The following is a 57,671-nucleotide window of genomic DNA, read 5'->3' as shown; positions in this document are numbered from 1 at the left end:
CCGCCTGCCAGCGACTGGTGATAGCTTGCCTGCAAATGCGAGTGCTGGGTTTGCGCAATCGTACCGTTCAACGCATTTCCCTTGGTTTGCGTGCTTTGCGAAACCTGATAGGAGAAAGTATCGGTTTGACTCAGGATCAACGGATTCGGTGACGTTGCATTGTCGGAAATAGATGCGGTGAAATCGGCCAGCCCCGTCAACATCGCGTGGTCCGATTGCGCGAGCCAGGGCGCGTAGGTAGTCCCCGGGAGTTGCTGCGACGAGGTCCCGTAGTCGCTATTCAATTGCGTGAATGCGTCTTTGAACATCGACATCAATGCCGCGTTGCCATGGCCCTTTGCGTTGGCATTGTCGAACTGCGCGAGATAGCTGGCAATGGCCTGATCGCGTTGTGCGCCCGAACCCCAGATGGCGGAGTCGCTCATGTCGACATCGAGCTTCATGGTGCCGTCCGAGTCCGTGACGCTCACGCTTTGGTCTGAGCTGTCCAGAGAGATGTTGGCCGACATATTGCTCGACCCGTCGTTCGTTACATTGAACTGCATATTGACCGACGACAATACCGATGAGTCGTATTGTGTCAGTCCACTCAGATCGAGTTGCGGAGGATAGGCGCCAAGACCGTCGATTGCTTTCTGAAAGCCGTCGGCCAGTTTGGCGAGCGCGCTACGCTCGGCGTCGCTCAAGGTTCCGCTGCTGTTCGTGCTGACCGACAGCGTACCGTTTTCGCTGTCCATTTCGATATCGACCTTGATACCGCTCGCGGTTTGAACCGTCAGCTTGACCTCGCCTTGCGGACCTGGTGCCGATAGCGCGGTCGCACTGGTTCCGCCTGCCGAGCTGACCGTAACCGACTGCGAAAAATTGCTACCTGTGGTCTTGAAACGATCGAGTAGCGCACTGCCGAGATTATAGAATTGCCCGGACATCGTGCCGGCCAGATAGTCGCCCGCCATCGTCATGGAAACGGCGTCGGTGGGACTGGACGCCCAGGTGGTGATCGGCTCCGCATTCGCCAGCGTTCCTTGCTGGCTGTACACAAGGAGCGATTCGACGCCCGCTGACGGAATGGCGACGACAGTGGACTCTGTATTGTTGGGTGATTCTCCCGCTGCCATCCTGACGGTCGAGGCAAGGCTATTCGTACTCGATGACGGCGTCACCGAGGTAAGAAGGGCTGCGTTCAATGACGATATGGAGGTCATGTGCGGTGCATCGCTATGTGGGTGGATGATTGCAGTCATCTGTCCACGGTGACCGCCGCCTCAGCCTCTATATCGACAGAAAGTCGAAATACTTTAGGAAGGGCGGCGGTTGAAATAGCGGTGCGACCGTTCAGCCCGAAACAGTACCTTGCTCGCGCAGTTTCACCGGCGTCATACGCGGCATCAGCAGATGAATAATGCCGAGCGCCACCAGATACGCCGATGCGCCAACCGCGAAAAGCGCCCAGTACTGACCGGTACGCTGCAACGTTTCACCGATCACGCCCGAGTACAGGAACGAGCCGACCATCCCCGCTACGCCGCCTATCCCGACAACTGTGCCGACCAGACGGCGCGGAAATACATCGCCCACCATCGTGACGAGATTCGCCGACCAGCCCTGATGAGCCGCGGCTGCAAGGCCGACGGCGAAAACTGCGAACCAGAGGCTCTGGAAATGCGAAAGCGTCGCGATTGGCAGCACGCATACCGCACAGATACCCATCGCCAGCTTGCGCGCGAAGTTTGGTTTATTGGTGCGTCCCATCAATCGGGACGACAGCCAGCCACCCGCCACGCTGCCAACGGACGCCATGGTGTAAATGACAATCAGCGGCAGACCGAGATTGCCGATGTCGATATGTCTCGATTCATTGAGCCACTTGGGCAGCCAGAACAGATAGAACCACCACACTGGATCGGTCAGCAGCTTGCCGAAAACAAACGCCCACGTTTCGCGGTATTTGAGCACCGACAGCCAACTGACCGATTGCTCGACGACTTCCTCGCGGTCCGAATTGATGTAATCCAGTTCGCCCTTCGATACCGACGGATGTTGCGCAGGCGGCCGATACACCAGCATCCACACGGCCAGCCAGATGAACCCTGCTGCGCCCCCAGCGACGAAGGTCGCGCGCCATCCCCACATCACGGCGGCGATCGGTACGAACGCGGGCGCGACGATGCCACCGATCGTGGCGCCCATGTTCCAGAAGCCCGTCGCCAACGCGCGTTCCTTTTTCGGAAACCAGATTGCGGTGGTGCGAATCGCGACCGGGAAGTTGGCCGCTTCGCCAAAGCCGAGCAAACCGCGCACGGCCGCGAAGCCTGGAACGGTGGCGGCCACCGCGTGCAGCATGGCGGCAATGCTCCACATCGCCATTGCACTGCCGTAGACCACTTTGGTGCTGACGCGATCCGCGATCCGGCCGAATGTCGCGAGACCGATTGCATAGGTCACCGTGAAGACCATCACGGTTTGCGCGTATTGCACCTGGTTCCAGCCGATGTCTTTTTGCAGCAGCGGCGCGAGCAAGCCGAGCATCTGACGATCCATATAGTTGATCGTCGTGGCAAAGAAAATCATCGCGCAAATGGTCCATCGATAGCGGCCGACGAGCGTTTTATCGGCGACCCTATTGGCTTCTACTACTTTCATCATGTCTCCAGAAATTTTTATTGCTGCGCAAGCGCAGGCCGTCCCTCATGCGGCGTCATTCGGGCAAAGAAGACTGCCCCGGCGGCCACCACCGACATCACGGCCAATCCCGTGAGGCCGCCTTCGATCGATCCGGTTTTCTGTTCGAGCAGGCCGAAGGCCGCGGGCGCAACGAAGCCGCCCAGATTGCCGATCGAATTGATCAGCGCCAGTACCGCAGCGGAAATTCGCGCGTCCAGATAGCCCTGTGGAATCGGCCAGAACAAAGCCGACGCCGCTTTGAAGCCAATCGCCGCAAAGCAGATTGCGACGAATGAAAAAACGGGACTGCCCTGGCCAGCCGCATACATGCCGAGGGCCGCAATCAGCAGCACGCATGCTACCCATGCTTGCTGGAACCTGAAGCGCGCCGCGAGCATCGCGAAAAAGTACATCGCTGCGATCGAGATCAGCCATGGAATCGAATTGAACAGGCCCACCTGAAAATCGTTGAAATGGCCCATCTTGCGGATGATGCTGGGCAGCCAGAAGGTCGCGCCGTAGATCGTCAGCGAGACCGAAAAATAGATCACGCAGAAGATCAGGATTTGGGGGTCGCGCAGGAGCTTCCACGCTGACGGTCTAACCCCATGCGCTGCCTCCCTTTGACGCTGTTCATCTGCTATCTCGCCGAGCACCGCATCCTGTTCCTCGCGGTTCAGCCACCTGGCATCGCGCGGTTTCGAGTCGAGCCAGAACCAGATGAAACCGGCCAGCACCACCGAGGCCATGCCTTCGATCACGAACATCCACTGCCAGCCGTGCAGACCCGCACCGTTGATCAGCATCAGGCCGCCCGAGATCGGGCCGGACACCACCGACGCAAGCGCCGAGCCGCTCAGGAAGATTGCGATGGCCTTACCTCGTTCGTCACGTGGCAGCCATTGCGTGAAGTAAAAGATCACGCCGGGGAAGAAGCCGGCTTCAGCGGCGCCGAGCAGCAAACGCATCACGTAGAACGATGTTTCGCCGCGCACGAATGCCATGCCGACCGCGGCCATACCCCACGTGACCATGATCCGCGTCAGCCATATTTTTGCGCCGAAGCGCTGCATCAGCATGTTCGACGGCACTTCGAAGACGGCATAGCTGACGAAGAACAGGCCCGCGCCGAGCCCGTAGGCGGCAGCGCCGATGCCCAGATCGGCGCTCAGGTGCTGACGCACGAAGCCAATGTTCACGCGGTCAATATAATTGACGATGAACATGGCGACGAAGAGCGGCAGCACGCGCCACTTGATCTTGCGTACCGCACTCGCCAGCGCGTCAGCCCGGTCCGGCCGGGCCGCGTCTGGAACAGATCTGCTCATGGGGTTGTCTCCTCGGATGTCTGGGCGAGTCGCGTGCTGGCTATTCACGCGGAGGCGGCACGCCAGTCAGACGGCGGTCGGCCTCCGCTTAGAAGCCGCTTAGAAGCCGCTCAGAGGCCGCTCAAAAGCGCGGATTCTTGCCGGTGAAGCTCGGGTCGTACTTCCGCATCTGCTTCAGGTCATCGCGATTGCGCACGCCGCACGACAGGTATTGATCGTGCAATTCGCGCAGCCGGTCGTGGTCGAGCTCAACGCCGAGGCCGGGCTTTGTCGGCACGCGCACCGCACCGTTGTCAAAGCTCACGCGGCCACCCTTGATGACTTCTTCCTCCTGCCACGGGTAATGCGTATCGCAGGCATAAGTCAGGTTGGGGATGCTCGCCGCGACGTGCGTCATTGCCATCAGGCTGATGCCGAGGTGTGAGTTCGAGTGCATGGACATGCCCAGATCCCACAGCTTGCACATACGCGCGAGTGTCTGGGTGGCGCGCAGACCGCCCCAGTAGTGATGATCCGAAAGCAGCACCTTGACGGAGCCCATTTCGGCGCCGCGACGGAAGTCTTCCATCGTCGTGATGACCATGTTGGTCGCGAGCGGGAGGCGTGTGTGCTTCGCCAACTCGGCCATGCCCGCGAGTCCCGGGCACGGGTCTTCGTAGTATTCGAGCAATTCGTCGAGTTGGGGCGCGGCCGCAATACTTGTTTCTAGTGTCCAGTTGGCGTTCGGGTCGAGACGTAGCGGTAGGCCGGGGAACGCCTCATACAGTGCGCGCATGCACGCGATTTCGTGCTCCGGTTCGAACACGCCGCCTTTGAGTTTGATGCTTTGAAAGCCGTACAGGTCGATCATGCGACGCGCCTGCGCGACGATCTGCTGCGCGCTCAAACCTTCGCCCCAGGCGTCGGGCGCGTATGGCTTGTCGACGTGCTCCGCGTACTTGAAGAAGAGGTAGGCGCTATAGGGCACGGCGTCGCGAACCTTGCCGCCGAGCAGATCGACAATCGGCGCACCGACGATCTGGCCTTGCAGGTCGAGCATCGCGACTTCGAGCGTGCTGATGACTTTCGGCGCGTTCTTCGCCGAGTGCGAACCGGGCGCCAGTTCGAATTCGACCGCGCCGGGGCTTGCCTTGATCGACGAGCGCACGCGATCTTCCATCTTGTTGAGGTCGAACGGCGACAGGCCGATTACCAGCGCCTTGGCCTGGTCCAGCACGCGCAGCATCGGTTCGTCGCCATAAGTCTCGGAAATGCCGACGCGGCCGTCGCTCGTTTCCAGTTCGACGATGGCGCGCAACGCCCATGGCTCATGGATGCCGGCGGCATTGAGCAGCGGGCCGTCGCGGAAGGCGATCGGAGTAATTCGGACCTGCGTGATAGTGATGTCGCGAGTCATGGTGGCAACCAGCAAAGAGAAAAGGGGAACGTGATGGACGCATTGTAAAGCACTAATGTATTAGTGTGTCAGTCGGGAAAATACTCATCCGCAATTAGCGGAAATCCGCGCGCAGCTTCGTGGGACGGTTCGGGCGTCGGCTATAGTACTAATATCTCAGCGGGCGGCGGCAGCACACGCCGCCCGCACCTACGCTTCCGTTTTAGCCATGAAAATCAACGCTTCCCGGTCGTCATCGACCCGGCTTGACCGGTCCCGCCATGCGGCGCCGCAAGTATTCGAACAATTGCGCGAAATGATCCTGTCGCTCGAACTGGCGCCTGGCACTGTACTTTCGCGCGCCGATCTGGCGACCCGCTACGGGCTCAGCCAGACGCCCGTGCGCGACGCGCTGATGAAGCTCGGCGAGGAGGGACTCGTCGACATCTTCCCGCAGCACGCCACCGTCGTCAGTCAGATCAACGTGACCTCCGCGTTGCAGGCGCACTTCCTGCGGCGCTCGATCGAACTGGAGGTCGTGCGCACGCTCACAGAACAGCGCGATGCCGCGTTGATCAACCGGTTGCGCGAAACGATTGTCGGGCAGGCGGAGCTCCTCGATCTGAAGAACTACGAGCAATTCTCACTGCTCGATCAGGCGTTTCATCGTCAGATGTACAAGGCGGCGGGCGTGCCGCAGCTCTGGGATCTGGTGCGGCGATTGAGCGGCCACATCGACCGGCTGCGCCGTTTGCATCTGCCGGTGGAGGGCAAGACGATGGACGTGGTGCGCGATCATACGAAGATCGTCGATGCGATCGAACAGGGCGATGTGGAGGCTGCGCAGGAGGCGCTGCGCAACCATCTTTCGGGCACACTGAACCAGATTGATCAGATTCGTACGAGTCATCCGAACTTTCTCGCAGACGATTGAAGAGGCGACCCAGCAAACAATCGCGTCGTTATCTGCACGGCGAGAACCTCTTGAACGACTATTCGCGTCTGCCTCTCAATGCGTTGCCATCACTGGATGGAAAGATGTCATGAAGACCTCTCTGAAGATCGGACCATCGCTTTCTGCACTGGTGCTCTCACTAGCCGGTTGCTCTGCAGCCGGCACATCACAAGGCGCGCCACATTTGAGCGCGACACAATGCGCCGACCTTACCGCGATCAGGAATGGCGCGCCTCCTACTCGCGGGCAAAACCTGAGCCAACTGGCGGCGCTCAGAGCCGCGGGCTACGATCCTTCAATACGATTCGATCCGCATTATCCGGAAGATCTGCATGCGGCCCAGCGTCAGGTCGATCTCTGGTATCAGGCGGAATGTCAGCCGGCGCGAGCCGAGTGATCTCAACAACCAAATTCGTCGTACTGCGGCAACTCGTCAGTGATGGAATGCCACGGCGCTTTAGACCCGACGAAAATATGTGCGCTGGGGCGAACGGTGGGTGTGTCGTCGAGCGTTCCCAACGTGACGTGCACAAACTCTCCATTGCGAACTACTGAAAATAGAAGACTCCCGCAAATCTTGCAAAGCACATTGTGCGAGTTCTTTTCGTCGCCGAAAATCAACAAGCTGTCTTTGCCTTGAGTCACGCATAACTTGTCACGCTCGATCACCGCGAATGGTTTGAACGCTGAGCCGGTTGCGCGTCGACAGTTTGAGCAGTGACAGTTTTGCGCATAGACAAATTCGTCACTCACCGTGTACTGGACGGCTCCGCAAAGACATTTGCCGGCAAGCAATGGTTTCATGGCTATTCTCGACGGGAGAGAGGCGGTTACAGGTTGTCTGGATGTTGCTATAGGCATCAATGGGCGTTCGGATTGACAGTGGCGAGATACCCACGCGCTATTCACGCTTAAAAATGACCTTCGTTGTATCGGGGGCGATCGGCGACGAAGTATGTTGGTGGGTAATCTTCCACTGATCGCCCTTCTGTCTAAGCGTTGCGGTCAGACGGTTGTCGAGTGAGCGCAGAGTCGCGCCATCGGCAGAAATGGCGGTATAGGTTACAAACGCATGAACCACGGCGAGATCCGCCGCGACGACGGTTTGCGCATTGCTGAAGTCCACGATAACGCGCTCGGTCCCCAGCGAGCCGAACCACCCGGCCGTCATTTTCCGCCAGGCCGCCATGCCGTTGTATGACCAGACACCCCACATATCGAAGGCGAGCACGTCCTGATCGTAGAGAGCGACGAATGAGTCGACGTCTTTTGCAAATACAGCAGCTTTGTAGGCGTCCAGAACCTGCAAGATCGGATTGTCGGGTTGGTTCATGGTGTTTTCTCCTGAATCGGCCTTCGATGGCGGCTGGGGCGTGGCGAAACAGCAAATCCTAGGCTCGTCGCCGGGTGGGTCTTCAAAGCGACGACGATCGGTGAGGCATTAGATCGACAACTGTTGGAGAAAAATTTTTGTCGGTATTCGCCGCGTATCCGAATCGGGAAGCATTGAGTGGAGCAGGGTGAACGGACGGGCTTGCCGTATTTGCTGAGGGATAGCAAAAGCTGCGACTCGCGCGCGAATCTTGGTCATCGATTGCGATGCTTGGGGCCTTACCGATAGATGCTGGAACTTCGCGTCAATTTGCGTCGACGCGAACCAGGGTGTCAAGCGCGAAAACCGCCAGGAGTCCCAGTCGCAGTGCGTAGCAACCGGCGTTTAACGAAGCGGTTAAGCGGTGTCGCCTAACCCCAGGTCGCCATTTCGACAACGGCGCCTGTGATAAGGCCGACTTTGCCGACGAGGCAGCTACCACTTTTGACCGTGCTAAATACCTGTGCGAAACACCGATGGACGGTATTTGGCGCAAAAAGCCGCTCGCAGTTATCCAACGCTGACAGCTACCTTTCGAACCTAAACAGGGCTGCGAGCAACATTCACCCCACCCACAGCCCGAGACCACCCGGACCCCTCCCAGGCAGTCTCAGCACAACCAGCCTAAATATCGGCGTAATCGATACCGGTCAATGGCCCCAGATGAGCCACAGTGGTGAAATGCGACTCGTGCATCGTGTCGATGTCCAGTTCGCGAACGTTGCCACCCAGATCGGTCACAAACGCGCGGCGTCCTTCAGGATCCAGAGACACGCCAATTCCCTCTTTCAGATCACGGGCAAGCACCTCCCGATCGACAAGTCCCGAGGCCGTGATTCTTGCGCGATTGAGTGTATTGCCGTCATGCGTATCGTCGCCACGGTCTGTCCAGTAAAGCACGCCGTCGCGGTGATCGAGATCGAGGTCGATGGGCTCGGGCAACCCGGCCAGCAAACACTCGACATCCGGCCGTCGATCCGGCGTCGCACCGGCAGGCAGATCGATTCCCGCCCTGAAGATACGACCCTCGCCAGCATCCGGCGGACCTTTTTGTGTCCAATAGACATGCCCATTGGCCTTATCCAACACGATGCCGACACAATGGCGGGTGGCGTCGGCCGTATCGTCGGGGAAATTGCCGGTGCGGACCAGTTCCGTTACCTCCGTTCCGTCCAGTCTCGCGCGCATGACCCGCATGCCTTCACGATCGCACCAATACAGATGGCCGCTTTCCTTATCCAGCGTCAGTTCCTTCGGCGTGCCCGCCATGCCGGAAGGCACCAGTACACGATGCTCGCTGCCATCGAGTTTCGCGCTTTCGATCGTGCCGTCGTTCGGAGGAATCGCGCCGGAAGCCGGGTCGGTGTCGATCAGGTGGATGCCGGTTCCCATGTTGGTCCAGTAGACCACCTGGGTTTCAGGATCGACTTTGATGCCATCGGGCGTGCGCGTCAGATTCGCGAGAACGACCTCGTGTGATCCGTCTGGTGACAGCGCGATGATCGCCGGTGGACGTGCCTGCAGGACATAAAGCGTGCCGCCAATATTCGTAGTCACAGTGAGTACCCTCCATCGGGTTATTAAACCGTTTGTCGTACCATCGAAATCCAGCCGTAGACTGCGTTTGCCGAGACTACCTCACATTCGTGAGGATCTTGTGAAATGGACAAGCAGATAGTTTTGCGCGACTGTCATGCGAAGCCGGGAATCGGTCCGTCACATGACAACCTTTCATATCGCCGTTCGCCCGCAAGCAGCGATGAGACTGTCCGCCTCGTGCGGCTACAACCCGATTCTGCCGACAGAACGTCACTCGGGCAGCGGCCACGCAATTTCCATTACTGACAAGCCGGACTCACGCCCCAATCGCGCAATAGTCATGTCACGTAAACTCAGCGCAAACTTCTCACGTCGTCTGGCGTAACACTTCCAGCAAACCGATTGCCGAAATGAGTTCTCGTATAGTTGACGACAGCAGCGACCTGATCGTCATTCATTGCGTCGCCAAACGAGGGCATTCCCTTTCGACCATGCAGTACGTTGATGATGACATAAGGGGCTGCTTCGACGGCGGGGTTATCAGCGAGTGCAGGGTAGTGACCCGCGCCCTGTGCGCCTTTTCCATCCGGCATATGGCATCCCGCGCAGGTAGCGTTGTAAAGCGCTTCGCCGCTTATTTCGGTGAAGCGGTAGTCCGGCGAAATCGTGAAAGTGTGCGATGTGTCCTGGGCGATGGCCAGTGCCGGCATCATCGCGGCTCCCATCGGGAAGACTAACAGCAGCACGCTGAAGATCTGCGTCGGCTTATCCATTGACGATTCTCCGATGCAATCGGGTGATCGCGTCGAGTGACGACAGCACTGCGCCCTCCTGCCATGCCGGAATATGGGAAGCGTGCTCTCCGGCGAGGACGATCCGTCCGTCGATCTGACAGAGATCGGCGTAATGCGCTTTTCTCAACTCGTCGGTCCATGCGGCGAAGCAACCATTCGTGAACGGTGATCGGCTCCAGCTCATCGCGAAGCCGTTCTGGTACTCCCGCGCATACTGCGAATGAATCTGGCCGCCCTGGCTCAACGCGACCGCGATTCGTTCTGGCGGGGGTAGCGCACCCATCTCATAGCAGGCGGGCCCCCACATGTACGCACCGAGCAGGACCGCTGGGCCGGTCGATCCGTAACCTGTTGCCGGATAGCCGATCGTCGAGATCGGCAGGTCGGTATGCGTGATGCCGCCGTAAATCTGCTCGTCTTCTTCCCAGAATCGGCGGCCGAATTGCAGCCCGATTTTCACCGATGTCTCGTAGGGCACCGCGTCGATCGCGGCGCGCATGGCCGGGCCGACCGTCATGTCGATCTGACTCAGAATCGAGAGCGGAATGGTGCACACCAGCCAATCCGCATGCGCGATCCGTTCGGCCCGAGTGGTCGTGTCGGTATAGCGCACTGCGACACCTTGTTCGTCCTGCGAGACGGCCGTCACTCTGGCGTTGAACACTACAGCGTCCGCGATCTGCGAATAAAGCGCATGGGCAATCCTGTCCATGCCGCCGACTGGCTGAAAGAGGGTGCTCTGGAAATCCAGTTCGTTTCCAGAGGAAAGCCATTGCCATAAACGCGATGCAAGCAAAGGGTCGCGCGGAAGCAGATCCGACGGCACGGCCGCGGGCATCAGCCCGCCACCGTGTGCGGTTGCGAACCCGCGACGCTCGCTGCTTCGGTGGCCCATCTGATAGCGACCATCCCGACCGAGCGCACCCCATTGACGCAGCGATTCAAGCAGCAGATGGGCATCTTCGGCTGACAACGCATCATCGAGTGCGTCTTTGTGGATTGCTTTGGAAAGCAACTCGGCGACATAGCCTTGATAGTCGGCCTGCACCGCCCGGAATCGTTGTGGCTTGCCGCCGAAAGCGTCCGTTGAATGCAGGTACGCGTTGTAATTGACCTGAATGAACGGTTCAAGCGGCACCTTCAGGCGCTTGGCATAGTCGAGCACGCCGTAGTGGTGATACGGAATGCGCCACGGCCCCGGGTTCAGATAAAGCCCGTCGGCGAAGTCGCAGTGCTGGGTGGCACCGCCGAGCTCGGTATAACGATCGCCGCCCCTGACAGTCCACGCCCGGCCCCCCGCCCGGTCGTTGTACTCGAGCACCTGCACGTGGTAGCCCGCATTGCGCAACTCAAAGGCCGCGACGAGGCCAGCCATGCCCGCGCCGAGCACGAGAATTCGCGCTCCTTTGGGTGCGCCATCGAGTCTGACTGGTCCGGCGTAGGTCGAGGTCGCGGCGAACCCAAGTGTACCCATGCCTTGCATCATGGCGGCCGCGCCGAGGTTCTTGCCGATCAGCGTTAGCAGGTGGCGGCGGCTCATTGCATTGGCGGTCATTCTCGACATAAGGACGTAGTGGCGCGACTGGAGAGAAGCAATGGCGAATGGACTGCAACGGGTGAGTTCATTTTAATCAATCACCCGTTGAGCATCGTGACGAATTAAAAGTATGAACCGTTTCTTGTCGCTGCGTTCGGCTTGACGCCGAAGCTTAGACCGCAATCCGTCGATTCATTGACCTCCGGTGCCAGTCGACCCACAAGGGATCGTCCGCCGCCATCCAAGCGGGCACCGGGCTCGAAATATTGACGAGTTATCCAGGTCCCGCCGTCTACAGTTCAGTCTTGCAGGAGCTGAGCGAAACCCGCTTGATTTGTGGAACGATCAGTCTTAATATCTGCACATCATGAGACGAGCTTCTACATCACCCCATCCATCATCCGCGTTATCTGAACGTGGGCGGCCTCGTGAGTTCGATATTGACGAGGTGACCCGAGCTGCGGGCCGGGTCTTTTGGGAGCAGGGCTACTACGCTACGTCTATTGAGGCTCTTTGCAAATCTACGGGCCTCTTTCGAGCGAGTCTCTACAGCGCGTTCGGCGACAAACATGGCTTGCTTGTTGCCGCTTTCGATCAGTACGCAGAAGGCGCTATCGCACGCCTGAAAGAGAGGCTGGAAAAGAAAAGGTCACCGTACGAGGGGCTGCGTCAGGCGTTGCTGCACTACACGAAAGTCTCGTCCAGTCTATCGCGACGTCACGGTTGCTTCATTACGAACGCTGCCATCGAACTGCTGCCAGCGGACGAAGCATTGCGTCCGCATATTGAAGCGGCCTTGCGGCGTATTGCGGCTTATCTCGCTGCTGCCGTCATTCGAGGCCAGCAAGCGGGCGAATTCAATTCGACACTCGATGAGCAGGCCGTCACAACCTTTCTGTTGTGCGTTATTCAAGGGTTCCGTGTTCTTGGCAAACTGAGTTTTGAAGAGAAGGATCTTGTCCCGGTCGTCGACATGACGATGCGGGCATTGATCTAAAATTTTTTCTCTATTTGTGGAACGATCAGTCATGAATTCACCGGTCGGACTTTCGTCAGGATCACCTGCTTGCGAACCTGCTCCAGATGCACAGAGCGTCCGTTCCAACCACGGTGCATATGGAAAGGGCGTGCTGTTCTGTGTGGCCGCAACGGTGCTGATGGGCATCATGTTCCCCGTCATGACAGATGCGCTCACACACATCGATCCATTCACGTTCACGTCACTGCGATACTTGATTGCGGGCACGGCATTTCTTTCTCTGCTTCTGCTCAAGGAAGGGCGGCGCGGTTTGCGGTCGACCGGAGAGTCGATTGCCCTTGCGTGGATTCTGGGCTCAGTCGGCTTCTGCGGTTTTGGCTCGTTCGTGTTTCTTGGTCAGCAACTGGCGGGACCAGAGGGTGCGCTTACCGCATCGATCATGATGGCGACCCAGCCGATGATGGGGTTACTTCTGAATTCGATCGTCCGCAAAAGCATACCGCCCGTCCTTTCGTTTCTATTCATTCTGATGTCGTTTGCAGGTGTCTCGCTTGTTGTCACGAAGGGAAACATGGCAGGCGTGCTGCGCGAGCCGCAACACTATTCAGCCAATGCTCTGATTCTTGTCGGCGCCTTCTGCTGGGTTATTTATACCTTCAGCGCATCACACTTCAAGAGCTGGTCCCCGCTGAAATACACGACGCTGACGACGTGGCTGGGACTCACGACAATCCTCGGTCTCAACGCGCTGCTGTTCGCGCTGCATGTGGTGCCCGTGCCTACGGCCGCGCAGCTATGGGCGATCGCGCCGCATCTGTCATATATGGGCCCGATTGCTGGCTTCGTTGCGATTCTGTTCTGGAATCTTGGCAATCGAATACTTACACCGCTCAACGGAGTGTTGTTCATGGACGTATTGCCGGTAACTACGTTCGCTGTATCTTCCTTTACTGGTGTTGTGCCTGGGCGCGCGCAAATAGTCGGCGCATGTATGACCGGCATGGCACTCGTGTTCAATAACCTTTATCTGCGACGCCGCGCCCGGAAATTGCCGGCCGCACGCTGACACTGGCAAGCGATGCCATCGCTTGATAGAGCAGTCATCCCCCCAAATACTGCTTCGCAGACAACACCGATGCGGCGATAACAACCGGCAGATTCGGCACGCTCGTGACGGTAACCGTCATCTGGCCTTGGGGGTTGAACTGCACTTTGGTCAAAGCGTTACTGATGCCGAGATAGTACGGCCACATCCCCTGGGTCACGGCCTCACTGATCAGGCGTTGATCGGCTTTACTGAATGCGGTGGTCGACGTGTATTGAATACTCAGGCCAGACGCAACGTAAAGACCGCCGACGAACGCCTGCATGTTTCCGTTCGGACCGAACGTCGTCTGCCAGTTGATCGGTGAGTCGGGATTCCACGGATGTCCTGTCTTCGTCGCATGCGCGAGCGAAAGCGCGGACGGTACGTACCAGTCCGACGGCGTCGGTGCAAACAACAGCGCGTTCTTGAACTTGAACTGGCCCGACACGTTGCCTTTGGCGAACGACGCACTCGGTCCAGATGCCGGTTCGCTATTGCCCCACAAGCCCCAGAATGCGGGGTCGGCGACTGCATCGCTGGAAAAGCCAAAACTGATCGACGATGCTGAATGGAGCTGGCGGATCAGACCGGCAAGCCCGACACTCCAGGTCGCAGGATTGTCTCCCCACGTACTCAGATGCTGCTTTGCAGCCTTGATCGGATCGAGCGGATTGGTCCCGGCGATCAACGAATTGATCAAAGCCGAGTACGCCTGAAAGAAAGTCTCGCCGCTTGCGCCTCCTGCGGGCGAGAAGATTGGTGGCGCTGCGGGAATAACGTCGAGGTACGACCACAAAACGCTATCGTCCCCAGTCAGTGGCGCGGTCGGCTGAAACACCTGCCCCGCACCGGAATCGATGCCAATCGCAGCAAACTCGGCTTTGGCAAATTGCTGTTGCAGATCGACAAACGACGTCATGATGGTTCCCCTTGCCTGATCGGAATGAGCGCAGAAAACACACAAGCATCCGCGCGGCGCGGTACGACATGCCTGCCATAGTTAACACGGCAAGCATGTCGAGACCGTGAGACGGCCAATAGCTACTGCTAGTTGTAGAACTGCCCGGTTAAAATCTTCGATGCCTGCACTTCATGTCCGAGGTACTGGCTAGCCGCCAGCACAATGCAGCCAATCACGACGGGAACGTTGGCTTTACTCGTAATGGTCACCGTCATGCGACCGTCCTTGTCGAATGCGGCATTCGTGCTGGAACCGCCAGAGTTGCCGGAGCAATAGAATGGCCACAGGCCGTTGCCCTGATTACTCTGTATCTGGGTTTGCTCATCCTGGCTATACTGCGCCGCCGAAACGACTGAGATGTTCATGTGGTTGGCAATCAGCAGGCTCGACGCAAACCGTTGCATGTTGCCGTTGTTGCCGAAGGTCGTGTCCCACGTGATCGGGTTCTTTGGCGTCCATGGCGCCTTGTCCGGATTGTTGAATGCCATGCCAAACGCGGCGGAACTGTACCAGTCGCCCGGCGTGGCGTTGAACGGCAGCACGTTGTCGAATGAGGCTTTGACTGACACGCCGCCCGACGCAAACTTTTCGCTGATCGAAGATGACGAACTGCTGCCGCCCCACAAGCCGAAAAAGCCTGTAGTAGAGCCTTGAGTCCACGTCTTCGAAACGTCGGTCTTCCAGTTGCTTGCGCTCACTTCAAACGAACGGCTTGGAGCCTTCTTTAGCAACGCGAGCATCTTCGCGTAGCCTGGCGAGAACGTGACGGCTTCCGTGCCCGCTGGCTTGTACGGCGTTACGTTCATCTGCGCTGCAAAAATCGGATCGAGCATGGCAGCGGCCAGCGCAGATGCGCCTGACGTTGCGACGGCGGAACACGGATCGCAGTAAAGCGCCCAGTTACGAAACGCGACGGCACCGGTTTTGACGTCCTTGTCTTTAAGCGCCGTCTGGTAGGCGTCCCAGCACGTTGGGCCGATGGTCGACTGGAAGTTATTCGGCGCGGACTGCAGCGCGGACATGACCCCTTGATAGTCGGCGAGATACTGATTCCCGCCGGTGAACTGGGTGTTCTGGGTCAATGACGCGACCGGCATATTGTTCAGATACGCCCAGAGCAGCGCGTCGGAGTCGTCGCCTCCTGTGAGCGGCGGCGACGGTTGAATAACCTGGAACGGATCCTGATTGCTATAGCCGAGCCCTTGAGCCAGCGCGTTATAGAAACCGGCTTGCAGATCGACAAAATTTGACGGGGTTGCCATGTATGCCTCTAGGATAAAGGGAACTGCACTTGACCAAGGAGTCCGTTCGGCTGACGACGGAATTGCACATGACGAAGAGGCTCGCTCGCCGAATAGGAAGAACTGCGCGTGACCGGGCGGCCCACTCGATGAATGACGGTCTCCTTTCGTTTGAGTCGCATTCAGGTGAATGGCGACATCAATTTTTTTATCAATTTAGCTGGAAGCCCGTTCGTTGGTAGCTGCCATCTTTAACAGGTCGACAGCAGAGTCATACCGGCATAGTCATGGTTATTTATTCGGGAACCGTATTAAACGCTGCATGAGTAACGTGCCGCAGAAAACGTCCTGAATGGGAGATCGTGATCTTCAGACCGCGGTACGAAACTGATCGGCGACGACCCGGGGGACGAGTTCGTCGATGGGGTTAATTGCATCGAAGGCAGCTCTTCGTCAAGGCGGCCGCCCGTGTCAATAACCGTGCAGCGAACCGCCATCAGCCAACGCGCGAGCTTGTGCGCCGGTGGCGAACGCGAGGCGTTTATTTATTGTGAAACGTTGATCTCAACGCGACGGTTCTTCGTTCGTCCTTCGGGTGTTTCGTTACCTGCGACAGGGTTTGCATCACCTTTCCCGACGATAGATACGCGCCCGGCCGGGACGCCCGCTGCGACAAGTATCTGCATCACCTGTTTCGCCCGCTCTTCAGAGAGTGCCGCGTTGGATGCCAGCGTGGACCTGCCAACAGGCAGACTGTCCGTGTAGCCCGTGACCTGCGCTTTCCCCGTCATACCTGCGATCTGCTGGCCGACGGCAGCAATCAACGGCTTCATCCACGCGTTGACCGCTGACTCGCCGGGCGGAAACATGTCGCTAAAGCGCAGCGTCAGCGCAGTGTGCTGAGCATTTTCGTCGAGGCTCAGCGCGCCGGCGGCGATTTCACTTCCCAGGTGTTCACTGAGGTCGTGCGCCAGCACGTCGATCGGCAGTGTGCTTTGTGCTGCGCGCCTGTCCGCGAGCAAGCGCTCGTACGCGGCATAGCCGGTCGCACCGAGAACCACGGCGCACAACAGCGCGACGGCGAGCCACGAGCGTCTCTCGCGCGGCGCCGCAGGCCTGACCCACGGGTCGACCTGCCACGGAGGCAGCGGGCCCGTGGCCGGCACGCTGGCAGGCTGTCCGAGGACATCGCCGCGCTCCTGTGAGGCGCGGTACGGAAGATGCCAGGGCTCGTTCGATCCGCCCGTCACGACGACGTGATGAACCCGCCGGCGAATACTCATCAGCTTGTTCTGTCCATCCGTTTCGAAGCGATAGCGTCCTTTGAAACCCAGATCGAGAATGTTCTGGATCACGCCGAACAGGTAGAGATTCTCGTACGGATTGCACATGGCCTCCTCAATGAAGCGATAGACGCGGTCGGCGCCCTGGCGATCCTGTCCAGAGGCGACGGCAAGACTCCGCGCTCCATTCGACACTGGTTGCCACTCCATTGCCCCACGCAGTCTGTATCGCGGCTTCATCGAGCGCCGAGCATAGGCAATACCGCGCGATCTGCACCTGGTCTGCCCGAAGCTGCAGTTCGGAACAGACGCTTGAGAACATCCGTACTTCGTATTCGAGCCAGTCATGCAGTTGCACGACCGCGTTGCCCTCCATTACCGCGGGCATGTCGGCCAACGCCTGCAACAGCGGACGCGCTGCCTCGAGCAATGGGTTATGCGCGTGCCTCGCTGCATCCACGCGCGCGTGAAGGCTCGGGAATGCCGGTATGCGAGCCTCGCGCGCCACGCTCGCGGTTGATGTCTCTGTCATCTGTGAGTCCTGCCTTTTCCGATCGTGTTCAATGGGAGGCGTGCGGAGCCGGGGGCGCGAGCGAACCGTCGGATGGCAATCCTGGCGGTGGTCCACTGTCGGTCAGGTTGAACATGGCCATCGAGCTTGGGCATTTGAACGTAGTCAGCACATCGCTTGTCAGCGGATTGGCAGTACTACCGGTGCTCGATATATCGAGCACGGCCTTGCGGTCGTCGAATTCGAAATCGACACGTGTGCGACCCGGCGTTGCGGTCTCCACGACGTGCCCCTTCTGCATCAGGCGCATGAATGCCCACGGACCGTCCGCGGCAAGCGTCGACGTTTCCGGCCGGATCCGCGGATTCGCGGCGATCTCGGCATGCACGCCTCCGCGCGGGCCCGGCCAGTTCACGGCAAACGGTGCGACCGGCCCGTGCTGGTAAAGCGTAGTCTGCCCGTCGATGTCGATCATCAGGCCGGTGATGGTTGGGTCGAGTTCCGGAATCTGGAGATTCGCTTTCCACGTGAGCTGCTTCTGGCCCGGGTCGCCGAAGAACACATCGCGGATGGCCTTCGCGTGCTGGAACGGTTCGAGGTCGGGGCCCTGAACCGCTTCAGTGGCGCCGGGCAGCGTCCGGTAGCGCCACGGTTTGGCCAGCGTGTCGACGAAGGGCGCGAGCGTCTTCATGAAGAAATCATCGATGACGCCACCCTGGGCGAACACTCTCGTAAAGTCGTCGACACTCACATCGCGCTTGCTGTCGGGGGCAAACGGATAGTTGCCCTCGATCGTGAGTCGGCAGGTGTCGCCGACCACTGCCTGCATCTGTCGGGACAGAAGCTGTCCGATACCTTGATTGACCTCTTGCGAACCCTGCTGGGAAAGCTGCAGCAACACCGCACGGAAGGGCGCCGGCATTGTGTTCGCAGTCATCTTGAGCTTCGCTGCGGTGTCGCTCGGCGGCGGCATGCTGTTGTTGGTGAGCGCGTTATCTGCGACGGTCAGTGACGTGTAGTACTCATTCAGCAGACTCGCAACGCCGTCGAGTCCGGTGGTCCCGGTCTGCTGTGGGACAGGCTGGGACGCGGTCTGTACATCGGCGTGGCCAGTGACGACTTCCCGCAACGGTGCAAAGTGGTTGTCGACGAGTTCGCGCTCGATGCGCTCCTCAGCCCGGATGCCGAGTGCGCTGTCGGCCTTCTGGGCAAGTTGTCCGGTCGCTTTCTGCAAGAACGACGGGTCGGATGCCGCCGCCGGCTGGGTCAGCGTCGTTTCGCGAACAGCCGCCCGCGCAAGCCGCGACAGCGGCGAATCAGGCGCCGCGAAGCTGCGCAGTACCTGCAGGTTGAACGCGAGACTCGTGCCGTTGATGGTCCGGATATCGCCGAGAAACGCATCCCATTGCTGCGCATACTCGTTGAGGTATTCCTGGCGAATTGCTTCAGTCAGTGGATCGTTCGCGCCGGTAGCCGAACTGACAATCTCAGCCGTTTTTTTTTGAGTATCGGCAACGAAAGAGCGTCCCATTACCCACGCGTCGTCATCGCGCGCGACCTGGACGAATTCGGGCAGCCGCTTGTCGAACAGGTTCCGATAGCCGTCAAAGGTGAAGATGCCGGCTACGCCGCGCGAGAGCGGGGCGCCGCTTGCCCGCGTGAATACCGTGCCGGCCTGGGGGCCGACCGCGCGCAGCAACGTGAACTCATCTGGCGCTTCCTTCTGCATCGCCACCTTGGCGCGCTCGTACAGCCGCTGGGTCGCGTTGCTGCTGTCGAGAAATGAGCGTGCCTGCTGGATCAATGCGTCATTGCGCACGAACGGCGACTGCACCACGCGAGCACCGGAAAACAGTTGCTGAACGTGGTCGATCATCGAGGCGCGGCCACCAAAAACCGAAGCGCTGTCGGTTTTCGCCCAGTCATTGAGTACCCATGCCTTGACGTCGTCGGCATTGAATTTCGCGTTGTCGTAGAGCATCAGATAGACGCGCAGCGCGTCGTAGACCGCCTTCGAATCCTGGCTGGCGATCGAGTCGGACAGCACGGATTCCATGCGTTTGACGAGTTGCGGCAGCAACAGGTTGTCTTCGAGCGCGTCGTAGGTGTGGCCGCTGCCGGCAGCCACATCCGGAGCGCTGTACAGGCCGAAGCGGTAGGCGCTGCCCGGGTCCGACAGATCGAGGCCCGGGTAGCTCGCCAGATAGCGCGCATCGGTCAGCGTATCGGGCACGGCGTCGAGCTTCGGTTCCTTGTACAACTGCGTTACCTTTGCCGAGAGCGTCTGGGTTTTCTGCGCAATAGCGTCGAGGTATTCGTGATTCGTGCCGAAGCTGATGCGCAGTCCGATGGCGAGCCACGCGAAGATCAGCAGAGCCAGCGCGTGCCCGGTGAGCCGCAGCAGTCGGAAACGGAATTCCCAGCGCAGGTTCGGGCGAACCAGATGCGCTTCGGTGAACACGATCTTCGTCAGCAGCTCATGCAGGAAATAGCTGTCGTTGCCGACGTGTTTCGCGGTACGCGTGGTCAAGGGAGTGAGGAGGGCGCGTGCGAGCCGTTGCGCAATGGTTCGCCGCTCGGCGACAACCTCGGTGCCTGCCTGGGTGGCGCTCGTGAAATACACTCCGCGCAGCGTGTTGTGCAACTGGGTGTCGTCGTAGCGCGAATCCAGAAATACGCGTTCGATCAACTCGCCCAGCGGCCGGCTCAGTGCAGCGAACTCTTCGCCCAGCGCCGCGAGCTTCTGACGCCGGCCGGTATCGTATTCGTCCTGCAGGCGGGTGTTGATGCCGTCGGACAGGCGCGCAACGAGCAGCGCCAGCTCGTGTGCGCAGCGCACAGCGACACCTTCTTTCGCGATGGTTTCCTTGCCGTAGGGCAGTGTGAAGCCCCACGTCTGCGCGCGGCCTTCGGCCGTCAACGACCCGAAATACTCGGCAAAGCCGCCAAGCTGGTCCATCTTCGTCACGATCAGATAGACCGGAAAGCGGATGCCCAACTGTTCCCGCAGATCCCCAAGACGGCCGCGCAGCGCTGCGGCTTCGGCAATCCGCGCGGTCTCATCCTGACTCGTCAGTTCGGCCAGATCGATCGTCAACAGCGCCCCGTTGATCGGCGCACGCGGGCGGTGACTGCGCAGGATGCCGAGGAAACCTTGCCATTCGGCCTCGTCCGTGCCGTGCCGCAACTTGTCGGGATCGACCGGGGTGGCTGCGTTCGCTGGCGCTTCGGCAGATTTCGCTGCGGCCGCAGAAGAGGCTTTCTTACCGTCGTTGGCGGCCTCGCCAGTTTTCGGGTTGCCTGCCACAGGCGGTATGACCGATGGCAATGAGCGCTGCGAGGTGCCGTGACGCGTGTAGTGTCCGGCCGTGTCGATCAGCACCGCGTCGTTGGTGAGCCACCAGTCGATGTTTTGGGTGTCTTGCGCGAAGCCGCTCGCAGCGCTTTGCATCTGGCCCGCAACGGGAAATGTCAGGCCCGCGCGCAGCAGCGCGGTGGTCTTGCCGGATGCCTTCGAACCGAGCGTGATGTACCACGGTAACTCGTACAGGTAACGCTTGCCCTGAAACAGCCGGGCCGGTCCGCGCGCGCCGGTGCGCATTGACTTCAGACGCGCAAGCGCAGCGTCAACCACCGCATTGACTTCCTTCAGCCGCTCGGCCGCCAGCGACGGCGCTTTCCTGCCGCCGAAATCAAGCACGCTATTAAGGAACTCCGGGTTGGCGCGCATGCTTCGCAGCAGCCTGAAGACCCAATAGACGACGAAGACCGCCAGCACGGCGGCGATCGCGATGATCCGCGCCGCTGCAGGCACAAACGGTTCAGTGCGCCCGAAGGTCAGAAGCGGCGACGCACACCAGATCAGCAGGCACAGCAGGGCCGCGAACACCACGCTGATCGGCCCCCCCGCCAGCCAGAGCAGCACCCCTGCAAGCAGAAGAGCGATCACCAGCACCCGCATGCCGACGTCCGCCAGCGGCCTCAAGCCGCCGAAGGCGACGAGCGGGCCGATGAACCAGATGATCAGCGCCACGATCAGCAGCGCGAGGAAGGCGAGAAACTGGCGCGACACCAGAAACGACAGGAACTTCTTCATTCTTCAATCCCGATATGACTGGATGGCGAGATCACCGCGCAACGGTGATCTCGACGCGGCGATTCTGTGCGCGACCCTGCGCTGTGCGGTTATCGCCGACAGGATCGGCGTCGCCCTTGCCAACCGCTTCCAGACGGCTTGCCTGCACGCCCGACGCCTGCAGCATCTGCATGACCTGGGTAGCACGTTCCTCGGACAGCGCATCATTCGACGCGAACTGACGGCTCCTGATCGGCACGTTGTCGGTGAAACCGAGTACCGTCACCTTGCCCGGCACCTTGACGACCTCGCCGGCGATTTTCGCGATCAGCGGGCTCATTGATGCATTCACCGATGCAGCGCCCGGTGGGAACATCGCATCCCCGCGGAAGGTGACCGAACTGTGGTGTGCGTCCTCGTCGACGCTGACCGTAGCGGCGGCAATCTCGTTCTTCAGCAATTGCTTGAGATGCAGCGCCGGCGGCGCGGGCGCGGGCGTCATGCGACCGATCTCGGCAATCTGCTTCTGTACTTCGGCGCTGCGGTTGAGCAGTTCGTATTTGAAATAGCCGAATATCCCGAGCAGGATCAGCGACAGCACAGTGACGGTGATCCATACCGGAAAATCGTAAAACGACCCACGCTTGCCCTTCGCGTCAGATTGCCAGTGCGGCGACAGCGCAACCGGCACCGATTCGCGCTGCGACATGATCTCGTCGTAGAGCCGCTGACGTACCGCTTCATGCTTGCGGTGTCCGCCCGTCTCATAGCGATACCGGCCTTCGAAACCACGACTCAGGATTTGGTAGATCACTTCGAGCAGATCAACGTGTTCGCGCGGCTCGGTCATCAGCCGGGCGATCAGCAGATAGATCTTGGAGCCACCATCGCGATCCTCGTGGAAGATCGTGGCGAGACCATGGGTATTCCACGCCACACCGTGGGTGCCGGCCTCGCCCCACGTGGTCTGCATCGCCGCTTCGTCGAGCGCCGTGCACAGGCAGTAGCGCGCGCCAAGCATGTGGTCGCGGCGAACGTTGGCCTGATCGCACAGTTTCTGGAACGCGCGCAGTTCCTGTTCGAGCACCGCCCGCAGTAGCTCGACGCCGTCGGGGTCGAGCTTGTCAGGCATCTCGCCCATCGCGCGCAGCAGCGGACGGGCCGCTTCGAGCAGAGGATTGGTGGCGCCTTTGATCGCCAGCAGCCGGGTGACGGGAGACTCGCCGGGCGGGACCTCCCGGCGCGAGGACGTTGGGGTCGGCGGCTGCGCTTGCTGGGCTGCGGCGTGTTCCGGTGTTTGCGGCGTGCGAGGCGTCGCATTCCGGCTTACCTGCCATTGTCCCTGTTCATCCGGACGGTTGACTGCCTCTGAACTCACTGCTTCCCCTTGTTTTCTATTGCGGGTCGACCAACTAGCCGATGGCGACAATGTTTTTTATCTGACTGGCGCGACTCAACGAACGCGAATGGCGGTCGTCGAGTGAAGTGGTGGCTGTTCAACCGGTGACCACTCGCCGGCCGCCTGCGGGCTAGCCGCGAATGCCCCACAGTTCGAGCTGCAGCGACGGGAAGTCGCCCGCCACATGAAGCGCCAGGCCGCCATGCCGCGCGACCTGGTCCCACAGCGTTCCCATGCGCGAGATCTCGTAGTAGATATAGCCGGCGTTGAACGGTATCTGTCGCGGCGGCACGGGCAGCGCCTGCAGCGCGATGCCGGGCAGATGTCCACGCACCAGGTCCGGCAGGCGCTCGGACGGGCCCACCTTCGCCTGCGCGGCAAATTGTTGTTGCAGCGTGTCTGGCGGCATTTGCGCGGAGACAGCGAGCACCACAGCCGAAAAGCCCTGCATGTCGACCGGATCGACCACGGCATTGCGCATCCCGTGGCCGCGTTCCTCGAGCCTGATGCTCTGCGCGCTGCGCACGAGCACGGCGTTGAGCAGCATGTGCGTGTCGTCGACCAGCGGTTTCAGGCACAGGTGGGGCGCCACGTGTTGATAGGCCGGATGGGTGTCGAGGGGACGCCGCGTGTCGGTGCGCACGTAGGTCGACAGTTCGCCCGCCATGCTGAGCAGCAGCGCGTACAGATCGGCAGGCGAGGTGCTCGGCACGCGGCGCAGATGCTGGAGCAGCGGCTCATAGCGGTTCAGGGTCTGCAGCAGCAGGTAGTCCGATACCTCGGCTGTCGTGCCCGCCTTGCCGTCACCGCCGGTTAGCCTTGCAGCCAGTGCATTCGCACGCATGCGGGTGAGCTCGTGAATCCTGGCCAGCCAGGTCGTTAGCAACTCACTGGCACCATAGCCGGCCACCGGCGGCACCAGCGTGCTGTCCAGTTCGATGCTGCCGTCGGCACGGATCATCGTGACACGCGTGAGTGGCAGCCCGATCCACGCGTCGGTCAGTTCCTTTTCAGGGACGAGTCGCAGCCGCAGGTTCGACAACTGCACCTTCTTCGGACCTTGGGAGATCGAGTTCGCATCGCGCAGATCTGTGTCGAACGCCGCGTAGCGCGCGAGTGAGTCGGCTGCGTTGTCGAAGGTGGTTTCTTCGCCGTTGGGCACACGGATCGGCACGGCCAGATAGATGAGCTGTTCGAGGTGTTCCGGACGGATGGTAAGAGGCGTCGGCGGTGGCGTGCTGCCCGGCGCATCAAACGGCGTGCCGTCGGCGAAGATCCCGCTGGCGGACCGCACGATCACCTTGCCGAGCGCGAGCGCCTCGCTATCGATACCGTATTGATTGAAGCCGAAGAAGAATGGCGACAACGATGCCGCACGTTTGTGCGCATAGTGCTCGAGGTAACGCTCCTGCTGCTGGAAAAGCTGCGGGCGCAGAAATAGCCCCTCGCTCCAGACGACCTTGTTATGCCAGCTCATGCTTGTGTTCCGCGTGGTGTGCCAACCTTCAGGGCACTATTTACGTTCGGTGACCTTGATCGCGTTGGCGTCAAGGTCGATGGTCAGTTTCAGTTTGGGCGAGCGGTGATACCACGCCGCATCGGGTGCTGCGGGCAGCGGGTACACCGCGCGCCACACTGAATTGGGCAGGTCCCGGTAGGCCGCGAGTACGCCGATCGTGGTCGTTGCAGGATCGGCCTTTGTCTGGATTGTCTTGTGCTCGCCTGGACGCAGCTGGAACTGATCACGACTGACGAGATCGTCAGTGAGCAAAGTCTTGTCCTTGTCCTGCAATGAGTAAAAATCAGCGGAATTGAACACGCTGTCTGTCTTCAGCTCGTAGATGCGCACGACGATGGGCGCGGCCCGCTTCTGGTCGTCAGGATTGACGCGTGCCGAAGCCATCACCGACAGATCGAGCCGGATCGCTTCCCTGGGTGTTTTAGGGTCGTTGCTCGCGCAGGCGGCAAGCGTGAGCGAGCACGCGACAACAAGGGTCCGGGTAGTCAGGCGCATTAGGAGATCACGACACGAATAAGACCGTAAGAGGCCCGGCGGCGGAGGTCCGCCGGGCATGGCGAGGAGGCTTACGCTTCCTTGTTGAGCTTGATGTCGTAACCGGCCGTCACTGCACCGCCGCTACCGCCCTGCGCGTTCTGCACAACGTACTCCTGCTTGATTTTGGAGAACGACAGGCGAACGTGTTCACGAATGCCGTTGTCGCTGTTGCTGCCGGACGGGTTCACCAGCGTGACAAGCACGTCGTTCATCGTGAGCTTCAGGTATTCCAGCGGATTGCCACCGGCCTTGCGGACCGTCAGCACGGCCTGGTCGATGTGCTTGCCGGTCAGGCAGTACTTCATCAGGTTCGGGCTCGCGCGGTCCACCAGATGCTCGAACGCGAGATCTTCGACGGTCGCCTTGCCTGCGCCGCCGCCCGAGCCTGCATGCATGTTCGACTGTTGCAGGATCTGCCAGCCCCAGCTCGTCACTTCGATTTCGTTCTTGTGCGCGGAGTCCTGCGACTCGCCGTCAATACCGTTGATCTTGATGAAAATATCCTGTGCCATCTAAAGCTCCTTGGTGAAAAAGACATTGCCTTGTTGTGCAATGAATACGTGTTGTGTCGTTGCCGTACTTCTGGGTCCGATGACCGGCGCCCCGTCATGGCTGTCTGGAGGTCTGTTCCTGCACGCGATGTAGTGCGTCGACACACGAGGAACGATGCGGGACCCTGACCGAGGGTTCGATACGCGTTACCGCGGGAATAGCCACATCCAGGTATTCGCGGATTTCCTTCGACGAAGGCTCGATGAACGGGACACCGCACACAGCTTCCGGTCCAATGACCGGGCCTTCATCGAGCGCCGCGAGTACAGCTGCGGGATTCCTGGGTAACGCTCTCGCCAGTGCAACGGTCAACCCTGTCGAATCACCCGCGTCGGTACCCCGGGCCAGCCGGGCGCCAGACGGACCCATGCCACATTTCCCGAAGCGATCCGGTCGAGGACCTTGTCGAATTTTCCGTTTCGGTCGAGTGAGTGCACGGTCGCCCCTGCGCCGTGTTCATGGATATCCCGCCCGATCTGGGCGGGTGTCAACCCGGCAGCAAACGCAGGAGGCGCGACGAGAAGAAGCGCGAACGTATAGGACAGGACTCGCTTCATTGCACGACGATCTCGCGGTCGGTACTGTTGCTGATCTGCGCTCACGGATCGCGCTCTCCATGGCATTGCTTGCTCCTCTTTTCTGGAACGGACCGCGTTCCGTGAGGAACGGAATGCAGTCCGGGCTCGGAGATTCGCCGGCGGCTCCGCCGTTCAGGCGGCTTCCTTGATCGACGGCAGCTTCGCGACGAGACGAAGCGATACCGTCAAACCTTCGAGCTGGAAGTGAGGACGCAGGAAGAACTTCGCCTGGTAGTAGCCGGGGTTGCCTTCAACTTCCTCTACCAGCACTTCGGCTGCGGCGAGTGGCCGGCGCGCCTTGGTTTCCTGCGACGAGTTGGCCGGATCGGCATCGACGTAGTTCATGATCCATTCGTTGAGCCAGCGTTGCATGTCCTCGCGCTCCTTGAACGCACCGACCTTGTCGCGCACGATGCACTTCAGGTAATGCGCGAAACGCGAGCAGGCAAATAGATACGGTAGACGCGCCGACAGATTCGCGTTGGCGGTCGCATCCGCGTCATGGTATTCGGCCGGCTTTTGCAGCGACTGCGCGCCGATGAAGGTCGCGTGATCGGTGTTCTTGCGGTGGATCAGCGGAATGAAGCCGTTCTTCGACAGTTCCGCTTCGCGACGGTCCGAGATCGCGATTTCGGTCGGGCACTTCATGTCGATGCCGCCGTCGTCGGTCGGGAACGTATGGCACGGCAGATTCTCGACCGTACCGCCCGATTCGACACCGCGGATCAACGAGCACCAGCCATACAGCTTGAACGAGCGGTTGATGTTCACTGCCATTGCATACGCGGCGTTGGCCCACGCATAGCGGCGGTGATCGGAGCCATTGGTGTCTTCCTCGAAGTCGAACTCGTCGACCGGATTGGTTTTTGCGCCGTACGGCAGACGCGAAAGAAAACGCGGCATCGCCAGACCCACGTAGCGGGCGTCCTCGGTATTGCGCAGCGAGTTCCACGGTGCGTACTCGAGGTTCTGCGCGAAGATCTTCGTGAGGTCACGCGGGTTCGCCAGTTCCTGCCACGATTCCATTTGCAGCACCGATGGCGACGCACCGGAAATGAACGGCGTGTGCGCTGCGGCCGACACCTTGGCCAGCGAGCCGAGCAGGTCGACGTCGGGCGGCGTATGGTCGAAGTAGTAGTCGGCCATCAGGCAACCGTACGGCTCGCCGCCAAGCTGACCATATTCTTCTTCGTAGATCTGCTTGAAGATCGGGCTTTGGTCCCACGCAAGACCCTTGTAGCGCTTCATCGAGCGGCGTAGATCGTCCTTCGAGATATCCATGAAACGGATCTTCAGGCGCTCGTCGGTCTCGGTGTTCGACACGAGGTGGTGCAGGCCGCGCCAGGCCGATTCCAGCTTCTGGAATTCGTCGTGGTGGAGAATCAGGTTGATCTGCTCGGACAGCTTGTGATCGATCTGCGCGATGATCGCCTCGATGCTCTTGTAGGCGTCGTCGCTGATCGTGGCCGACTGCTGCAGTGCCTGCTCGGCAAGCGTCTGGACCGCGTATTCGACGGCTTCGCGGGCCGCTTCGGTCTTGGGCCGGAATTCCTGATTGAGCAGTTGGGTAAAGTCTGACTGCGTGTGAACGTCGGCGGTGGCCGCTTGCGTTTGCTGTTTTGCCATGGCTTATTCTTCTTTCCTGTTCTGTCCAGTCGATCAGTTCGCGGCGTCCGCGTGGCCCGCTGTATCCAGTTCTTCGGTGGGCTGCGGCTTCGGCGCGGCCGCCAGCGACTTGAGCAGCGCCGGGTCTTTGAGCAGCCGGTTGACGAGCGATTCCGCGCCCGACTTACCGTCCATGTAGGTCTGCAGGTTGGCCAGTTGCGTGCGTGCTTCGAGCAACTGGCGCAGCGAGTCGACCTTGCGCGCGACTGCCGCCGGCGAGAAGTCTTCAATGCTTTCGAAGCTCATGTCGACCATCAGTTGTCCTTCACCTGAGAGGGTGTTCTGCACCGGGAATGCGACGCGAGGCCGGATCGCTTTCATGCGCTCATCGAAATTGTCGACGTCGATATCGAGGAAGCGGCGTTCGGCAACAGCCGGCAACTGGTCAACCGGCTTGCCGGACAGATCGGCCAGCACGCCCATCACGAACGGCAACTCGACTTTCTTCTCCGAGCCATAGACTTCGACGTCGTACTCGATCTGCACTCGCGGCGCACGATTGCGCGCGATGAATTTCTGCGAACTGTTGGAAGCGGACATGCATGACTCCGTGGGCGGTGGTAAATGATCGGCAGGGCTAGGTGGCCTGCTCGGTAAGAGCGGGTTCGGCGATGGTTGCAGCGGCCTCGGGACTGTTCGATGTTGCGTAAGCCGGCCCGAACACAAGCGCTGAGTTGGGCAGCGCGTTCTTGTCGGCGACACTGATGTTGATCTGTGCGAGCGGCCGCTTTGACGAGAAGGCATCGAGCCACAGCGCGGAAAGGCGAGGCAGCACGTGTTGCTCGATAAAGCCGATCAGCACCCGGGCGCCGGTCTCCTGCACGAGGCAGCGTCCGACGATGTAGTCCAGGACCTGAGCCTCGTAGGTGAGGGCGATAGCGTGGTGCCCGGCCATACGTTGGACCACGTGCTCAAGATGGAGGCGCACGATGCGGGTGAGCGATTCATGCGCGAGCGGCCAGTACGGCACAACCGTCACGCGCCCGAGAAACGCCGCCGGAAAGATTTTGAGTAGCTCAGGGTTGAGCGCTTCGCGAAGACCGTCGCTGTCTGGCGCCAGTGACGCGTCGGCGCACAGGCTCGCGATCAGTTCCGAGCCAACGTTGCTGGTCAGCAGGATCGTGGTGTTGCGAAAATCAATGTAGCGGCCATCGCCGTCTTCCATGTAGCCCTTATCGAACACCTGGAAGAACATCTCATGGACGTCGCGATGCGCCTTCTCGATTTCATCGAGCAGTACCACCGAATACGGACGACGGCGCACGGCCTCGGTCAGCACGCCGCCTTCGCCATAGCCGACATAGCCGGGCGGGGCGCCCTTCAGGCCCGACACGGTATGGGCTTCCTGATACTCGCTCATGTTGATCGTGATCAGGTTCTGTTCGCCGCCGTAGAGCGCTTCGGCGAGGGCCAGCGCTGTTTCCGTCTTGCCGACACCGGACGGCCCGGTCAGCAGGAACACGCCGAGTGGCTTTTTTGGATCGGTCAGCCCGGCGCGGGCCGTCTGTACCCGCTCGCCGATCTGGTTCAATGCGTCCGCCTGGCCAATCACGCGTGCTTCAAGGGTCTTCGGTAACGACTGCACAGCGGCGATCTCGTCGGTCACCATGCGACCCACCGGGATCCCGGTCCAGTCGGACACCACTTCGGCGACAACGGCCTCGCTGACCTCCGGAAATACCAGTGGCGTGTCGCCTTGCAATGTCTTGAGCGTGTTCTCAAGTGTCCGAAGCTGTTGAGTCGTTTCGGTGCGGATGGCGTCCGGGTCTGCGACGACCGCTTCGCGCGCGGCAAGCAGGGCTTGCGCCGCTTCGGACTGTGCTTTCCAGCGAGTGTCGATCACGTGCTCAAGCGAGGCGAGCGTGTCGATTCTGGTATTCACGGCAGCCAGCGCCTTACTGGCATCGAGTCCGATACGTGCTTCCTTCGCGATGAGGTCCCGTTCGACAGACGCGGCAAGCAGACGCTGATGGACATCCTGCAGCTCGCGCGGCGCACTGTGCTGCGAGAGCGCGACGCGTGCGCACGCGGTGTCGAGCAGGCTGATCGCCTTGTCGGGAAGCTGGCGTGACGGAATATAGCGATGCGAGAGCGTGACGGCTGCGCGGATCGCCTCGTCGCGCACCACCACGCCGTGATGCACGGCGAACGTTTGAGCGAGTCCGCGAACCATGTCGATCGCCGCGAGTTCTTCAGGCTCTGCGACCTGCAGCACCTGAAAGCGCCGCGTGAGAGCCGGGTCTTTCTCGATATGACGTTTGTACTCGGCCCATGTCGTCGCGCCGATCGTCCGGACCGTGCCGCGCGCGAGTGCGGGCTTCAGCAGGTTGGCTGCGTCGCCCGTGCCGGCCTGGCCACCCGCGCCGATCAGTGTATGCATCTCGTCGACAAAAAGAATCACCGGGGCCGGGGACTTCGTGGCGGCCTCCAGCACGCCTTTCAGACGCGACTCGAATTCCCCTTTCATGCTTGCACCGGCCAGCAGCGCGCCAACATCGAGACTCAGCAGGCGCACGCCGATCAGCTTTGGCGGTACGTTGCCCGAGACGATGGCTAGCGCGAGTCCTTCGACGACGGCTGTTTTTCCGACACCGGCTTCGCCTGTAAGAAGCGGATTGTTCTGGCGGCGGCGCAACAACACGTCGATCATCGTGCGGATCTCGAGGTCGCGGCCGACCACAGGATCGATCTCAGCGCCCCGTGCGCGAGCAGTCAGGTCGGTGCAGAACTGTTCGAGGGGTGTGCCTTTTGCTGGCGATGCGAGCGCATTCGAGGCTTCGCCCGGTGTGGCGACAGCGAAATGACTGTTGTCATAGGCTGCGTCTGCCGCTTCGGGGGAGCCGGCAATCCAACCAGGAAGCGCGTCCTGGAGGCCGTCGACGGGAATCTTGCCGAAGGTCGGCGAAATGGAGAGCAGCACACGCCGAAGCTCAGGTGTCTTGACGATTGCGCCGACAAGCCACGCGCCGCGAATGTGGGTATCGCCGAAGTTGAGTGTTGCGAGTACCCACGCGCGTTCGATTGCCGTCTCGATATGATGAGAGAAGTCGCTGAGCGAACTGGCGCCTGCCGGCAACGCGGCGAGCGAGCGTGCCATGTCGCGTTCGAGCGTTTCGCGATCGATGCCACACTGCCTGACGATGCGGTGCAGGTCGCTGTCTGACAGCTGAAGAAGCTGGTGCAGCCAGTGCACGAGTTCGACGTAAGGGTTGCCGCGCAGCTTGCAAAAGGCGGTTGCGGACTCGACGCTTCGATAAAGCGTTGCCCCGAGTTTGCCGAATAGTGCCTGCCGTGAAATCGTCATAGCGTGGTAGTAGCTCGTTATTCGTGCCGATACAGCATATTCAATGCGGTAAAGCGGCAGCGCATCTTTTATCGCGTGACAAGGGAAACCGTAATCGCCTTATCGCGACCGGTTAAATTTTGTAATTGCGAGTCTCATTGTTAATTTTCGTGAATTAAATCGAAGCTTCTTTCGCGGACAAATTGTTATCGCGAATTGCCTATCGCGTCAATTATTTGTATGAAGATAAATGATAACTAGTGTTAAATTGAGATTCGTCTGCTGCTGGTCTGTTTTTAAATCGGATTTTCCTATCGTACTGCGTTATTTTTGAGATTAAATAAGACGATGATTGCATTGGATAAAGCTCATTAGCACAAGAGCGCTAAGCGCTTTTGTGTCGCCTGACATTTGTTAACAAATACCGAATGATTAAATAATTATCTCGTTATTCACCTCGCATATTAGCGTTCGTGAGATCAATGTTTGTGGACGATCGGTAATGCGTTGTGTTATTAATTGGCGGCTTTCCATCTAATCTTTAATCGTCAGGCAATCGAATGCGAATAAGCAGCCTGTTTGGGCTCAATAATCCGGCGCATGTATGTATTGAACCGACAAAGTCAATAGAGGCCGATTCCGGGAATTCCGGCCGCCGGGTTGTCCGGGAATCGCTCCATGAGCAAGTGGTCGACGATGCTTACGCAATGGGGAACGGAATTCAGGAGGATCTGCGAGGCAGCGGCGCGGTTTTCGGACTGATCGGAACAGCCGCGTCAGTGTCGTTTGATGACACTGACCCGCGAGACCGGCGCACGCATGATGGCATGGCGTCCACTGTGGACGATCTGATGAAGTCCCTCTACGGACAGTATTGCAGGGCGCTCGACGATCCACAGGCGTCACTTGCGGGCGACTGGACCATGCCCGCGATGTCGCCGGCGGACCGTGGCGCAGACCCGGCGAGTCTTATCGGCTACGCACACAAACCCGCGTCTTCGTTTGAGTCGATCGAGACGTTTCTGACCGGCGCGTACAAGATGGAACACGCTTTTGGGCTGATGGGAACAGGTGAAGCACCGGAACTCATTGCCGCGGAGCCGATTCCTGAAATCTTGCGTCTGTTTGCACCGGCTGAATACACCGCTTCAGTGCAGCGCAGGCCGCCGTCCTTGCCGCCGGCTCTGGCGCGACGCGAGCACCATGCACTGGGAATCGACAGTCCGCTGTCGGTGCCTCATTCAACGACTTTTCACAACGACGCATCATGACGGCCCAGACATCTTCTCGTTCACCGGCGACTGGCCGGCGCGATCAACCTCTATCAGCGAGGCTGACGCAGATCGAAGCCCAAATTCGCGCGCGGCCTGCCGCGGCAACGCATCGCTGGGCGCTCTTTCAGTTGCTGTGTGTGATGGGCGATTGGGCGCGTGCAGTCCAGCAGCTTCAGGTCTATGCGCAGCTAGATCCCCAGCAAGGGCCGGCCGCACAGGCTTGCCGTGATCTTATTCGAGCGGAGCGCTGGCGCGCGCAGGTGCTCACCGGCCGCGAGCGGCCAGGATTTGTGTTCGACACGCCCTCGTGGGTCGAGGGTTTGCTCGAAGCGCTACGGCTCGTCGCAGCGAGACAACTCGACGCGGCCGACCTTGTTCGCGAGCGAGCGCTCGATCAGGCGCCGCTTGTACCGGCGCGAAGTGCGGATCCAGATGCAGATCTGCACGTGGACTGGATCGCCGACAGTGATTCCCGTCTCGGACCCGTGTGTGAAGTGATCACCGCAGGCCACTATCGCTGGCTCCCATTTTCCGATATCGCCGCGTGGCGGATCGAGCGACCCGCGATACTGCTGGACCTCGTATGGGCACCGTGCACGTTGACGCTGACCGACGACAGTGCTGTGCCCGGCTTCATGCCGGCGCGCTATCCAGGTTCGGAAACTTGTCAGGGCGACAGCAGTGAGCATGATGCGATCCGCTTGGGCCGCAGCACACGTTGGCGAGAAACCGGCCGCACCGGCATCATCGCGCTCGGCCAGAAGACGTGGACGACTAGCCAGGGAGACCTGGGTATCTTCGAGCTGACCAGGACCGAATTCGGTGACCGCGCGGCGAATCGTCAACCGGTGCAACAGGACGGCGCGCATGGACAGGACTAAACACGCGCGCAAGGACTCACTTTCGGGCCACGAACGGCAGGCGACGCCGCGACGAGCGAATACCTATTTGATGCCGACGTTGCTCGACCGCCTGCGTGACGACGCACCACAGCGGCAGACCGAAGCGCCGGGCGAATACGCGGTCACGCGGGCGCAGATGCGGGACATCGTCCAGCGCGATCTCGCGTACCTGCTTAACACGACAAACATCGAAGACCAGATCGATCGTTCACGCTACCCAGATGCGGCTGCATCGACGGTGAACTTCGGAGTGCCACCGCTCGCAGGCAAGTTCATGGCGACGCGTAAGTGGGCCGACATCGAAACCATCATCAAGCGCGCGATCACGGATTTTGAGCCTCGTTTCGTGCCAGACAGTCTCAGCGTGTCGCCGCTGGCGGACAAACGTGGCGAGGTCCAGTACAACGCCCTTGTGTTCGAAGTGCGCGGCAAGATCAGCATGGACCCCTATCCGATGGAGTTCATGGTCCAGAGTTCGCTAGACCTCGAGACGAGCCAACTCAACGTCCATGGCGCTCGCGCCATCTGAACCACAACGAATCCGACGCAAGGCCATGGATCCACGACTGCTCGACTACTACAATCACGAACTGAGCTATATGCGCGAGCTAGCCGGCGAGTTCGGGCGGCAGCACCCCAAGATCGCGGCGCGCCTGGCGATGCAGGCAGGCGAGGTCGCGGACCCCTATGTCGAACGGCTGATCGAGTCGTTCTGCTTCATGGCGGCGCGTACCCAGATCAAGATCGATGCGGAGTTTCCGAAGTTCACCGAACGGTTGCTCGAGGTCATTTATCCGAACTACGTCGCGCCGACTCCATCCATGTCGGTCGCGCGGATCTACCCCAGTCCGACCGAAGGGAATCTGAACCAAGGTTTCCATCTGCCACGCGGCGCGATGTTCAAGGCGCGCAAGCCCGCGGGCGAGAAAACCGCGTGCCAGTTTCGCAGCGGGCTGGATGTCACGCTGTATCCGCTTGGCATTTCCGACGCCAGGCTCACCGCGATTCCGCCGGACGTCGTCGGGCTCGATCGCTATGTTCCGCCTGATCGCCAGGTCCGGGGGGCCTTGCGTATCCGGTTGCGTACCACGAACGGCTCGCCAATCTCCGATCTGCAGGGACTTGACCGTCTGCCGGTCTATCTTGCTGGTGACGAACAGGTGGCATCCCATCTGTTCGAACTGCTGCATGCAGCGAATGTGGGATTGATCATTGGCGAACCGGGACATTTCGGAACGGCGGGCAAACCGCTTTCGGTTGTCACGTCGAACCCGGTTGTTCATGAAGGCATTGATATCGGCCAAGGGTTGCTTCCGCTCAGCTGGTCAAAATTCCATGGGCACAATCTTCTGCACGAATACTTCGCCTGCCCAAGCCGCTTTTACTTTTTTGCGCTGACCGGACTTGCGCACGGATTCAGCCGCATTGCCAGTAACGAAGTCGAGGTGATCGTGCTGCTGGACCAGCCAACCGACCGGCTCGCGAACCTGGTTGACGCGTCGCGCTTCGCGCTTTTTTGCACCCCGGTGGTTAACCTGTTCGAGAAGCGGACTGATCAGATCGAGATCCCGCAGGGCGAAGCCGAGGTTCGGCTCGTGCCGTCGAAACTCGCTCCACTCGACTATGAAGTCTTCGCGATCCAGAAGCTGTGCGGGCAGAAGACGGCCAGTTCGGCTGAACTGGAATTCCGACCGCTGTTTCAGACGCTGAACAGCGATGAGGGCAACTACGGACGATACTTTTCGAGCCGCCGCGAGCGCCGGCTGGCGTCCGACAACAGTCGACGGTACGGCACACGCACACCTTACGTCGGCACCGAGATGTTCGTTTCGCTGGTCGACCAAATGGAGGCACCTTATAGCGAGGAAATGCGCTATCTGTCGGCTGAAGCGTGGGTAACCAACCGCGACCTGCCCCTGCTTGTTCCACGCAATGGTGTAGATGACCTCGATGGAAACGACGAAGACCCGATCCAGTCGATCGGCCTGATTCGTCCGCCCAGCTCTCCGAGACCTCCTTACGCAGAACGTGAGTTGGCCTGGCGCCTGATCCGGCAACTGAACTTCAACTATCTGCCATTCAGTGACATGGATCATCGCGAAGGCGGCCAGGGCCTGCGAGATCTGCTCAGGCTGTTCCTCTCGAGCGATGATCGCGAACGCCAGCGCCAGGTCGACGCCCTGATCGGTGTAAAGACGGAACCCGTCAACAGCATGCTGCCCGGCAACGGTCCACTCGTGTTCGGTCGCGGCATCGAGTGCGTGCTCACCGTCGATGAGACCGGATTCTCTGGCGTGAGCCCCTACCTGCTTGGCCTGATCATCGAGCATTACATGGCCCGGCATGCATCGATCAATTCGTTCACGCAGACCGAGCTTCATTCGATGCAGCGGGGGCTGGTTGCGCGCTGGCCGATGCGCATCGGTACACGTGGAGTGGCCTGATGCAACGTGCTCCGTTCAAGGCGTTGATCCAGGACATCGGCCTGTCGCAATCATTGCTCGACCAACTGCAGGCCGAGCCGTGGCGCTATGGGTTTTTCGCGCTGATGCGCCGTATCGGCGCCAATCCGGCAATCGACCTGATCGGTACGGCCCGGCTTCCGCAGGCTGAACCTTTCAGGCTTGGCCAGCAAGCGAGTCTGGTCTTCGCGCCGCGCGAGATAGCGAGTGTCGGGGTGGATCGGGAGCGTCTGAAGCTGCGCCTCTTCGGGCTCGGCATGCTCGGCCCGAATGGACCGCTCCCCATCCACATTAGCGAAATTGCGCGTGAGCGTGACGAGCATCGACGTGACCCAACGCTTAGCAATTTTCTCGATATTTTTCATCACCGGTATCTGACGCAGTTTTATCGCGCGTGGGCCTCTGCGCAATCGACGGTGGGCCTCGACCGCACTGGCAATGAGCGTTTCACGTTCTATATTGCAAGCCTCACCGGTCACGACGTCAGGCAAATCAACGAGGGGCCGCTGCCCGCCCATGCAAGGCTGTCGGCTACCCCGCATCTCATTCGCGAATCACGTAATCCAGAAGGACTCGCCGCCACACTCTCCCATTATTTCAGCGTGCCGGTACATATCGAGGAATACGTCTTTCACTGGCTCGATCTGGACCACAGTGAGCGAAGCAGGCTGGGTGTGCCTGACGCCGGTTCGATCATGGCGGTGAACGGGATTCTCGGCGAGACGATACCTGATCGCCAGTGCCGCTTTCGGATTGTCATCGGTCCGGTCGACATCGACGATTACCAGAGGTTTACTCCCCGCGGATCGGATCTTCTGCGTCTGGTTGAATGGGTGCGGACGTTCGTCGGCAAGGAAATTCACTGGGAACTCGAATTGAAAATCCGGCCGCACAGCGCGCCACCGGCCGTGATGGGTGGCCCTCAGCAACTGGGCTGGTCGGGGTGGCTGGGGCAGTCTGCGTCGGCGGGGCCGATCACGGGAATGATTTTCGAGCCGGAACGCTATGTGCCCCGGCTCAAACACGACGCCGAAGCCCGCGCGGCCAGACTGAAAGAGATCGAATGATGAGCAACAACCTGAAGAAGAGCCGGCCTAAGCCGGAGAGCCGCGGCGCTACCCATGACTGGATGGCACCTGTTTCGGCCGAATTGCCGTGTGGCAGTGATCTTGAATACGATCCGGAATTCGTCGTGTTGAGCGCGAGCGTTGCCGCAAAGGCCGACGCTCAGTACGGTGATTTCGTCGGGTCGCCAGAACCTGTGAACTGGAGTGATGTAGATCGCGATTGCCGCCGACTGATGATACGCAGCAAGGATTTACGTCTGGCGGTGCTGTTTATCCGGTGTCGCACGCGGCTTGCGGCGGCAGCCGGTTTTGCAGAAGGTCTCGGGCTACTTGCTGGATGGCTGGCTGCATTTTCGGATCTGGTTCATCCGCAACTGGGTGTGGACGAGGATCGCTCCGCCGCGCTCGAAATTCGTATGAACGCGCTGCAGTCCCTGACCGATACCGACGGGCTGATCGCGGATCTGAGGGAAATCGCGCTGACCCGGTCAACCGCAACTCGCCTGCAGTTGCGGGACGTGGAGCGGGCATTCGCCCACCCACGGCCGAGCGATGCGCTGACACCCGATGCCGTGACCAGGCAGCTTGAGGAACTGCGCATCCAGCATCCGTCGGTTCTTTCCGGATTCGATAGCGCGCTTGAAAGTCTGACCGCAATCGAGGGCTGGTGCCGCGAGCATCTAAGCGTCTACGTACCGGATCTCACCGCGCTCAAGCGGCTTCTTCGCCACATTGCCGTATTGCCGGGCAGTCATCCGGAGCAGGTTGCCCGCGAGGACGAGGGGGATGTACAACCCGATCACGAGGAGTTCGCAGCATTGACCGAATCACCGACTGCTTCTGATGAGAACAAGGCAGACGCGTCGCCCGAATCCGCGAACCCACGGGCAGCCGGAAAGGCTTCCGATCGACACGCAGCACTCAACCTGATCCGTGAAGCACGCGTGTGGTTCGAGCAGCATGAGCCGAGCAGTCCGATCCCGGTGCTGCTGAAACGCGCGGAACGGTTGGTCGGTAAGCGGTACGCCGATGTGGTTACAGCGATTCCGCTCGACCTGCTGACTCAATGGGAAAGCGGGGTGGATGACGAATAGCAGCGGGTCAGCGTAAAGCACTGGCTGATGGCTCTGGAAATGCAGATGGCGAAGTAGCGGCTTTGACCTCCGCCATGCTTTCCTGTTGATGAGCCACGGCCATCAGTTAGATGGACGGAGATGCATTAACTACGGTTGAATTTCCATTCTGGAAATTACAGACGTCCCCACCGGATCCTAGAAGCTGAATAGCACCGCGGTTGTACACGCATGGTACGTCGCCTGGCAGCGCAGATTTCAAGCCCCGACGGACGAACGAAACGAACGACATGACGAAACCGCATCGACCTCCTGTAGACCCAGAACTTCTCACCTACTACACGCACGAATTGCTGTACACAACGGCGCTCGCGCAGGAATTCGCGGCGCAGCATCCGAAGATCGCTGTGCGTCTGGGGATGCAGGCGGGCGAGATTGGCGACCCCTATATCGAACGGCTGGTTCAGGCGTCATCTTTCGTGACGGCGCGCACGCAGATGCGTTTCGATGCGGCGTTTCCCGAACTGATGCAGTCGATGCTGGAAACGGTCTATCCAAACTATGTTCGGCAGACGCCGTCGATTGGTGTGGCCCGTCTGTATCCGGGACACGAAAGTGGTCATCTTGGTCAGGGGTTTCTCATTCCGCGCGGCACGGCCTTCACCTCGCTCACGCCCGCGGGCGAGAACACCCCCTGCGTATTCCGCAGCAGCCAGGACGTGACGGTCTATCCGCTCAGGATCAAACTTGCGCGGGTAACGCTGACTCCGCCGGACATTCCTTCTCTTGACCGTTATGTAGTGGACGGCCAGCGGGTGCATGGCGCTGTGCGCCTCACGCTCCAGACGACCAACGGCGCGCCCATCGCGAGTCTTACCGGGTTGGAGCGGCTGCCCTTGTATCTCAGCGGGGACGAGCGCATTGCCTCGCATCTGTTCGAGTTGATCCACTCAGCTGGGGTGGCCAGCGTCATGGCCGCGCCCGGCCGGTTCGCGGAAGGGCCGCTGCACAGGGTCACGCGTGGTGCAGTCGTTCACGAAGGGATCCACGCCGAGCAGGCGGTGCTGCCCAACGTGCCGCGCAGGCTGCATGGGCATGGCCTCGTACAGGAGTACTTCGCGTGCCCGGCGCGCTTCTGGTTTTTCGCGTTGACGGGTCTCAGCCCGGGGCTGCAGGCCATCGAGGGTAACGAGGTCGAGATCGTCATCCTGCTCAGTCGCGTGCCTCGGACGCTTGCCGATGCGGTAGATGCGTCGCATCTTGCGCTCTTCTGCACGCCGGTCGTCAACCTGTTTCCATTCCGCACGAAGAATCTCGAAATCGATCCGGATGAATTCGAGCACCGGCTCGTGCCTGTTCCCGAGGCGCCAGCGGATTTTGACCTGCGCTCCGTCGATGCCGCGCACGGTCAGGTTGCTGAGGAAAGCAACAACGAGGTGTCGTTCGAACCGCGGGACCAGCTGTCCGGCGCAGGTGGCGCCGCTCGTGGCAATTATTTCAGTCTGCGCCGCCGGGCGAACCTGGTCCAAGGCGGACGGCAGTACGGCACACGTCGGCCCTTTACCGAGACGCAGACCTTCATGTCGCTCGTGGACGGCCAGGACCGGCCCCATGACGGGGGCATCCGCTTCCTGTCGCTCGACGCATGGCTAACCAACGGAGATCTGCCTTCCCGGCTCGAATGCGATGGCCGCAGCGATCTCACGCTCACTGGATCGAAGCCGGTGGCCAGCGTCGGCTTTGTGCGCGCGCCGACGGCACCGAAACCGCCACTCGCACGCGGCGATCTGGCCTGGCAACTGATGGGGCAACTGAAGCTCGACTACCCGATGTTCGACGACAGCGACGGGGAGCCGCATCCGGGCGAAGGGGTGCGCCGCTGTCTGCGCCTGTACCTGACCCCACACACGGGTGCCCTCGCGCGACAGGTCGAGAGCCTGGTGAGCGCCACGGCCACGCCGGTGAACGACATGCTGCCGCCGGGTAATGGCGGCCCGGTATTTGGACGGGGCATCAGGTGCGAATTCACCTTCGACGAAAGCGGCTTCGACGGATTGAGCCCTTACACATTGGCGCTTGTGCTGGAGCATTACGTTGCGCGCCACGTCTCGATGCATTCGTTTACGAAGACTGTGCTGCGTTCGACGCAGCGAGGCCTGATCGCACAATGGCCGCCGCGTTCCGGTATGCGCGACATTTCCTGATCTGCTTTTCCGAACGCTTACGGAGTGACCGATGTCCTGGCTTGATCAACCCCGCACGCTGGAGATTACCAGCGCGGCCCTGCCGAAGTGGCGGGGCGAAAGCATCTTAACCGTGTCGCGCCTGACGGGCACCGAGAAGCTCGGCAAGCTTTACGACTACACCGTCGAAATCGCGACGAAGGACGATATCGGCCTGACCGTGCAGGAGGCGAGGGATAGGGTCCTGGTGGACGAGCTGGTCGGTAAGCAACTGACGGTGAAGATCGCCATCGAGGGAAGCGGCACCTACGAGGCCGGAAAAATCGGGGTGGCGCCGTCGATGAATGTCGGCGCGGACGTGCGCGAGATCACCGGTCTGATCGTATCGGCGCAGTGCGTGGGCGCGGATACGCGGCGGGCGTTCTACCGGCTCCGGATTCGCCCATGGCTCTGGCTGGCGACCCTGAACAAGGACTCCAGACTCTTCCAGGACAAGACCGTTGTGGAAATCTCCGACACGATCCTAAAGAAGTATTCGTTTCCCTACGACCTGCGCCTCGCAGGTCCCGGCTTTGGGCGGCAGTATCCGAAGCGGGACTACCAGCGCATGTTCTGGGAATCGGACTGGGCTTATCTCAATCGCCTGTGGCAGGAATGGGGCATCGCGTTTTTCTTTCAGGGTCCCACGCTCGTGCTGTGCGATTCGACCGCGGCGTACAAAAAGCACGGTCCGGCCTATGAGACGCTCCGGTACCAGGACCGGGACGGCCAGCGTATCGACGAGGAACACGTCTACCAGTTCGAGATTGCGCGTGTGCTGACCACAGGCAAGGTCTGCGTCACCGACTACGACTATACGCAGTCGCGCGCGAACCTCGCCGCGAGGGACTCGGACTATCGCGAGCGCGCCAACGACAACATCGAGCACTATGCGTGGGGGGACTACTCGCAGCCGCTTGCCGGGGCAATGGGCACAGCGGCGCCGCCCAATGAGGTCGACTTCGAAGGCGAGCACCTGGCACGGGTGCGCCTGGAGGCAAAGCGGGCGAAGAGCCTGCGCGGCCATGGCCGCGGCAACATCCGCGGGCTGATGGTGGGTCGCACGTTCCACCTCGAAGGCTATCCGCTCGAACCGGGCAACGGCGAATACCTGGTCGTCGCGACAAAGATCGAGATCGTCAATAGCGACACAGTGACGAACCGCGGTGCGCTGCAACCGCAGTACACGTGCGACACGCGCTTCACGGTACAACCCGCCAACACGTATTTCCGTACGCCGCAGAAGGCGAAGAAGCCACGTTCGCACGGCGAGGTGGCGATTGTGACGGGGTATTCGGATTCCAAAATCTGGACCGACAAGTATGGCCGCGCGAAGGTCTGGTTCCCGTGGGACCGGGAGGGCCAGCAGAACCAGGACTCGAGCTGCTGGGTGCGGGTGTCCTCGCCATGGCAGGGGGCGAATTACGGGGCGATCTACATTCCGCGCGTGGGCCATGAGGTTGTCATCGGCTACCACGACAACGACCCGGACAAGCCCTATATCGCCGGGCGGCACGTGAACCAGTTCCATGAGCCGCCATGGCCGCTGCCTGCGAACCAGGCGCTCTCCGGCTGGATGAGCGAGGACCTCGAAGGGCCGACGACCAACAGCGTCGTGACCGACGACACACCCGGCAAGCTCCAGGTGCAGGTGACGAGCGACCACGCGCAATCGCGTCTGGTGCTGGGCAGCAACACGCGCATCGACCGGCGCAAGGGGCGAAGTGAGGCACGCGGCGAAGGCTTTGAGTTGGCGACTGAGGCACATGGGGTCGCCCGTGCGAACCGGGGCATGCTGGTGACGACCGAGACGCGCAAAGGTGCGGGTGCGCCCGTCAAGGATATGGACGAGACGGCGCAGCGGCTGACGCAGGCGCGGGCGCTGCACGAGGACATGGCGCAGTTCGCGCAGCGGCACAAGGCGCAGGATACGCAGGTGACCCAGAGCGACGCGACGGCGGATATGAAAGCGCAGAACGACGCGATCAGGGGCGGCGCGAGAAGCACCGCGAACCCGTCACCGGAGATGCTGCGTCCCGACCTCTTGCTGGCGAGTGCTGCGGGCATCGCAGCGACGGCCACCGACAGCATGCACCTGGCAAGCCAGAACGATCACGCCATCACGGCGGGCCGCGACGTGAGCATTGCGGCGGGCCGTTCGTTGCTCTCGTCGGTGCGCGGGGTCATCTCGTTCGTGGCGGGTCGCGGCATTCGCCTGTTTGCGGCGAAGGGCAAGGTCGAGATTCAGGCGCAGGGAGACGCGATGGCGCTCGCCGCACTGAGGGATCTGACCATCAGCAGTACGGACGGCAGGATTGTTATCAACTCGGCCAAGGAAGTCTGGATTGGTGCAGGCGGTTCGTACATCCAGATCAACGGTAGCGGCATTGTCAACGGGACGCCGGGGTATATCCATGAGAAGACGGCGGAGTGGGACAAGCGGGGAGCTGATTCGAAGCGTGTGCCGTTACCGACGATGCCCCAGGGTGACTTAAGAACGACCAGCCTTTATCCGCAATCACGCTAACCATGATTATCAGCCCTCCCTTTCTGCCGCAGTCTGGCCTGGCTTCCAGCGATGAGACGGACACAGATCCGATGATGACGGCTGTCGAGGCATTGGAGCCCGGCTACCACGGTGTTTTCCCCGTTACGTTTGACCGGCGCTGGCACGGCGGCATCCACTTGGTGCCGGGTAGTCCGGATGAACCCGTGCGTGCCATCGCGGATGGCGAGGTCGTCGCCTACCGCGTCAGCCAGAATCCCATTTCAGATGGTCACATTGACGAATCGACAGGACAGGAAGCACTGAATACCAATAACGGGTTCGTGCTGCTTCGTCACGTCACCGATACGGGAGACGGGCGCACCATCACGTTCTATTCGCTCTACATGCACCTGCTCGATCTGACGGCCCACCAGACACTTGGCGCGCAGCAGCCTGTGACCTCGTCACAGGATACGTCGCCCACCGTGCTTGCGGCATGGCTACTCCAGGCGGGTGATGGAGTCAGGCAGGGCAACGGCAACAAGGTTCATCGAAAGGATATTCTCGGCCATTGGGGGCAGTCGCAAGGCCTGCGACATCTGCACTTCGAAATCTTCATGACCGGGGAGGACTTCACCGCGTGGTTGGATCAGTCCCGGCATTCCGTCCAGCTCGGCGAAAAGCATCCGGTGCAGCCCACATCGGATGACTGGTGGGGGCACGCCTACTTTGTGATTCCCGCCACGGCGGAATTCGTCGCTCGCCCCGGGACGCCGCATGACGATCCTTGGTTTCCTGTGCTGAGCGCGGGCAAGTTGCCCAATGACAGGAGCAAGCTGTATGTCGAGGCGTACTTCCACAAAGGGCAGCGCTATACGCGCGCGTGGCTGGACGAAAATGGTGACGGCAATTGCGTACTGCTGACGCCTCAGCCGGTGAAAGATAACTTCTCCGACTACGAATACAAGCTCTATGAGCGGGCGCTGGCGTTCTATTCAACCTGTCCGAGTGACGGGTACGAACTGCTGCGCTTTGGGCGTATCCTCACGCCGTCTCCCACACTGAACTCGGCCCAGGAGAAAGCGACCTGGGTTGCCGTACCGTTCGATGCGAATGGTACCCAGGCCTACGTGGATATCAGCAGAACATCCGTCATCAAGCTCTCGGATGCGGACTTCCCTTTCTTTACTGGTTGGCAGAAGATCGATAGCAATAATGCACCGCTGGATGCCAATGGCCTGTTCAGCTACCGCCGGTTGCGGCAGCTTATTGGCGACGCGATGGCGACCGCATACGACGTATCACAGGATGACCCGAAGTTCAGTCTGGACGATCAGTTCACTCATTACGTGCAGGGCAATGACACCGTTCGCAGCGGCATGGCCGGTTTCGTCTGCCATACCAGCAGCGAATGGGACCCGGTCAACAACGATCAGCGATATCAGGATTTGGACAAGCCGGACGGGTATTTTGGAAAGTGCGAGGACACCGACCCGGACGGTTATGAGAGGTTTAGCGGTTTTCTGAAAAAACTTCAGTTCATGGACCAGATACCCTCACTTGCTGGAGGGAAAAAATTCTGGTTCTTTCATCCGCTTGCGTTTATCCGGCACTTTAGGAAATGCGGGTGGCTGAGTCAAGATGAGTTTAAACAAATCTACTCAGATAGGCGCTACAGCAGGCACCAGCAGCCCACGCCTGACCAATTGCGTGCCACCTACTTGAATCCGCTTAATTTGGCGACACGAAAATTTGGCTTAACGTCTCAGGCGCGGCTTGCTCATTTTCTTGGGCAAGGCGCGGTTGAAAGCGCATGGCTAACGTCGATGCAGGAAACAAGTATGCTTGGCCAACTCCAGAGTAATGGATTTCACGGGACGGTCATTAATGCTGCGTCGACAGCTTTGGAGTCCACGGTGGGGCATTGGTACGGCCAGATTCCCGCTGAGGACGATGCTTGGTTTCGCTCAACAAAGTTCAACAGCCACGCAACGCGGATCACGGGTTCTTACGACTGGCGGAATGGCAACTGCGATCGGGAAGATGCCCAGAAGTTCCGGGGACGGGGTTTCAAGCAGCTAACTGGGCGCAGCAACTACGCAGACTACTGGACATTCAAGGGTTGGATTTCGGGTGCATCGTTTACTGCATCATGGTGGACTGACCCGGCATATCTTGCCCACAACCGTAGCGACATGACGAAAATCCCTGCGATGGTCAATGACCCTCAGAGAGTCGCCCTTCCTGAGAACTGTCTGGATAGCGCGGGATTTTATTTGCGATTCGAAAGGCCATACCTAGCCAGACATATCGATCAGGATTCACCGCAGATGGCCATTTCTGATGTGGACAAGCAAAAAGAGCAGCAAGTTTCTCGCGATATCACACATGCAATTAATGGTGGCTATATAGACTGGGATCGACGTCTTGATTATACCCGTTCTGCTAAAAACATCATTTCGTGAGAACTCGCAAATGCCTAAAATCGGTTTGAATATGTTTGTGTTGACATCGGTCTTTGTCTGGGGAACCGGCTATGCGGATGACACCTACCAAGTGGCTGGTTCCTCACTGAAAATTGACAGTTCCAGAATGTGCTTGCTTGACAGGCCCCCACTTTACGCAGTTGAGAGCTTCGATGGATCGGCAGTCATGGTCTCCGAAACGGGGTATGTCGCAAAACAGGAACTGGCTCACTGTCAGGCGGGACGAGCGGTGCACGTCCTCTCGATCCCCTCGAATGTGGGCGTACTATCCGACATAAATCTCTCGAAGGGTATTTATGTCGCCCTTGATTTTGTCAGCGCGCAGCCATTTACCTATCTGGCTACCGTCGCCCGTATCGGGTCGTCACGAAACCTTGTCTCGGTAAGGGGCGCGTATGTTGCTGGCCGGAAACTCAGTGAACTGAAGAAGTCCGCGTTTGGCGGTAGTGGTGAGGCGGGGACGGCGATCCTTTCCCCCACCGGACGCTATGTCGCGCCAACCGGGCAAATTGACTGTTCGCAAGACGCCCAACCGGGAGTGTGGGATATCCCGGGCAATCGACGGGTCGTTGCGACCGATGATGCTTGCGCGGCGCTCTTTAAATAGAGATGCCCCTGCAAATGCATTTTCGACCCCCGGCTCTATTGTCGGACATATTATTGATTTTCCCGCCGCACACGAGCATGAATACGATGAATCTAATCCGTTTAGGAAATGCGGGGGCTAAGTGTTGCAGAACTCGCTCGAATAATACCTCATGCATCCAAAAAAATTGCGCGCTACGTGAATCTCGGATGCGGACTTCCCTTTCTTTACTGGTTGGCAGAAGATCGATAGCGAAAATGCACCACTGGATGCCAATGGCCTGTTCAGCTACCGCCGTTTACGGCAGCTTGTTGGCGACGCGACGGCGACCGCATACGACGTATCACAGGATGACCCGAAGTTCAGTCTGGACGATCTGCGCACTCGTTACGTGCAGCGCAATGACAGCGTTCGCAGCGGCATGGCCGGGCGATCTCCCTGCATCATGCTCACTCCTCTGAGCGTCAATCCGAAACGATAAGAATACGCGGCACCCTCTCATGAAAAAGCTTTTCTATTTTTGTCTGCTAATCTATTTTTTTTATCAAAAATTGCTGTAGGACAAGTCGAGACCCTTGTCAATATCGGAATTGGTGGATCTGAATATCAATTCCTGTGTGAAGGTGAGGAGGGGACATCCCGTATAACGGTGAAAAAAATTACCTCGGCAATACGAGAGAATCGATAGTATTCGAAAAAAATCTGGAGCAGACGGATGATTGTAGTCTGGGCACTTGGACTGTAGATCCGCCCAACCCTCAATCTTCGGGGATTCGCCTCTTGACAGTTAATCAAAGTCAGCCGGGGCTAAATGCTCAAATGCTTGTTTTTTCTGTTGCCAACTACATGTTAGCCCTGAAACACTCGATGAAGTATTCCGCCGCTTCGGTTTGAATGTATTGCTGCCTCTGAAACATACCTGCCTGTAGCACAGGAAGAGTCTCCCGTATTTTTATTTGAACAAGGTTGTAACGTTCGAATTGGATATCTGCAAATTTCTTTGTAAAAACCCCAATAAAATCCATCTTTCCAAAAATCTCCAATGCCGTCGCTACGTTATCGCAGTGAACCGGGCGCGCGGGCACCTTCAATCCAAACCTAGAAAAGTCGTTTTTAAGAGATAGCTCAACTGAATCGGAGCCTTCAAATGGAATCAGCCATTCGGCATCGATTAATTCACTGAGAGATTTTGCATGCACAAGTGGATGGGGGGCCCGCGCTCCAACAATTAGAGGGAGATCAACCTCTGCCAATCTCTCGATGTCGTCGGGAAGCGGGAAAAAATACGGTGCGGTCAATATCGTCGCGAAATCGAATTTCCCACCTGCCAGACCGTCAATTAACGCATCCCGTCCAGAGATTTCCGTTATTCTCACCTGGACGCTGGGCATTTTCTCCCGAAACTGCCGTAACGCATAAGGGAGAACGGTGAAGACAATTGCGGAAGAAACAGCGATCGAAACCATGCCACCCCTCCGATTCTGCAAACTGGCCATTTCTTCGTTTATTCGATCCAGATCGGCGAGAATTGCACGACCTCGCTGATGCAGCAGCGCGCCCAGAGCCGTGACTTCAACGCCTTTTGTCTTCCGTACCAACAGTGGGCCACCGAAAATCTCTTCGAGATCGCGTAGGGTCATTGAAACAGCAGGCTGGGAAATGCCTAGCGCTGATGCGCCCCGATGGATACTTTTTGATTCAACAACGGCAATGAACGTTCGAAGCTGATTGAGTTTCATCATATGGACATCCATATCGCGAAGGCATCAACCGCTTAATTCCGCTTTTGACGCAAGGAAGAAGCGCAGCCAGGCTTCGGCCCGATCGAGCGCGAAGCCGTACCAGATCTCAACATAGCAGATCTTTTTTACAACCTTGAAATTAGAGATTTCACGACGAGCATCGCCTCGCTTCTCGCCAAACATCGTGGGAAATAGTCCATAAAAACGGCATTGATAAGATCGTTTAATTTTGTCGAAAGTGAGCGCCCTGTTCGGGAGAAAATTGTATGAAAAATCGCGTACGCGCCGACCAACCAACGCAGTCAACGGCTACAGGTGCGCACCGAGTTGCGCGGTAAAGCCACGAATAACTTCCTCGTTGCGCGTCACAAACAGCCACTGGCTGACGCGGGTGGCCACGAGTAGCCGCGCTTCGATCAATGCCGTGACATGTGCCGATACGGTAGGTTGCGACAGGCCACTGAGCGCGAGAATGGCATGCAAAGGTACTCCGCGCCCAACATCGACATAGTCCCGCCTGAAGTATTGATTGGGCGTCTTTAACCACTTCAGGACGTCGCGGCGAAACGGATTCGCGAGTGCCTTGTAAATCAGATTTTCATCGATCATGGAATGAGGAGACCTGGCTAATGGAAGCCCGACCTGCGAGCACTGATTGCCGCATCCAGGCAGGTTCAAAATCGTATCCAGCTGCACTGCCGCGATAGTGACTTCGCAACGCCTAACGCGGTCTCTTCTCCGAGGTCCTCACTGACCAGCAACAGAGCCATTTCGATACTGTCAGTTGCACCTCGCGACGAGTAGAGTTTTCCATCGCGCAAACAGCGTCGATCGACAAGGCCGGCTCGCGCGACCAGACGGGCCCCGTTGGATACCGACGCGAGCCTTCGGACGCTACGGCCCGCGTCACTGAGCCAGTCCACGAGTTCGTGATGTTTTCGACCCGGGTCGACGTCCGAAGCACCCGGTACGACGACGAGGTCGAATGAAGGGAGGCCATCCCGTAAGCATTCCGTCGTGTCGACCGAAATGCCATTCGAGCATTGAACCGGGCCCGGTGACGGACCAACGAGATGCTGTTCATACACCGTTTCACCGCACAGGCGATTCGTCTCGTGAAAGACATCCATCGGCCCGCTCACTTCGAGCATCCGGGAGCCTGTGTACAGCATCAGTGCTACATGCATATGCTGTCACTCCGGGATTCCGTTGCTGACGAACGGCCGTGCCTGTGTGGCAGGCATCCGGTAATCATCCGATATGGCATACGTGGGGGTTTTTCAACATGATGAAAACGTCGTTGCGCATAGTCGCGAAGCAACCCGGTCCACGAATTCTGATGAACCGGATGTCGTGGTGTTCGGGTGTTCCAGTCTAGTCAGTCCGCCCGGACGCGCAAATACGCGGGTACGTCGGTACCCGGCCAAACAGCATCAGATTTGTGCCAGCGCCCCGCTGGGGCCGAGCCCCATGCCATGTGCGGGGGCACTTCCCCCGGCCGGGCTTTCATTACACAGACGCAAAAGTCTTGTGCCAGCTGGTGTGTCACCGTTTTAGGCACATTGCGGTAGTCTTGGCCATTGCTCTGCAATACCGGTTAGTCGGCCTGGCCAGTCCTTGGGGTCTTGCCAGGTAGATCACCGGTATGGAACGGGCTCATTTACTCCATCAAGGTCACGGCATGAAAGTCGCCATTGTTATATTCGATGGTGTGCAGGCGCTCGATGTGGCGGGCCCTCTCGACGTATTTGCGGAAGCGAACACGCTCCTCTCCGAGCAGCAAAAATACGAGGTCTCGCTCGTAGGACCGCGATCCGGCCCGGTGGTCTGCTCGAACGGGATGCAACTTTCGGTGCCGTTTGGCTATGCGGATGTCGACACCCAATGTGACCTGTTACTGGTCGCCGGCGGTCCCCAGCTTCCCAACACGCAGCCGCCTTCTGAGTTCCTGACCTGGTTGAAAAAGCAGGCTCGCGACTCGACACGGTTTGGTTCCGTGTGCAATGGGGCATTCGTTCTTGCGCACGCGGGACTACTCGATGGCAAAGACGTGACAACACATTGGGCGGACGCCGGGCGGCTGGCGCACGAGTTTCCGCAGGTGTGTGTTAAGCCCGACAAAATTTTCGTCCGTGATGGGCGTCTCTTCACGTCCGCAGGCGTAACGGCGGGTATCGACCTGTGTCTGTCGCTTGTCGCGGAAGACTGGGGACATGAACTGGCCGTGCGTGTTGCGAAGCGCCTGGTTGTTTATATCCAGCGCGAAGGGGGCCAGTCCCAGTACAGTCCGTATATCGGCGCGGGCCGCGATGAAGATCCGATTATCGGCAAAATCCATCGCTATGTGACCGAGCATATAACCGACGCGCTGTCGATCGAACAACTCGCACGCGCGGTGGCGGTAAGCCGACGGACCTTCTCGCGGCTGTTCATGAAGTATGCAAACGTCACGCCGTCGGTGTTCGTCGAGCAGGTGCGCGTCGACACCGCGAGGAAGCTGCTCGAAGAGTCGGACGCACCGCTCAAGACGGTGGCATTCAAATGCGGGTTTCGCAGCGCCACGCATATGCGGACGACTTTCTCCCGGCGGCTGGATCTCACACCTAAACAATACCGGCAGCGATTCCGTGGTGATGCAGCGAGTCAGCCGCGAGTCGATAAGATTGCGCAACAACGACTGGCCACGCAATGAGCGAAACCTTGGTGACGTCTGTCGACACGGGGCGCGGTCTTCCCGACCTTCTCGCGCCCGGCTTGTCAGTAGTATTTTGCGGCATCAATCCGGGCGTCCGCGCGGCGTCGACAGGGCACCACTTCGAAGGCAGAGGCAATCGCTTCTGGCGGGTTCTTCATCTCGCGGGCTTTACGCCGGAACTGATTCGCCCCGAAGACGATCGCACGATTCTTCGCTACGGCTGCGGCCTCACCACGGTGGTCGCGCGCGCGACCGCACAGGCCGCCGAGTTGTCGCGAGAAGAGATCGAAATGGCCGGAGCGACGTTTCGGGCGAAGATCAGCCATTACGCGCCGCATCACGTCGTGTTTCTCGGCAAGATGGCGATCTCCGCTTTGTCGGGTTCGCGGGATATCCAATGGGGGCCACAGGTCGACCTGTTCGGCGGCGTGCGCGCGTGGGTCGTGCCGAATCCGAGCGGACTGAACCGTGCGTTCGATCTGGCTGCGCTCGTGACCGCCTATCGCGAGGTTCGTACCGCGGTCGTGTCCATGCCCTGAAGGTGGGCGTTTTCGCGCAACGGGCCGGTCACGAACTCGACGAACGCGCGAATCTTGCCGCTGCTGCTTCGCCGCTCCACGTGCAGCAGATTCACCGGAATCGACTCGGGCTCGAATGACGACAGAACGGGCTTGAGCTTACCCGCGAGTACTTCCGGCGCCGCCTGATACGACAGCAGCTGGATGATGCCGACGCCGTCGACAGCGGCAAGAACCGCAGCAGCGCCGAGGTCCACAATCATTCGGGGTTGCAGTCTGACGGGCAGCCTGCTCCCGGCTTCGTAAAATACCCACTCGAGCGGAAGCGACACACCCGTGAACGACACGCAATAGTGATTGTTCAGGTCCCTTGGGTGGAGCGGTTCGCCATGCTCGGCGAGATAGGCGGGCGCAGCGTACGTGCGACGTTGCACGAAGCCCAACGGAATGGCGAATGTCGACGAATTTCCAAGATGACCGACGCGGATTGCGATATCCACGCCTTCCTCCAGCAGTCGGGTCGTTCGATCGACATACACGGCATTGACGCGGACGTCCGGATAGCGCAGCGCGAACGCGTTGACCAAAGGAGCCACGTAGCGCTGACCGAACAGCACCGGGGCGGATATGGTCAACGTACCGACCGGATTGAGTCGATCGGCTGCAATGGTCGCCTCGGCATCGGTGATAGTGTCCAGCACCTTTCTGCACGCTTCGAGGTATGAGACGCCGGCGTCCGTCGAACGGACCGACCTCGTCGTGCGGGCAAGCAGACGTGTCCCCAGACGGCTCTCTAGCGAGTTGATCGCGCGCGAGACCGCACCGGCTGACATGCCTACTTTTTCGGCTGCGCCGGTGAAGCTGCCTTGATCGATGATGGCGACGAAGATCTCCATTTCACGCAGTTTTTCCATTCTCTTGCCCTCTGTTTAGCGCGCCCGTGCTACGGCATCCGCGCGGCCTCATTCTATGCGCTGCGATCGGACGGGTGACGACTCGCTGGCCCGTTTGGCCCAAAGAAACCACGGATTGTCCTTCGCGGATTCATCTTCAGATATCGGCGCGGTGGCGCTCCATTTTCCTGCTTTCGAAGTGATCACCTTCGCGCTCTGAAAGAGACTTTTTCCAGCGGCGAAGGTGATTAGCACGCTGATGGCCCATTGGCAGAATTCATTCATTTATTGGCCCGAAAACCAACTAGCGAGAACTCGATCAATCGGGGCTAACCCGGATAATCACTTCACGCACCAGATGTCGTTCACGCACTCAAGAATCTGCTCGTAGCGCTGACGTTGCACGTTCAACACGTTGTCTATCGTCAGGTCATGTAGCCAATCAAACGCAGGAGGTAATCATGTTTTCCGCAATGCTCGAAGTGAATCCCATACCCGCACAATTCGATGCCTATCTCGGCATGGCCAAAATGCTGCGCCCGGAACTCGAGAAGATCGACGGCTTTATCGACAACACCCGTTACGGCAGTCTCACTCGTGAAGGGTGGCTTCTTTCACTGTCCAGTTGGCGCGACGAGAAGTCACTCGTGCGGTGGCGCACCACGACTTCGCATCACAAGATACAGCAAGCCGCACGGGACCGCGTATTCGCCGACTACCGCTTGCGGATCGGCCAGATCGTCAGCGATAGCCAGTTGCCCGCGGGCGAAGTGTTACGTGAGCAGAGCCTCGATGTGACGGAAACGGGCCGTGGCACGGCCGTGATGCTGCTCGACGCGAAATGCTCGCCGGAATGGGTCACGCAGGCCGGAGCCGAAGCGGTCGCGAATTCGCTGGGAATCGATACGAACGCACCGGGTCTCGTCTCGTGGGATGTATTCGACGCACTGCTGACGCCGGGCGACGTGATCGTGGTGGCGACGTGGCGCGACCATCAGGCGGTCGAGGCGTTCGAACAGGCTCGGGTGACGGCCGATGGTTCGCGCCGCCGCAACATCCGCATCATCCGCGAATACGGGATGTTCGACCGCCGCGAAGCACCGCAGTACTTCGAAGAGCTACATCCGAAGGCGTGAGCTGAGCGCATTCCACGATCGATGTGAAGGATCTTTGCTTCTTTGCTTCCTTGCTTCTTTGCTTCCTTGCTGTCAGGCAGCGCACGGAAAGACCTTCAGATGCCCAATCGAACACGACGAGCAACGGAGCCATCATGAACCCAGGCAATCTTCAGGCGAGCGGATCGGCAACGCTGGTTGACGAGCCATCGCCAGCTGCCGCCTCTGTGCCGGCGGCGCCTGCCCAGCCGGCAGCCAAACCGGCCGTGCTATCGGTACGCCTCGCGGGCGGTCTGATCGGCATGTTGCTGGCGTCGCTGCTGGCCATTCTCAATGAACAGGTCACCGCGCTCTCGCTGCCCGACATTCAGGGTGCGCTCTCGATCGGTCACGACGACGGAACGTGGCTGACCGCGTTGTTCGAAGCCGCCAACGTGGCGACGATGGTGTTCGCGCCGTGGTTCGGGATCACGTTCACGCTCAAGCGGTTTACGATCGGCGCGGTGCTCGCGACGATGCTGTTCGGGTTTCTGTGCCCGTTGGCGCCGAACCTGCCGATTCTTTATCTGTTGCGTGTGCTGCAAGGAATCGCAGGCGGGTGTCTGCCGCCCATGTTGATCATCGTGGCGCTGCGTTATCTGCCGCCCAAAGTGAAGCTATACGGACTTGCAGGTTATGCGCTCACGGCCACCTTCGGACCCGCGCTCGGCACGCCGCTCGCGGCGCTGTGGACCGAGTACGCCGGCTGGCAAATGGCGTTCTGGCAGATCGTGCCGCTGGGCCTCATCAGCTGTGTGGCGATCCAGCAGGGCTTGCCCGCTGACCCGCTGAAACTCGAGCGTCTCCGGGCATTCAACTGGAGCGGCTTTGTCACCGGCTTTCCAGCCGTCGCGATGCTGGTGATCGGCTTGTTGCAAGGCGATCGCCTCGACTGGCTCGACTCCAGTTTCATTCGCGTGATGTTCGTGGGTGGCGCAATACTGCTGGCGACATTCCTCGTCAACGAATGGTTTCATCCATTGCCGTTTTTCAAGCTGCAGATGCTGTCGCGCCGCAACTTCGCGCATGGACTCACCACGCTGGCGGGCGCGGTGATCCTGCTGGTCGGCGTGGCTGCGATACCCGGCCAGTATCTGGCCAGGGTGCACGGTTACAGGCCGCTGCAAACCGCGCCTCTGTCGTTGCTGGTCGCGTTGCCGCTACTCTTCGTGCTGCCGCTCACGGCGGCCGTTCTGAACCTGCGCCGCGTCGATCACCGTTGGGTCATGGCCATCGGCCTGTGTCTGATGATCACGACGTGCGTGATGGGCAGCTTCATCACGTCCGAGTGGATCCGCAACAATTTCTACTGGCTCCAGTCATTGCAGATCGTCGCGCAACCCATGGTGATCCTCGCGATCCTGATGGGTGTGACGACCGGCTTGCCACCCACCGACGGTCCGTTTGCGTCGGCGATGTTCAACTCGCTCAAGACTTTTTCCGCTGCGGTGGCGACGGGTCTCATCGAAGGACTGGGTACGGATCGCGAACGCCTCCATTCGAACATGCTCGTCGATCATCTGGGCAATCACCCGCTCGTGACGAGCCAAAGTCTCGGCTCGGCGCATAGCCTCGGTGAACTCGCGCACCGGATCCACGTGCAGGCAGTGGTCCTGACGTCGGCGGATCTCTATCGGGTGATGGCCGTCGTCGCCGTTGCTCTTCTTTTTCTCGTGCCAGTGCTGCCCGTGCGTATTTATCCGCCGTGGTGCACCACGCCCCCTTCTTCTCGTTAAGGGACGGTAATCATGTCATCTGTTGCTCGATCTCCTGTCAGGATTATTTCCGTGGCCGCCGCCGTTGTCGCGGTCGGTGTCGGCGTCTGGGCCTGTTCGAGCCTGTCAGATAGCTCGACGACCGAATCGACGAACGACGCTTACATCGAGGCCGATTTCACGCTCGTGGCGCCGCGCGTCGCAGGTCAGATTGCCGGCGTATTCGTCGAAGATAACCAGTCGGTCAAGGCCGGACAATTACTGGTACGTATCGACGATCGCGATTTCAAAGCCGCCTTGTCGAGCGCGGAAGCGGACGTGGCCGCAGCGAAAGCGTCCGTCGCGAATGACGATGCCGAGATTGCGCGACAGCCTTCGCTCGTCGAGCAGGCGCGCGCCACGCTCAGATCTGACGAGGCATCGGTCAGCTTCGCGCGTGCCAATGCCGCGCGATACCAGAACCTCTCGGACGCGGGAGCCGGAACGACTCAGGAGCAGCAGCACGCTGCGAGCACGCTCGCCGAGCAACTTGCCCAGCAGGCGCACGACGGAGCAGTGCTGGCATCGACCGAGCAATACCTGAACGTGTTGAATACGCAGCGCGACAAGGCCGCGGGTGCACTCGCGCGCGCCGAAGCGGCGCTCGACCAAGCCAGGCTGAATCTGTCCTACACGGAGATTCGCGCGGCGGTCGACGGCAAGGTTGGGCGGCGTTCGGCGCGAGTGGGTGCGTTCGTCACGCCCGGCACCCCGGTGCTGGCGATCGTGCCGCTATCCGATGCCTATGTGGTTGCCAACTTTCAGGAGAACCAGATCACCCACATGCGGCCCGGCGAAAGCGTACGCATCAAGGTCGACAGCCTTCCCGGCGTGACCATTCACGGCCGCGTCGATAGTCTTGCGCCTGCAACCGGCGTGGCCTTTGCACCTATCGCACCGGATAACGCGACGGGCAACTTCACGAAAGTGGTTCAGCGCGTGCCTGTGAAGATCGCCATCGATCCAGGTCAGGAAGCCGCGTCAGAGCTAAGCGTGGGGCTGTCTGTCGAAACGGAAGTGGCGGTCGGCCGGTATAGCGACGCGCCTATAAAGGGAGCAACTGGAAAATGAACCCGACCGACTTTTCGTTCCGCGCAATCGCACTCGAATTGCTGGCCTGCCTCGTGATGGCAGGTTGCACCGTCGGCCCGGATTTCGAACGCCCGGTTTCGGCCACCCCGCAGGTTTTCGATCGTACCCAGGCGGCGCAAGCGGCTAGCAAGGCGGTCGAATCGGACTTCAATACGCAATGGTGGACACTGTTCGACGATCCCACGCTGAGCGCGTTGGAACAACAACTGGCCGATGCGAATCTCGATGTCGCCGCGGCTTCGGCGCGTCTGCGGCAAAGCCGTGCCGAACAGCGCGTAGCCGGTGCGGCGGAATATCCCACGCTCGATGGCGCCGCGTCATACAACCGCGAGCGTGGCAGTCCAAACGGCATTCTGGGCCTGCTTGGGGTCAGCCCGACCGCGAGCCAGTCGCAATCCGCCTCGGGTGCGACGCCCCTTGGCGTCGCACCGCTGCCGGGCTCCTCGGGCTCGCCCGCTTACAACCTCTATCAGGCTGGCTTCGACACATCGTGGGAACTCGATATCTGGGGCGGCGTTCGGCGGGGTGTCGAAGCGGCGTCGGCCTCGGCGGATGCTTCATACGAGGATCGAAACGCCGTTCTGCTCTCGGCTCGTGCCGAACTCGCGAGAGACTATATCGAGTTGCGCGAAACACAGTCGCTTCTGCGGATAGCGAGAGAGAACCTCGAGATTGCCCGCAATACCACGAAGCTCACCCAGATACGGGCGCGTGAGGGCGTCACCACCGATCTGGACGTGGCCAATGCGTCCGCGCAGGCGGCCTCGATCGAAAGTCTGATTCCGACGCTGGAATCGCGATGCGAGACCACGATCAACGCAATTGGCGTGCTACTCGCGCAGGAGCCGGGCGCGCTCCAGCAAACGCTCGGCGAAGCGCACGATGTGCCGGCACTGCCCGCGCAGGTGCCGATCGGATTTCCGTCCGAACTTGTGCAACGCAGACCCGATATCAGAAGAGCGGAAGCGCAGCTGCATGCGGCCACGGCCTCGATCGGCATGGCCAAAGCGGACTTTTATCCGCGCATATCGCTGAATGGCAGTGCGGGGTTTCAGAGTCTGCAACTGTCGAGTCTCGCCAACTGGGCGTCGGGACAGTTCGTGGTCGGTCCTTCCATCACGATGCCGATTTTCGAGGGCGGGCGCCTCAAGGGAACGCTGCATTTGCGCGAGGCGCAACAACAGGAAGCCGCCATCGTCTATCGGCACACGGTACTGGACGCGTGGCGCCAGGTGGACGATTCGCTGGTTGTCTACGATGCCGAGCAGTTGCGTCGGGACCGGTTGTCCGCCGTGGTCGCGCTGAACCAGCGCGCACTCTCGATAGCGCAGCAGCGCTACAAGGGCGGCGCGCTCGACTATCTCGACGTGCTGAACGTGCAGAAGCAACTGCTCGACGCACAGAGCAACCTCGAACAGAGCAAGGCGACGGCGGCCACGAATTTAATTACCCTTTGTAAGGCACTCGGCGGCGGCTGGCAATCGACTTATTGAACAAACCGATTTCTCGCGATAACTCGAGGACATCCGTCAAATCAGGCGCTGAAAACCTCGGCGCATTTCCATGCGGGCCAGTCATGATCCAGAACCCCAATGCCGCTTTAGAAGTCTTGCCGAACCCGGCGTTTGCCGATGAATCGATGTCGGGTGCCGACATCATCCTGCGCGTCCTGAGCGAGCAGGGCGTGGACACCGTATTCGGTTATAGCGGCGGCGCCATTCTGCCAACGTACGATGCTATTCTCCGTTTCAACGAAATGCACGCGAACGATCCCGCACATCAGATCAATCTCGTGGTCCCGGCCAACGAACAGACTGCAGGTTTCATGGCCGCCGGTTATGCACGCGCCAGCGGGAAAGTCGGCGTTTTCATGGTGACGTCAGGTCCCGGGGCGACCAACGCGGTCACGCCAATCGCGGACTGCAACGGTTATTCGGTGCCGGTCGTTCTGATCAGCGGACAGGTGCCGCGTGCGGCGATCGGCGCGGATGCATTCCAGGAAGCGCCTGTGTTCAACATCATGTTCTCT

46 protein-coding genes and 4 pseudogenes (3 of these 50 running past the window's edge) are annotated in these 57,671 nt (G+C 59.8%); 23 read left to right on the top strand and 27 right to left on the bottom strand.

All coding sequences use genetic code 11. The features are described 5' to 3' along the window. The 4 genes from LMG28727_RS26725 to LMG28727_RS26710 form a co-directional block, all read right to left on the bottom strand. Positions 1-1,205: the 5' portion of a hypothetical protein gene (locus tag LMG28727_RS26725; protein ID WP_201645327.1), read on the bottom strand. 340 nt of this gene lie to the left of the window's left edge; only the first 1,205 of its 1,545 coding nucleotides appear in the window; the start codon lies at positions 1,203-1,205; its stop codon lies off the left edge, out of view. A 130-nt stretch (positions 1,206-1,335) separates the two neighbouring features. Then, positions 1,336-2,571: an MFS transporter gene (locus LMG28727_RS26720; protein ID WP_407945873.1), complete on the bottom strand. Its 1,236-nt coding sequence runs from the start codon at positions 2,569-2,571 to the stop codon at positions 1,336-1,338. Between the two features lie 89 nt (positions 2,572-2,660). Then, on the bottom strand, positions 2,661-3,992 hold the full coding sequence (locus LMG28727_RS26715) for an MFS transporter (RefSeq protein WP_201645326.1): 1,332 nt from the start codon (positions 3,990-3,992) through the stop codon (positions 2,661-2,663). Between the two features lie 121 nt (positions 3,993-4,113). Then, positions 4,114-5,388 carry a glucarate dehydratase family protein gene (locus LMG28727_RS26710; protein WP_201645325.1) on the bottom strand — a complete coding sequence of 425 codons (1,275 nt, stop codon included), beginning with the start codon at positions 5,386-5,388 and terminating at the stop codon, positions 4,114-4,116. A 208-nt stretch (positions 5,389-5,596) separates the two neighbouring features. On the opposite strand from LMG28727_RS26710, the gene LMG28727_RS26705 reads away from it, so the two are divergent. Both LMG28727_RS26705 and LMG28727_RS26700 read left to right on the top strand, forming a co-directional pair. After that, positions 5,597-6,301: a GntR family transcriptional regulator gene (locus LMG28727_RS26705; protein WP_201645323.1), complete on the top strand. Its 705-nt coding sequence runs from the start codon at positions 5,597-5,599 to the stop codon at positions 6,299-6,301. A 109-nt stretch (positions 6,302-6,410) separates the two neighbouring features. Beyond that, a complete protein-coding gene (locus LMG28727_RS26700; RefSeq protein ID WP_201645322.1) occupies positions 6,411-6,719 on the top strand; it encodes a DUF4148 domain-containing protein in 309 nt (102 codons plus the stop codon). A gap of 2 nt (positions 6,720-6,721) precedes the next feature. On the opposite strand, the gene LMG28727_RS26695 is transcribed toward LMG28727_RS26700, so the two are convergent. The 5 genes from LMG28727_RS26695 to LMG28727_RS26675 form a co-directional block, all read right to left on the bottom strand. Further along, positions 6,722-7,126, bottom strand: a complete 405-nt coding sequence (locus tag LMG28727_RS26695; protein ID WP_201645321.1) for a GFA family protein — start codon at positions 7,124-7,126, stop codon at positions 6,722-6,724. A 97-nt stretch (positions 7,127-7,223) separates the two neighbouring features. Next, a complete protein-coding gene (locus tag LMG28727_RS26690; RefSeq protein ID WP_201645320.1) occupies positions 7,224-7,655 on the bottom strand; it encodes a YybH family protein in 432 nt (143 codons plus the stop codon). A gap of 663 nt (positions 7,656-8,318) precedes the next feature. Beyond that, positions 8,319-9,251: an SMP-30/gluconolactonase/LRE family protein gene (locus LMG28727_RS26685; RefSeq protein WP_201645319.1), complete on the bottom strand. Its 933-nt coding sequence runs from the start codon at positions 9,249-9,251 to the stop codon at positions 8,319-8,321. 335 nt (positions 9,252-9,586) lie between these two features. Next, positions 9,587-10,006, bottom strand: a complete 420-nt coding sequence (locus LMG28727_RS26680; RefSeq protein WP_201645318.1) for a c-type cytochrome — start codon at positions 10,004-10,006, stop codon at positions 9,587-9,589. Next, entirely contained in the window at positions 9,999-11,567 is a 1,569-nt protein-coding gene (locus LMG28727_RS26675; protein ID WP_236592369.1) for an NAD(P)/FAD-dependent oxidoreductase, read from the bottom strand. The genes LMG28727_RS26680 and LMG28727_RS26675 overlap by 8 nt, the downstream gene beginning before the upstream one ends. A gap of 445 nt (positions 11,568-12,012) precedes the next feature. On the opposite strand from LMG28727_RS26675, the gene LMG28727_RS26670 reads away from it, so the two are divergent. Both LMG28727_RS26670 and LMG28727_RS26665 read left to right on the top strand, forming a co-directional pair. Continuing rightward, complete coding sequence (locus tag LMG28727_RS26670; RefSeq protein WP_407945871.1) at positions 12,013-12,561, top strand: TetR/AcrR family transcriptional regulator; 549 nt, start codon at positions 12,013-12,015, stop codon at positions 12,559-12,561. A 31-nt stretch (positions 12,562-12,592) separates the two neighbouring features. Further along, positions 12,593-13,609, top strand: coding sequence for a DMT family transporter (locus tag LMG28727_RS26665; protein ID WP_201645313.1), 1,017 nt, complete (start codon positions 12,593-12,595; stop codon positions 13,607-13,609). Positions 13,610-13,643: 34 nt separating this feature from the next. Here the strand turns inward: LMG28727_RS26665 and LMG28727_RS26660 are convergent, their stop codons facing one another. Beyond that, on the bottom strand, positions 13,644-14,549 hold the full coding sequence (locus LMG28727_RS26660) for a hypothetical protein (RefSeq protein WP_201645311.1): 906 nt from the start codon (positions 14,547-14,549) through the stop codon (positions 13,644-13,646). Between the two features lie 128 nt (positions 14,550-14,677). Further along, positions 14,678-15,853, bottom strand: coding sequence for a hypothetical protein (locus tag LMG28727_RS26655; protein WP_201645309.1), 1,176 nt, complete (start codon positions 15,851-15,853; stop codon positions 14,678-14,680). 419 nt (positions 15,854-16,272) lie between these two features. On the opposite strand from LMG28727_RS26655, the pseudogene LMG28727_RS34945 reads away from it, so the two are divergent. After that, positions 16,273-16,362: pseudogene (locus tag LMG28727_RS34945) on the top strand (IS6 family transposase); the annotation flags it as partial. Positions 16,363-16,377: 15 nt separating this feature from the next. On the opposite strand, the gene LMG28727_RS34325 reads toward LMG28727_RS34945, so the two are convergent. From LMG28727_RS34325 to tssH, 11 genes and pseudogenes are all read right to left on the bottom strand, one after another. After that, on the bottom strand, positions 16,378-16,665 hold the full coding sequence (locus LMG28727_RS34325; protein WP_236592387.1) for an OmpA family protein: 288 nt from the start codon (positions 16,663-16,665) through the stop codon (positions 16,378-16,380). Positions 16,666-16,923: 258 nt separating this feature from the next. Next, positions 16,924-17,491: pseudogene (gene icmH / locus LMG28727_RS34320) on the bottom strand (type IVB secretion system protein IcmH/DotU); the annotation flags it as partial. Positions 17,492-17,675: 184 nt separating this feature from the next. After that, entirely contained in the window at positions 17,676-21,722 is a 4,047-nt protein-coding gene (gene tssM, locus LMG28727_RS26640; RefSeq protein WP_201645304.1) for a type VI secretion system membrane subunit TssM, read from the bottom strand. A gap of 31 nt (positions 21,723-21,753) precedes the next feature. Further along, the gene (gene tssL, locus LMG28727_RS26635) at positions 21,754-23,079 is read right to left on the bottom strand and encodes a type VI secretion system protein TssL, long form (RefSeq protein WP_201645302.1); all 1,326 of its coding nucleotides are present in this window, start codon (positions 23,077-23,079) and stop codon (positions 21,754-21,756) included. A gap of 151 nt (positions 23,080-23,230) precedes the next feature. Next, complete coding sequence (gene tssK, locus LMG28727_RS26630) at positions 23,231-24,577, bottom strand: type VI secretion system baseplate subunit TssK (protein WP_201645301.1); 1,347 nt, start codon at positions 24,575-24,577, stop codon at positions 23,231-23,233. A 36-nt stretch (positions 24,578-24,613) separates the two neighbouring features. Continuing rightward, complete coding sequence (tssJ, locus tag LMG28727_RS26625) at positions 24,614-25,114, bottom strand: type VI secretion system lipoprotein TssJ (RefSeq protein ID WP_201645299.1); 501 nt, start codon at positions 25,112-25,114, stop codon at positions 24,614-24,616. 71 nt (positions 25,115-25,185) lie between these two features. Then, positions 25,186-25,668 (bottom strand): Hcp family type VI secretion system effector, encoded by a 483-nt coding sequence (locus tag LMG28727_RS26620; protein WP_201645298.1) that lies wholly within the window; start codon positions 25,666-25,668, stop codon positions 25,186-25,188. A 94-nt stretch (positions 25,669-25,762) separates the two neighbouring features. Then, the gene (locus tag LMG28727_RS26615; protein ID WP_201645296.1) at positions 25,763-26,077 is read right to left on the bottom strand and encodes a hypothetical protein; all 315 of its coding nucleotides are present in this window, start codon (positions 26,075-26,077) and stop codon (positions 25,763-25,765) included. 341 nt (positions 26,078-26,418) lie between these two features. After that, positions 26,419-27,912, bottom strand: a complete 1,494-nt coding sequence (tssC, locus tag LMG28727_RS26610; RefSeq protein WP_201645294.1) for a type VI secretion system contractile sheath large subunit — start codon at positions 27,910-27,912, stop codon at positions 26,419-26,421. Between the two features lie 33 nt (positions 27,913-27,945). Continuing rightward, complete coding sequence (gene tssB / locus LMG28727_RS26605) at positions 27,946-28,491, bottom strand: type VI secretion system contractile sheath small subunit (protein ID WP_201645293.1); 546 nt, start codon at positions 28,489-28,491, stop codon at positions 27,946-27,948. 37 nt (positions 28,492-28,528) lie between these two features. Next, on the bottom strand, positions 28,529-31,255 hold the full coding sequence (gene tssH, locus LMG28727_RS26600; RefSeq protein WP_201645292.1) for a type VI secretion system ATPase TssH: 2,727 nt from the start codon (positions 31,253-31,255) through the stop codon (positions 28,529-28,531). Between the two features lie 806 nt (positions 31,256-32,061). Here tssH and LMG28727_RS26595 point away from each other — a divergent pair. The 10 genes from LMG28727_RS26595 to LMG28727_RS26550 all read left to right on the top strand — a co-directional run bounded on the left by LMG28727_RS26595 (position 32,062) and on the right by LMG28727_RS26550 (position 45,815). Next, a complete protein-coding gene (locus LMG28727_RS26595; protein ID WP_201645290.1) occupies positions 32,062-32,505 on the top strand; it encodes a TagK domain-containing protein in 444 nt (147 codons plus the stop codon). Further along, the gene (locus tag LMG28727_RS26590; RefSeq protein WP_201645288.1) at positions 32,502-33,389 is read left to right on the top strand and encodes a type VI secretion system accessory protein TagJ; all 888 of its coding nucleotides are present in this window, start codon (positions 32,502-32,504) and stop codon (positions 33,387-33,389) included. The genes LMG28727_RS26595 and LMG28727_RS26590 overlap by 4 nt, the downstream gene beginning before the upstream one ends. Further along, the gene (gene tssE, locus LMG28727_RS26585) at positions 33,376-33,939 is read left to right on the top strand and encodes a type VI secretion system baseplate subunit TssE (protein WP_201645286.1); all 564 of its coding nucleotides are present in this window, start codon (positions 33,376-33,378) and stop codon (positions 33,937-33,939) included. The genes LMG28727_RS26590 and tssE overlap by 14 nt, the downstream gene beginning before the upstream one ends. 25 nt (positions 33,940-33,964) lie before the next feature. Further along, the gene (gene tssF / locus LMG28727_RS26580; RefSeq protein WP_201645411.1) at positions 33,965-35,854 is read left to right on the top strand and encodes a type VI secretion system baseplate subunit TssF; all 1,890 of its coding nucleotides are present in this window, start codon (positions 33,965-33,967) and stop codon (positions 35,852-35,854) included. Then, positions 35,854-36,939 carry a type VI secretion system baseplate subunit TssG gene (gene tssG, locus LMG28727_RS26575; protein ID WP_201645285.1) on the top strand — a complete coding sequence of 362 codons (1,086 nt, stop codon included), beginning with the start codon at positions 35,854-35,856 and terminating at the stop codon, positions 36,937-36,939. The genes tssF (LMG28727_RS26580) and tssG overlap by 1 nt, the downstream gene beginning before the upstream one ends. Further along, positions 36,939-38,033: a type VI secretion system protein TssA gene (locus LMG28727_RS26570; RefSeq protein ID WP_201645410.1), complete on the top strand. Its 1,095-nt coding sequence runs from the start codon at positions 36,939-36,941 to the stop codon at positions 38,031-38,033. The genes tssG and LMG28727_RS26570 overlap by 1 nt, the downstream gene beginning before the upstream one ends. 269 nt (positions 38,034-38,302) lie before the next feature. Then, positions 38,303-40,216, top strand: a complete 1,914-nt coding sequence (gene tssF / locus LMG28727_RS26565) for a type VI secretion system baseplate subunit TssF (protein WP_201645283.1) — start codon at positions 38,303-38,305, stop codon at positions 40,214-40,216. Between the two features lie 31 nt (positions 40,217-40,247). Further along, the gene (locus LMG28727_RS26560) at positions 40,248-42,761 is read left to right on the top strand and encodes a type VI secretion system Vgr family protein (RefSeq protein ID WP_201645282.1); all 2,514 of its coding nucleotides are present in this window, start codon (positions 40,248-40,250) and stop codon (positions 42,759-42,761) included. Between the two features lie 2 nt (positions 42,762-42,763). Continuing rightward, positions 42,764-45,187 carry a M23 family metallopeptidase gene (locus LMG28727_RS26555; protein ID WP_201645281.1) on the top strand — a complete coding sequence of 808 codons (2,424 nt, stop codon included), beginning with the start codon at positions 42,764-42,766 and terminating at the stop codon, positions 45,185-45,187. Between the two features lie 10 nt (positions 45,188-45,197). After that, positions 45,198-45,815 (top strand): hypothetical protein, encoded by a 618-nt coding sequence (locus LMG28727_RS26550; RefSeq protein ID WP_201645279.1) that lies wholly within the window; start codon positions 45,198-45,200, stop codon positions 45,813-45,815. Between the two features lie 821 nt (positions 45,816-46,636). On the opposite strand, the gene LMG28727_RS26545 is transcribed toward LMG28727_RS26550, so the two are convergent. From LMG28727_RS26545 to LMG28727_RS26530, 4 genes are all read right to left on the bottom strand, one after another. Further along, a complete protein-coding gene (locus LMG28727_RS26545; RefSeq protein ID WP_201645278.1) occupies positions 46,637-47,536 on the bottom strand; it encodes a LysR family transcriptional regulator in 900 nt (299 codons plus the stop codon). Positions 47,537-47,560: 24 nt separating this feature from the next. Continuing rightward, a complete protein-coding gene (locus tag LMG28727_RS26540) occupies positions 47,561-47,719 on the bottom strand; it encodes a hypothetical protein (RefSeq protein WP_201645277.1) in 159 nt (52 codons plus the stop codon). A gap of 126 nt (positions 47,720-47,845) precedes the next feature. Further along, positions 47,846-48,145 carry an ArsR/SmtB family transcription factor gene (locus LMG28727_RS26535; protein WP_201645275.1) on the bottom strand — a complete coding sequence of 100 codons (300 nt, stop codon included), beginning with the start codon at positions 48,143-48,145 and terminating at the stop codon, positions 47,846-47,848. Positions 48,146-48,210: 65 nt separating this feature from the next. Beyond that, positions 48,211-48,708 carry a DJ-1/PfpI family protein gene (locus tag LMG28727_RS26530; protein ID WP_268960549.1) on the bottom strand — a complete coding sequence of 166 codons (498 nt, stop codon included), beginning with the start codon at positions 48,706-48,708 and terminating at the stop codon, positions 48,211-48,213. Positions 48,709-49,217: 509 nt separating this feature from the next. Here LMG28727_RS26530 and LMG28727_RS26525 point away from each other — a divergent pair. After that, positions 49,218-50,228 carry a GlxA family transcriptional regulator gene (locus LMG28727_RS26525; protein ID WP_201645273.1) on the top strand — a complete coding sequence of 337 codons (1,011 nt, stop codon included), beginning with the start codon at positions 49,218-49,220 and terminating at the stop codon, positions 50,226-50,228. After that, positions 50,225-50,770, top strand: coding sequence for a G/U mismatch-specific DNA glycosylase (gene mug, locus LMG28727_RS26520; protein WP_201645272.1), 546 nt, complete (start codon positions 50,225-50,227; stop codon positions 50,768-50,770). Before LMG28727_RS26525 ends, mug begins: the two co-directional genes overlap by 4 nt. On the opposite strand, the gene LMG28727_RS26515 is transcribed toward mug, so the two are convergent. Beyond that, positions 50,731-51,663, bottom strand: a complete 933-nt coding sequence (locus LMG28727_RS26515; protein ID WP_201645271.1) for a LysR family transcriptional regulator — start codon at positions 51,661-51,663, stop codon at positions 50,731-50,733. The two genes, mug and LMG28727_RS26515, sit on opposite strands and share 40 nt — an antisense overlap. Before the next feature lie 440 nt (positions 51,664-52,103). On the opposite strand from LMG28727_RS26515, the gene LMG28727_RS26510 reads away from it, so the two are divergent. Next, positions 52,104-52,778 (top strand): antibiotic biosynthesis monooxygenase family protein, encoded by a 675-nt coding sequence (locus LMG28727_RS26510; protein WP_201645269.1) that lies wholly within the window; start codon positions 52,104-52,106, stop codon positions 52,776-52,778. A gap of 134 nt (positions 52,779-52,912) precedes the next feature. After that, on the top strand, positions 52,913-54,532 hold the full coding sequence (locus LMG28727_RS26505) for an MFS transporter (RefSeq protein WP_201645268.1): 1,620 nt from the start codon (positions 52,913-52,915) through the stop codon (positions 54,530-54,532). Positions 54,533-54,544: 12 nt separating this feature from the next. Next, positions 54,545-55,621: an HlyD family secretion protein gene (locus LMG28727_RS26500; RefSeq protein ID WP_201645267.1), complete on the top strand. Its 1,077-nt coding sequence runs from the start codon at positions 54,545-54,547 to the stop codon at positions 55,619-55,621. Further along, the gene (locus tag LMG28727_RS26495; protein ID WP_201645265.1) at positions 55,618-57,135 is read left to right on the top strand and encodes an efflux transporter outer membrane subunit; all 1,518 of its coding nucleotides are present in this window, start codon (positions 55,618-55,620) and stop codon (positions 57,133-57,135) included. Before LMG28727_RS26500 ends, LMG28727_RS26495 begins: the two co-directional genes overlap by 4 nt. Positions 57,136-57,218: 83 nt before the next feature. Then, positions 57,219-57,671 (top strand): annotated as a pseudogene (locus LMG28727_RS34835) (thiamine pyrophosphate-binding protein); its annotated part runs 21 nt beyond the window's last position; the annotation flags it as partial. Further along, a pseudogene (locus tag LMG28727_RS34830) lies at positions 57,635-57,671 on the top strand (hypothetical protein); its annotated part runs 110 nt beyond the window's last position; the annotation flags it as partial. The pseudogenes LMG28727_RS34835 and LMG28727_RS34830, both read left to right, overlap by 58 nt.

The sequence above is a fragment of the Paraburkholderia metrosideri genome (genome assembly GCF_904848625.1).
GTDB lineage: Bacteria > Pseudomonadota > Gammaproteobacteria > Burkholderiales > Burkholderiaceae > Paraburkholderia > Paraburkholderia metrosideri.
Note: the sequence above shows the minus strand (reverse complement) of the source record. Positions and strands in the feature narration are given on the sequence as shown.

Excerpts from the sequence above, each read along its gene's own strand:
- LMG28727_RS26615 (WP_201645296.1), bottom strand. The coding sequence starts at position 26,077 with ATGGGTCCGTCTGGCGCCCGGCTGGCCCGGGGTACCGACGCGGGTGAT.
- LMG28727_RS26675 (WP_236592369.1), bottom strand. The coding sequence starts at position 11,567 with ATGAGCCGCCGCCACCTGCTAACGCTGATCGGCAAGAACCTCGGCGCG.
- LMG28727_RS26530 (WP_268960549.1), bottom strand. The coding sequence starts at position 48,708 with ATGCTGTACACAGGCTCCCGGATGCTCGAAGTGAGCGGGCCGATGGAT.
- LMG28727_RS26715 (WP_201645326.1), bottom strand. The coding sequence starts at position 3,992 with ATGAGCAGATCTGTTCCAGACGCGGCCCGGCCGGACCGGGCTGACGCG.
- LMG28727_RS26560 (WP_201645282.1), top strand. The coding sequence starts at position 40,248 with ATGTCCTGGCTTGATCAACCCCGCACGCTGGAGATTACCAGCGCGGCC.
- LMG28727_RS26720 (WP_407945873.1), bottom strand. The coding sequence starts at position 2,571 with ATGATTTTCTTTGCCACGACGATCAACTATATGGATCGTCAGATGCTC.
- tssJ (WP_201645299.1), bottom strand. The coding sequence starts at position 25,114 with ATGCGCCTGACTACCCGGACCCTTGTTGTCGCGTGCTCGCTCACGCTT.
- LMG28727_RS26680 (WP_201645318.1), bottom strand. The coding sequence starts at position 10,006 with ATGGATAAGCCGACGCAGATCTTCAGCGTGCTGCTGTTAGTCTTCCCG.
- tssG (WP_201645285.1), top strand. The coding sequence starts at position 35,854 with ATGCAACGTGCTCCGTTCAAGGCGTTGATCCAGGACATCGGCCTGTCG.
- LMG28727_RS26535 (WP_201645275.1), bottom strand. The coding sequence starts at position 48,145 with ATGATCGATGAAAATCTGATTTACAAGGCACTCGCGAATCCGTTTCGC.
- tssK (WP_201645301.1), bottom strand. The coding sequence starts at position 24,577 with ATGAGCTGGCATAACAAGGTCGTCTGGAGCGAGGGGCTATTTCTGCGC.
- LMG28727_RS26550 (WP_201645279.1), top strand. The coding sequence starts at position 45,198 with ATGCCTAAAATCGGTTTGAATATGTTTGTGTTGACATCGGTCTTTGTC.
- LMG28727_RS26665 (WP_201645313.1), top strand. The coding sequence starts at position 12,593 with ATGAATTCACCGGTCGGACTTTCGTCAGGATCACCTGCTTGCGAACCT.
- tssE (WP_201645286.1), top strand. The coding sequence starts at position 33,376 with ATGGACAGGACTAAACACGCGCGCAAGGACTCACTTTCGGGCCACGAA.
- LMG28727_RS26505 (WP_201645268.1), top strand. The coding sequence starts at position 52,913 with ATGAACCCAGGCAATCTTCAGGCGAGCGGATCGGCAACGCTGGTTGAC.
- LMG28727_RS26570 (WP_201645410.1), top strand. The coding sequence starts at position 36,939 with ATGAGCAACAACCTGAAGAAGAGCCGGCCTAAGCCGGAGAGCCGCGGC.
- LMG28727_RS26655 (WP_201645309.1), bottom strand. The coding sequence starts at position 15,853 with ATGGCAACCCCGTCAAATTTTGTCGATCTGCAAGCCGGTTTCTATAAC.
- LMG28727_RS26555 (WP_201645281.1), top strand. The coding sequence starts at position 42,764 with ATGATTATCAGCCCTCCCTTTCTGCCGCAGTCTGGCCTGGCTTCCAGC.
- LMG28727_RS26515 (WP_201645271.1), bottom strand. The coding sequence starts at position 51,663 with ATGGAAAAACTGCGTGAAATGGAGATCTTCGTCGCCATCATCGATCAA.
- tssF (WP_201645283.1), top strand. The coding sequence starts at position 38,303 with ATGACGAAACCGCATCGACCTCCTGTAGACCCAGAACTTCTCACCTAC.
- LMG28727_RS26545 (WP_201645278.1), bottom strand. The coding sequence starts at position 47,536 with ATGATGAAACTCAATCAGCTTCGAACGTTCATTGCCGTTGTTGAATCA.
- LMG28727_RS26510 (WP_201645269.1), top strand. The coding sequence starts at position 52,104 with ATGTTTTCCGCAATGCTCGAAGTGAATCCCATACCCGCACAATTCGAT.
- mug (WP_201645272.1), top strand. The coding sequence starts at position 50,225 with ATGAGCGAAACCTTGGTGACGTCTGTCGACACGGGGCGCGGTCTTCCC.
- LMG28727_RS26705 (WP_201645323.1), top strand. The coding sequence starts at position 5,597 with ATGAAAATCAACGCTTCCCGGTCGTCATCGACCCGGCTTGACCGGTCC.
- tssH (WP_201645292.1), bottom strand. The coding sequence starts at position 31,255 with ATGACGATTTCACGGCAGGCACTATTCGGCAAACTCGGGGCAACGCTT.
- LMG28727_RS26540 (WP_201645277.1), bottom strand. The coding sequence starts at position 47,719 with ATGTTTGGCGAGAAGCGAGGCGATGCTCGTCGTGAAATCTCTAATTTC.
- LMG28727_RS26710 (WP_201645325.1), bottom strand. The coding sequence starts at position 5,388 with ATGACTCGCGACATCACTATCACGCAGGTCCGAATTACTCCGATCGCC.
- LMG28727_RS34325 (WP_236592387.1), bottom strand. The coding sequence starts at position 16,665 with ATGAAGCCGTTGATTGCTGCCGTCGGCCAGCAGATCGCAGGTATGACG.
- LMG28727_RS26690 (WP_201645320.1), bottom strand. The coding sequence starts at position 7,655 with ATGAACCAACCCGACAATCCGATCTTGCAGGTTCTGGACGCCTACAAA.
- LMG28727_RS26700 (WP_201645322.1), top strand. The coding sequence starts at position 6,411 with ATGAAGACCTCTCTGAAGATCGGACCATCGCTTTCTGCACTGGTGCTC.
- LMG28727_RS26620 (WP_201645298.1), bottom strand. The coding sequence starts at position 25,668 with ATGGCACAGGATATTTTCATCAAGATCAACGGTATTGACGGCGAGTCG.
- tssB (WP_201645293.1), bottom strand. The coding sequence starts at position 28,491 with ATGTCCGCTTCCAACAGTTCGCAGAAATTCATCGCGCGCAATCGTGCG.
- LMG28727_RS26590 (WP_201645288.1), top strand. The coding sequence starts at position 32,502 with ATGACGGCCCAGACATCTTCTCGTTCACCGGCGACTGGCCGGCGCGAT.
- LMG28727_RS26660 (WP_201645311.1), bottom strand. The coding sequence starts at position 14,549 with ATGACGTCGTTTGTCGATCTGCAACAGCAATTTGCCAAAGCCGAGTTT.
- tssF (WP_201645411.1), top strand. The coding sequence starts at position 33,965 with ATGGATCCACGACTGCTCGACTACTACAATCACGAACTGAGCTATATG.
- LMG28727_RS26525 (WP_201645273.1), top strand. The coding sequence starts at position 49,218 with ATGAAAGTCGCCATTGTTATATTCGATGGTGTGCAGGCGCTCGATGTG.
- LMG28727_RS26495 (WP_201645265.1), top strand. The coding sequence starts at position 55,618 with ATGAACCCGACCGACTTTTCGTTCCGCGCAATCGCACTCGAATTGCTG.
- tssC (WP_201645294.1), bottom strand. The coding sequence starts at position 27,912 with ATGGCAAAACAGCAAACGCAAGCGGCCACCGCCGACGTTCACACGCAG.
- tssM (WP_201645304.1), bottom strand. The coding sequence starts at position 21,722 with ATGAAGAAGTTCCTGTCGTTTCTGGTGTCGCGCCAGTTTCTCGCCTTC.
- LMG28727_RS26500 (WP_201645267.1), top strand. The coding sequence starts at position 54,545 with ATGTCATCTGTTGCTCGATCTCCTGTCAGGATTATTTCCGTGGCCGCC.
- LMG28727_RS26595 (WP_201645290.1), top strand. The coding sequence starts at position 32,062 with ATGGCGTCCACTGTGGACGATCTGATGAAGTCCCTCTACGGACAGTAT.
- LMG28727_RS26695 (WP_201645321.1), bottom strand. The coding sequence starts at position 7,126 with ATGAAACCATTGCTTGCCGGCAAATGTCTTTGCGGAGCCGTCCAGTAC.